Genomic DNA, 57,671 nt, shown 5'->3' with positions numbered 1-57,671 from the left:
AGGGAGCTTCCGGTGGCGGCCAGGGCGCTCAGCGCCTCGGTGCGCACCTTGGACGGGCCCGAGCCGAAGCGTCCATCGGCGGGCTTGATGTCATCGGGAATCCGGATCTCAGCCACGACCGAAGCCTAATCCGTCGGCCCCCGCGGTCCGACCGTGCGTCCAGCGGCTGAGACGGTACGTCCACATCCTGTTGACGCGGGAGGTGGGGCCGGTGTAGGGGCGATCGGGGAACGCGGCGGCCATGAATCGGAATTGGACATTCTCAATGGCCCTCTCGCCGTGGACCATGGAGGCATGGCTGATCACCAGGCAGACGAGCTGGAGCAGGCGCTGCGGCGGGCCGTCCGCGGGGACGTCTCCTTCGATACGGCGAGCCGGGCCCTGATGACCATGGACGCGTCGAACTACCGACGGGTGCCGGACGGTGTGGTCGCGCCCCGGGACGCGGACGATGTGGCGGCGGCGCTGGCCGTCTGCCGGGAGCGCGGGGTGCCGGTGGTCGCGCGCGGCGCCGGGACCTCGATCGCGGGGCAGGCCACCGGGCTCGGCGTCGTCCTCGACTTCACCCGCCATATGCGCGGCATCGTCTCGCTCGACCCCGAGCGGCGGACCGCCGTCGTCCAGCCGGGCGTGATCCTCGACGACCTCCGTACGGCGGCCGGCGCCCATGGGCTGACCTTCGGCCCCGATCCGTCCACCCACAGCCGCTGCACCCTCGGCGGCATGATCGGCAACAACTCCTGCGGCTCCCACTCGGTGGCCTGGGGCACCACCGCCGACAACGTCCACGAGCTGGACGTCCGCACCTACGGCGGGGAGCGGGTGCGCGCCGCCCAGGGCCTCCACGACCTGCCCGCCCGGCTCCGCGACGGCATACGGTCCCTGGCCGGTCACCACCTGGCCCTGCTCCGCACCGGCTTCCCCGAGCTGCCCCGCCGGATCTCCGGCTACGCCCTGGACGAGTTGCTGCCCGAGAAGAACGCCGACCTCGCCCGCGCCCTCACCGGCAGCGAGGGCACCCTCGGGGTGGTCACGGAGGCGACCGTAAGGCTGGTGGAGGCGCCCGCCGCCCGCGCCCTGGCCGTACTCGGCTACCCCGACGAGAGCGCGGCGGCCGAGGCCGCGCACACCCTGCTGCCGTACGGTCCGCTGACCGTCGAGGGCATGGCCGCCGATCTGGTCGCCGGGGCCTCCGGGCTGCCAAAGGGCGGCGCCTGGCTGTTCGTGGAGGTCGGCGGCGCCACCCGCGAGGAGGCACTCTCCCGCGCCCAGGAGGTGGCCCGCGCCGCCGCCGAGGCCACCACCGGTCACACCGTCGTCGCCGACCCGGCTGGGCAGCGCGCCCTGTGGCGGGTGCGCGAGGACGCCTCCGGGACCGCCACCCGGATGCCTGACGGCAGCGAGGCATGGCCCGGCTGGGAGGACTGCGCGGTGCCGCCGCCCCGGCTCGGCGCCTATCTGCGCGACTTCCGCGCGCTGATGGCCCAGCACGGGCTGCGCGGCACGCCGTACGGGCACTTCGGGGACGGCTGCATCCACGTCCGCATCGACTTCGACCTGCTGACCGAGCCCGGGATCCGGATCTTCCGCGCCTTCTCCTCCGACCTCGCCGATCTCGTCGTCGCCCACGGCGGCTCGCTCTCCGGTGAGCACGGCGACGGGCTGGCCCGCGCCGAGCTGCTGCCGCGCGTGTACGGGGAGGAGATGGTCGGCCTCTTCTCCCGCTTCAAGGACCTGTGGGACCCGGAGGGCGGCCTCAACCCCGGCGTCCTGGCCCGCCCGCAGCGCCTGGACCAGAACCTGCGCTTCGACCCCCTGCCGAGGCGCCCGGTGGACGTCGAATTCGGCTACCCGCACGACAAGGGGGACTTCTCTGCGGCCGTCCGGCGCTGTGTGGGCGTCGCCAAGTGCCGCAACGAGTCGGTGTCCGACTCCGGGGTGATGTGCCCCTCGTACCGCGTGACCGGCGAGGAGAAGCACTCCACCCGCGGCCGCGCCCGGCTGCTGCACGAGATGCTCGCGGGCGAGGTCGTCCAGGACGGCTGGCGCTCGGAGGAGGTACGGGACGCGCTCGACCTGTGCCTGTCCTGCAAGGGCTGCCGCAGCGACTGCCCGGTCGAGGTCGACATGGCCACGTACAAGGCGGAGTTCCTGCACCACCACTACGAGGGACGGGTGCGGCCCGCCGCGCACTACTCGATGGGCTGGCTGCCGGTATGGCTCCGGGCCGCCTCCCGCCTGAGGGCCGCGCCCGCCGCCAACGCCCTGGCGGGCGTGGACCCGCTGGCGGCACTGGCCAAGCGCATGGGCGGGATCGCGCCCGAGCGCGACATCCCGGAGCTGGCCCGGGAGCCCTTCACGCGGTGGTGGCGGGAGCATGCCCGTACGGTGCCTCGCGCCGGGAACGGCGTCCGCACCGTCGTCCTGTGGCCCGACACCTTCACCAACCACCTCTCCCCGTCCGTCGGCCGCTCGGCGGTCGCCGTACTGGAGGCGGCCGGGCTGCGGGTGGTCGTCCCGCCGGGGCCCGTGTGCTGCGGCCTGACCTGGGTCTCCACCGGCCAGCTCGACCGCGCCCGCGCGGTCATGCGGCGCACCCTGGACGTCATGGCCCCGGCCCTGGACGCCGGGCTTCCGGTGGTCGGCCTCGAACCCAGCTGCACCGCCGCCCTCCGCACCGACCTCCCCGAACTCCTCGGCGCCGACCCGCGCGCCGCGCGCCTCGCCGAGTCCGTCTCGACGTTCGCCCAGGCCCTGGAGGAGTACGCCCCCGACTGGCGGCCCCCCAAGGTCGACCGCCCCGTCGTCGGCCAGACCCACTGCCACCAACACGCCGTCCTCGGCGACGCCGCCGAGCGCCGCCTGCGTGAACGCGCTGGCCTTACGGGCGCGTTGAGCGGCGGCTGCTGCGGTCTGGCGGGCAACTTCGGCTTCGAGGAAGGCCACTACGACGTCTCGGTGGCCTGCGCCGAGGAGCAACTGCTGCCATCGGTGCGCGCCGCGGACCCCGGCACGGAGATCCTGGCGGACGGCTACTCCTGCCGCACCCAACTGAACCAACTGGCGGGCCGGAAGAGCCGCCACCTGGCGGAGGTCCTGGCAGAGCGGCTGCCGTGACGCCCAAGTCCGGTTACGACGACTCCGCCGCCTCCCCGGGCGCGGGGTCGTCCTCCGGCTCATCACAGCCGCCATCGCCGTACGCGGCCAGCCGCCCACCCCTGCTCTCGGCCACCCGCAGTGCGTCGCGCAGCGCCTCGGTCAGCCGGTTGGCCAGGAAGCGCAGTTCCCCGGTGCTCGCCTTACGGTCGTTGAGCAGCGCGCGGGCATGGGCGATGAGTTGTGCCCCCATGCACAGCCGAAGGGCCTCGATGTCGTCCGCCCGTCGGCTCAGGAGGCTGTTGCCGTCGCTCGGCGACGGGTAACACGGTTTGCCGTCCGGGCTGGACCATGGCAGCAGCCGTAAGGCAGTCTTGAGGGGGCTTCCGAGAGGTGTGGCGGTCACGGTACGGCTCCTCTTGCGGCGATGTTCCCGTGCCGTGACGTTATGGTCGCGTTGAGTAGCTGATCAATGGCGCTTTCGTCCGGCGATGGGTGGAAGTACCACCCGGTGTCACATCGGTACGCCGAGCACGTCGGCCATGGTTTGCATCTCCGGTGTCATCGTTCGCCGCCTGGCGATGATGTCGCCCAGGATGTCCCGTGCGTAGCGCTGGTTGGGCAGCCATTCCGGGGCGTCGGACCAGATGCCTCGCAGCACCTCGAAGGCATCGGTGGGCCGGTGCTTCATCACATGGGCTCTGGCCACGTCCAGGAGGTGGCGGTTCCGGTTGTTCGACGTCGGCCGGAGGCCGTTGGCGGGGATGCGCGCCGCCAGGCTGAGGACACGGTCCGGTTCCTCCGCCACCATCGCGTTCTCGGCGCGTTTGAGGGTCACGGTCACGGGGCCGAAGGCCCGGAGGAAGTCGCCCTCGGGGGCGAACTCGCGGCCCATGGTGACCGCTGCCGCGTGGGCGAGCCGCAGGGTGTCCCTGGCGACATCGGATTCGTTGTCCCGCACCGCGGCGGCCGACGCGCGCAGGAGCAGCCAGCCCCATGCGCTCAGCTCGGCGGGGGTGGCGCGGGACAGGCGTGGCTCGATGTCGTCCGACCACCGCACGGACAGCGCGCGGGCCTCGGCGAGTCGGCCCCGGCGCAGCAGCAACCAGCAGCGCGTTTTCGCGATGGCGGCTCCGTCGAGCCGGTCCATCGCGTCGTCCAGCGCTTTGGCGAGGGCTGTTTCGGCGGCGTCGAACTGGCGCGTCTGCACCATGAGCGAGCCGGTGAGCTGAAGTAACCGCCCCCGCAGGTGCCGACCGCGTGGGTCGAGCGCGGCGAGCATGTCGGCGTCACGCAAGAGGGCGGGGAGTACCGGACGCAGGTCGGCGAACCGGTCGCCGGAGAAGAGAGGCAGCGCGGCCTTGATCGCCGCCCTGACCCCGTCCACGGTGGGGGCCTGGTCGGCATCGCGATCGCCTACCGGGGAGGTCAGGGTGTGGCGTACCGGCCCCCAGTCTTCCAACGTGGCTTCGTCGGCGTCGTCCTCGCGATGTCCTGCGATGAGCCGCGTCGTGGACACGCCCAGCGCCGCGGCGAGCTTCCGGGCGGTTTCGAGGCGCGTGTCTTGCTGTTCGCCCTGTTCGAGCTTCCTGATCCAGGAGAGGGAGACTCCCGATGCTTCCGACAAACCGCGCTGGGTCAGCCCCCGACGCTTCCGGATGTCGCGCAGCCGCGCACCGATGTGGTCCTGACTGTTGTCGGGCATGCTCAGCTCCTTCGGGCTTCGACAAGGGACACGTACCCCTGGGCAAACGCGGTGAAATGTCGGTCAGTCACCCTGAACAGCGCAGGGTTCCGTCTGTGCCTCACCCGGACAGCCGGGCGGCACCGGGTTGCCCCCCGGCGCGTCGAGCGCCTGCGCTCGCACCGGGGGGCGGGCGCAGCCCGGGCGTCGTGTCCCAACCGGCTGAATCATGCAAGCGTGCTTGATTGTTTCTCGTCGCGCTGCCACCCTCGCTCGACAAGAACGAAAGACAGCCGACACACGACTGACCCGACGACGGGAGCGACGCGTGTCCGAGACGGAGGCTCTGCTCGGCGATCTGCGGGCGGAGGGGGACGAGTTGGACGGCCTGGTGGCCGGGCTCGGGGGCGCGGAGTGGCGTACGGCGACACCCGCGCCCGGGTGGAGCATCGCGCACCAGATCGCCCATCTCGCGTGGACCGACGAGCGGGCCGTACAAGCCGCCGAGGACCCGCAGGGGTTCGCCGACGAGGTGCGCCGGGCGTGGACCGCGCCGGAGGCGTTCGTGGACGAGGGCGCGGAGCGCGGGGCGGCCGAGCCGCCCGAGGCGCTGCTGGAGCTCTGGCGCGCGGGGCGGGATCGGTTGCTCCGGACGCTGGCCGCGCAACCGCCGCGCGCCCGGCTGCCGTGGTACGGGCCGCCGATGAGCGTGATGTCGATGGCGACCGCCCGGCTGATGGAGACCTGGGCGCACGGCCAGGACGTCGCCGACGCGCTGGGTGTGCGGCGGGCCCCCACCGCCCGGCTGCGCCATGTGGCCCGGATCGGGGTCCGGGCGCGGGGCTACGCGTACGCGGCGCGGGGGCTGGAGCCGTCGGCCGAGGAGTTCCGGGTCGAGCTCACCGGCCCGGACGGTGAGTTGTGGACGTACGGGCCCAAGGACGCGGCCCAGCGGGTGACCGGGCCCGCGCTGGACTTCTGTCTGCTGGTGATCCAGCGGGCGCACCGCGACGATCTGGCCGTACGGGCCGAAGGGGCGGACGCGGACCGCTGGCTGGACATCGCGCAGGCGTTCGCGGGCCCACCCGGCAAGGGCCGCGCCCCGGGGCAGGGAGCGGGTGACACGGCTCGGGGGAGTGTCGTGGGAGGTGGCGCCGCCGGAAGTGATGCTGCGGGAGATGGTGCGGTCGGAAGCGGCACCGCAGCAAGCGGCACGACCGGAAGCGGCACCGCAGCAAGCGGCACCACCGGAAGCGGCGCCACGGCAAGCGACGCTGCCGGAAACCCCGCCGGAGGCGCCCCGTGACCCCGCCGCCCCCACCCCTCCGTATCGGCAACGCCTCCGGCTTCTACGGCGACCGCTTCGACGCGGTGCGCGAGATGCTCACCGGTGGCCCCCTGGACGTGCTGACCGGGGACTATCTCGCCGAGCTGACCATGCTCATCCTGGGCCGGGACCGCGCCAAGGACCCGGCGCGGGGCTATGCCACCACCTTTGTGCGCCAGCTCGAGGACACCCTGGGGCTCGCCATGGAGCGCGGCGTACGGCTCGTTACCAACGCGGGCGGGCTCAACCCGGCCGGGCTGGCCGACGCGATCCGCGCTCTCGCCGAGCGGCTCGGCATCGCCTGCCGGGTCTCCCATGTCGAGGGCGACGACCTCCTCGGCGCCCGCGACTGGGGGCCGGGCGTGGTCACCGCCAACGCCTATCTCGGCGGCGCCGGTATCACGGCCTGTCTGCGCGGTGGCGCGGATGTGGTGGTCACCGGGCGGGTGACGGACGCCGCGCTGGTGACGGGCCCGGCCGCGGCGCACTTCGGATGGGCCGCCGACGACTGGGACGCGCTCGCCGGAGCCGTGGTCGCCGGGCACATCCTGGAGTGCGGTACGCAGGCGACGGGCGGCAACTACTCGTTCTTCACCGAGCACGACCTCCGCCGCCCCGGCTTCCCCCTCGCCGAGATCCACCCCGACGGCTCCAGCGTGATCACCAAGCATCCGCACACCGGCGGCGCCGTCACGGTCGGGACCGTCACCGCCCAGCTCCTCTACGAGACCGCGGGCGCCCGCTATCCGGGCCCGGATGTCACCGCCCGGCTGGACTCGGTGCGGCTCATCCCGGACGGCCCGGACCGGGTGCGCGTCCACGGCGTACGGGGTGAGGCGCCGCCCCGCACCCTCAAGACCGGGCTGACCCGGCTCGGCGGCCACCGCAACGAGGTGGTGTTCGTGCTCACCGGCCTGGACATCGAGGCCAAGGCGGCGCTCGTACGGGACCAGATGGAGGGGGCGATGAGCAAGCGCCGCCCCGCCGAGGTCCGTTGGACCCTCTCCCGTACCGACCACCCCGACGCGGCCGTGCAGGAGGAGGCGAGCGCCCTGCTGCGGCTGGTGGTGCGCGACCGGGACCCGGCGGCGGTGGGCAGGGCGATCAGCGGCGCGGCCGTCGAACTGGCCCTCGCCAGCTACCCCGGCTTCCATGTGACCGCCCCGCCCGGAAAGGGCTCCCCTTACGGCGTCTTCGAGGCCGTGGACACCCCGGCCGACACCGTGCCGCACACCGCCGTACTGCCGGACGGCTCCCGGCTGACCATCCCCCCGGCCCCCACCACGCCCACCGCCGGGGGCCCGGCGGACGAGCCGCCCCTTTCGCCGCCCCTTCCCCCGCCGCTGCCGCCGGGGCCGACCCGCCGCGCCCCGCTGGGCGCGGTCGCCGGGGCCCGCAGCGGCGACAAGGGCGGCAGCGCCAACATCGGCGTCTGGGCGCGGAGCGAGGACGCGTGGCGCTGGCTGGCCCACACCCTCACCGTCGACCGGCTGCGCGAACTGCTCCCGGAGACGGCCCCGTTGAAGATCACCCGCCATCCGCTGCCCCGGCTGCGGGCCCTGAACTTCGTCGTGGAGGGTCTGCTCGGCGAGGGCGTCGCCGCGCAGGCCCGTTTCGACCCCCAGGCCAAGGCCGTCGGCGAATGGCTGCGCTCACGCCATCTGGACATACCGGAGGTACTGCTTTGACCGCCCGTTCCGGTCCCCGGGCCACAGCCGTCGGCGACGGGTCGCCCTCTCGCCGCCTGGACATCCCGGAGGTATCCCTGTGACCGCGCTCGCGTCCGCGCTCGACCCCGCAGGCGCCGATCACACGGCCCATCGGGAGGCGATGCTCGCCAAGCTCGCCGAGTTGGAGGGCGAGCACGCCAAGGCGCTCGCCGGGGGCGGTGAGAAATACGTCCAGCGCCATCGCAAGCGCGGCAAGCTGCTGGTCCGCGAGCGGATCGAGCTGCTGCTGGACCCCGACACCCCCTTCCTGGAGCTGTCGCCGCTGGCCGGCTGGGGCAGCGAGTATCCGGTGGGGGCCTCGCTCGTCACCGGCATCGGGGTGATCTCCGGTGTGGAGTGCCTGATCAGCGCCAACGACCCGACCGTACGCGGCGGGGCCAGCAACCCCTGGACGCTCAAGAAGTCGCTGCGCGCCCATGAGATCGCCCGCGCCAACCGGCTCCCGCTCGTCAGCCTCGTCGAGTCCGGCGGCGCCGATCTCCCCTCCCAGAAGGAGATCTTCATCCCGGGCGGGGCGATGTTCCGCGATCTCACCCGGCTGTCCGCCGCCGGAATCCCCACGATCGCCGTGGTCTTCGGCAACTCCACCGCCGGAGGCGCGTACATCCCCGGAATGTCCGACCACGTGATCATGGTCAAGGAGCGCTCCAAGGTCTTCCTGGGCGGTCCGCCGCTGGTGAAGATGGCCACCGGCGAGGAGAGTGACGACGAATCGCTGGGCGGCGCCGAGATGCACGCCCGCACCTCCGGCCTCGCCGACTACTTCGCCACCGACGAGCCCGACGCGCTGCGCCAGGCCCGCCGCGTCGTCGCCCGCCTCAACTGGCGCAAGGCGCACGCCGATCCGGGGCCCGCCGAACCGCCGAAGTACGACTCCGAGGAGCTGCTCGGCATCGTCCCCGGCGATCTCAAGATCCCCTTCGATCCGCGCGAGGTGATCGCCCGGATCGTGGACGGCTCGGACTTCGACGAGTTCAAGCCGCTGTACGGGCGCAGCCTGGCGACCGGCTGGGCCGCGCTGCACGGCTATCCGGTCGGCATCCTGGCCAACGCCCAGGGGGTGCTGTTCAGCGAGGAGTCCCAGAAGGCCGCGCAGTTCATCCAGCTCGCCAACCAGCGCGACATCCCGCTGCTCTTCCTGCACAACACCACCGGCTATATGGTCGGCCGCGACTACGAGCAGGGCGGGATCATCAAACACGGCGCCATGATGATCAACGCCGTCTCCAACTCCCGCGTCCCGCATCTGTCCGTGCTCATCGGCGCCTCGTACGGCGCCGGTCACTACGGGATGTGCGGCCGGGCGTACGACCCCCGCTTCCTCTTCGCCTGGCCCAGCGCCAAATCCGCCGTGATGGGCCCGCAGCAGCTCGCCGGGGTGATGTCGATCGTCGCCCGGCAGTCCGCCGCCGCCAAGGGGCAGCCGTACGACGAGGAGGCCGACGCCGCGCTGCGCGCCATGGTGGAGCAGCAGATCGAGTCCGAATCGCTGCCGCTGTTCCTCTCCGGGCGGCTCTACGACGACGGCGTCATCGACCCGCGCGACACCCGCACCGTGCTCGGCCTGTGTCTGTCCGCCCTGCACACCGCGCCGGTCGAGGGCGCGCGCGGTGGCTTCGGCGTCTTCCGGATGTGAGTGAGGTACCCGTGAGCCGTGCCCGTTTGTCCGCCCGTTCGCTCGCCTCGTCCGCCGTGCGCGGCGGTTCCGCTTCGGCGTCTTCCGGATGTGAGTGAGGAACCCGTGATTCGTTCCCTCCTGGTCGCCAACCGCGCCGAGATAGCGCGGCGTATCGTCCGCACCTGCCGTGACCTCGGAATCGCCACCGTCGCGGTCCACTCCGACGCGGACGCCGGCGCGCCCCACGCACGCGAGGCCGACACCGCCGTACGGCTGCCGGGCGATGCCCCGGCCGACACGTATCTGCGCGGCGATCTCCTCGTGAAGGCCGCCCTGGCCGCCGGGGCCGACGCGGTCCACCCCGGCTACGGCTTCCTCTCCGAGCACGCCGACTTCGCGCGCGCCGTAAGGGACGCGGGGCTGGTGTGGGTGGGGCCGCCGCCCGAGGCGATGGAGGCCATGGCCTCCAAGACCCGCGCCAAGGAGATCATGCGCAAGGCGGGCGTGCCGCTGCTCGACGCGATCGACCCGGCCGAGGCCACCGCCGATGATCTGCCCCTGCTGGTCAAGGCGGCGGCGGGTGGGGGCGGCCGTGGCATGCGGGTGGTCCGCGAGCTGGACGCGCTCCCCGCCGAACTCGACTCCGCCCGCGCCGAGGCGGCCTCCGCCTTCGGCGACGGTGAGATCTTCGTGGAGCCCTATATGGAGGGCGCCCGCCATGTCGAGGTCCAGGTGTTCGCCGACACCCACGGCACCGTCTGGACCCTCGGCACCCGCGACTGCTCCCTCCAGCGCCGCCACCAGAAGGTCATCGAGGAGGCCCCGGCCCCCGGCCTGGGTGAGGAACTGCGGCGCACCCTGGCCGAGTCGGCGGCGAACGCGGCGCGCGCCATCGGCTACGAGGGCGCGGGCACGGTGGAGTTCCTGGTCTCGCCCGCGGGGCGGGCGTACTTCCTGGAGATGAACACCCGCCTGCAGGTCGAGCACCCGGTCACCGAGGAGATCTACGGCCTTGACCTGGTGGCGCTGCAGTTGCGGATCGCGGAGGGGGAGTCCCTCGACGCCGAGCCTCCGGCGCCCCGGGGACATGCCGTCGAGGCGCGGCTGTACGCCGAGGACCCGGCGCGCGACTGGCGGCCGCAGACGGGGATCATGCACCGGCTGGAGATCGCCGGGCTGCGGGTCGACTCCGGGCCGGCCGACGGGGACGCGATCGGCGTCCACTACGACCCGATGCTGGCCAAGGTCATCGCCGTCGCGCCCACCCGGGCGGAGGCCGTGCGGCGGCTGGCCCACGGGCTGGAGCGGGCCCGGATCCACGGTCCGGTGACCAACCGGGAGCTGCTCGTACGGGCCCTGCGCCACCCGGAGTTCGAGGCGGCCCGTATGGACACCGGCTTCCTCGAACGCCATCTGGCCGAGCTGACCGCCGCCGCCTCCGATGACGACGAGGCGGCCTCGCTCGCCGCCCTCGCCGCCGCCCTGGCCGACGCGGCGCGGCGGCCGGGGACCGCGACTGTGGCCGGGCGGTTGGGCGGCTGGCGGAACGTACCCTCCCAGCCGCAGCTGAGGAGCTACCGCGCCGAACCGGGCGGCACCGAGCACGAGGTGCGCTACCGCCTCACCCGCGATGGGCTGCTCGCGGAGGGCATGCCCGACGTCCGGGTGCTGGACGCCGAAGCGGGGTTGGATGCCACCCCGGGGCGGGCCGCCGCTCCGGGGCGGGTCGTCCTCGATGTGGCCGGGGTCCGGCGGACGTTCGAGGTGACGGCCTATGGGGACCGCCGCCATGTCGACACTCTCCAGGGCGGCCATGTGTTCACCGCGCTGCCCCGCTTCCCCGACCCCACCGCCCGTGCCGAACCGGGCTCGCTGCTGGCGCCCATGCCGGGCACGGTGGTCCGGGTCGCCGAGGTGGCGGTCGGAGACCGGGTCGAGGCCGGGCAGCCCCTGCTGTGGCTGGAGGCCATGAAGATGGAGCACCGCGTCACGGCGCCCGCCGCCGGGGTGCTCACCGCCCTGCACGCCACCACCGGCCGCCAGGTCGAGGTCGGAGCCCTGCTCGCCGTCGTGGCGGCGGGGGAGTGACGAACCCCGGCGCACCACGCAGAACGTCCGGGCCCGGACAGCCCGTCCGGGCCGTGCGGGACAGCACACGGCCCGCACAACGCATCGCAAGTGGGAGGAGCCGTCCATGACCAGCCCGCATACGCCCGTGGACACCCCGGAGCGCGTGGCGCTCCGCGCGGCGGTGTCGTCGTTCGCCAAGGGACACGCCCCGGGTGGTCCCCAGGAGGGCGACGGCGTTCGCCAACTGTGGGCCGAGGCAGGCAAGCTCGGCTATCTGGGCGTCAACCTCCCCGAGGAGTACGGCGGCGGGGGCGGCGGCATCACCGAGCTGTCCATCGTCCTGGAGGAGCTGGGCGCCGCGGGCTGCCCGCTGCTCATGCTGGTCGTATCGCCCGCCATCTGCGGCACCGTCATCGCCCGGTTCGGCACCGCCGAGCAGAAGGAGCGCTGGCTGCCCGGTCTGGCCGACGGCAGTCTCACCATGGCCTTCGGCATCACCGAGCCCGACGCCGGATCCAACTCGCACCGCATCACCACCACCGCCCGCCGGGAGGAGGGCGGCGGCTGGATACTCAACGGCCGTAAGGTCTTCATCTCGGGCGTGGACATCGCCGACGCGACCCTGATCGTCGGCCGCACCGAGGACGCCCGGACCGGGAAGCTCAAGCCCTGCTTGTTCATCGTCCCGCGCGGGGCGCACGGCTTCTCCCACCACCACATTCCCATGGAACTGGCCGCCGCGGAGAAGCAGTTCGAGGTGGTGCTGGACGACGTACGGCTGCCCGCCGACGCGCTGGTGGGCGACGAGGACGCCGGGCTGCTCCAGCTCTTCGCGGGGCTCAACCCGGAGCGCATCATGACGGCGGCGTTCGGGCTGGGGATGGGCCGCTACGCGCTCGACAGGGCCGTCGACTACGCCCGCACCCGCCAGGTGTGGAAGGAGCCCATCGGCGCCCACCAGGCGATCGCCCACCCCCTCGCCCAGGCCCATATCGAGCTGGAGCTGGCCCGGCTGATGATGGCGAAGGCGGCGTACCTCTACGACACGGGCGATGACGCGGGCGCGGGCGAGGCCGCCAACATGGCCAAGTACGCGGCCGGGGAGGCCACGGTGAAGGCGGTGGACCAGGCCGTGCACACCCTCGGCGGCAACGGTCTGACCGTCGAGTACGGGCTGGCCCGGCTGATCACGGCCGCCCGGGTGGCCCGGATCGCCCCCGTCAGCCGGGAGATGATCCTCAACTACGTATCCCACCAGACCCTGGGGCTGCCGAAGTCGTACTGACCTCTCGCTGAGCCTTCCGCTGCCAGGGCCGGGCGGAGGCGCCGTACCGGCCTTACGGGCGTCGTACCGGACGCCGCCGTACCGGTCTCACGAGTTGGGCAGAACGGACAGGTAGGTCCATCAGAGCTGAGGGGAACGGCCATGGTGCTGCGCAGCGAGTATCCCGATGTCCCGCCCGTCGATCTGCCCATCCACGACGCCGTACTGGCCCGCGCGGCCGAGGCGTTCGGCGACCTGACCGCGCTGGTGGACGGCGTGACCGGGGCGGCCCTGAGCTACACCGCGCTGGATCGCGCCTCGCGCCGGATCGGTGCCGCGCTGGCCGAGGCGGGGGTGCGCAAGGGCGATGTGCTGGCTCTGCACAGCCCCAACTCGATCATGTACCCACCGGCCTTCTACGGCGCGACCCGCACCGGGGCAGCGGTCACCACGGTGCATCCGCTGGCGACGCCGGAGGAGTTCGCCAAGCAGCTCCGGGACGCGGCAGCGTCCTGGGTCATCACCGTCTCGGCGCTGCTGGGGGTGGCCCGGCAGGCCGCCGAACGGGCGGGCGGGGTACGGGAGATCTTCGTCTGCGACGAGGCGAGCGGCCATCGTTCGCTGCGCTCCATGATGAGGAGCACCGCGCCCGAACCCGTGGTGGAGATCGACCCGGCCCAGGACATCGCGGTGCTGCCGTACTCCTCGGGCACCACCGGCACCCCCAAGGGCGTGATGCTCACCCACCGCAACGTCGCCACCAACCTCGCGCAGGTGGAGACGCTGGTCCCCAACCAGCCGGGGGAGCGGGTGCTGGCCGTCCTGCCGTTCTTCCACAGTTACGGCCTTACGGCGCTCATGAACGCACCGCTCCGCAAGGGCGCCACGGTGATCGTGCTGCCCCGCTTCGAACTCGACACCTTCCTCGCCGCCATCGAGAAGCACCGGGCCCAGGCGCTCTATGTGGCCCCGCCGATCGTGCTCGCGCTCGCCAAGCATCCGGCGGTGGACGGCCATGACCTGTCGTCGGTGCGGTACGTGCTGAGCGCGGCGGCGCCGCTGGACGCCCGGCTCGCGGAGGCGTGCGCCCGGCGGCTCGGCGTACCGCCGCTGCTGCAGGCGTTCGGGATGACGGAGCTGTCGCCGGGCTGCCATCTGGTGCCGCGCGACGCGAAGAACGCACCACCGGGGACGGTCGGAAAGCTGCTTCCGAGTACCGAGATGCGCATCGTGGCCCCGGACACCGGCGAGGACCTGGCCGTGGGCGAGGACGGCGAGATCGTCATCCGCGGGCCGCAGGTGATGAAGGGCTATCTCGGCCGCCCCGAGGACACCGACGCCATGATCGACGACGAGGGCTGGCTGCACACCGGCGACATCGGGCATGTGGACGCGGACGGCTGGCTGTATGTGGTGGACCGGGTGAAGGAGTTGATCAAGTACAAGGGCTATCAGGTCGCCCCGGCCGACCTGGAGGCCGTGCTGCTCGCCCATGAGGCCGTCGCCGACGCCGCCGTGATCGGGGTGACGGACGGGGCGGGCAACGAGATCCCCAAGGCATATGTGGTGCGCCGGCCCGGGACCCGGATCTCGGCGGACGACCTGATCGCGTACGTTGCCGGACAGGTGGCCCCGTACAAGAAGGTGCGCCGCGTGGAGTTCACGGACACCGTGCCGCGCTCGGCCACCGGCAAGATCCTGAGGCGTGAGCTGCGCGCCAGGGAAAGGAGTTCGACCACCCCATGACCGACGGCCCCACGACCGATGGCCCGCTGACCGCAGACCCCACCGCGGTGCCCATGCCTCTCGTACGGTCCGCCTTCGCGCGCGGTATCACCACTCTCACCCTGGACTCGCCGCACAACCGCAACGCGCTCTCGACGCGCCTGGTCGCCGAGTTGCGCGAGGCGCTGGCGGCGGCCGGGCGGGACGACCGCGTCCGGGCGGTGCTGCTCACCCACACCGGCACCACCTTCTGCGCGGGCGCGGATCTGAGCGAACCGCCCTCGGCGTCCGGTGCGGCCGGACTGGTGGCGCTGTTGCGGTCGATAGTGGAGCTGCCCAAGCCGGTCGTCGCACGCGTCACCGGACATGTGCGGGCCGGTGGGCTCGGGCTGCTCGGAGCCTGCGACATCTCGGCGGCCGGGCGCGGCGCCAGCTTCGCCTTCACCGAGGCGCGGCTCGGCCTCGCCCCGGCCGTCATATCGATGCCACTGCTGCCCCGGCTGGACCGGCGCGCGGCGGCCCGCTACTACCTCACGGGCGAGCGGTTCGACGCCGCCGAGGCGGCCAGGATCGGGCTGGTGACGATCGCGGACCCGGAGGGCGACGCGGACGAGGCGCTGGCGCCCGTCCTCGAGGGGCTGCGCCGGGGCTCCCCGCAGGGCCTCGCCGAGTCCAAGCGGCTGGTGACCGCCGATGTGCTGCGCGCCTTCGACCGGGACGGCGAAGCGCTGGCCGCGCTGTCGGCCCGGCTCTTCGCCTCCGAGGAGGCCCGGGAGGGCATGACGGCGTTCCTGGAGCGGCGCGAACCGGTGTGGGTGCGGGAGACGGCGGCCGACGCGGGGGCCACGGCCGACGTGGCGCCGGACGCCCAGGCCGCGGGGGACGCCGGGGCTACGGGGGACGCCGGGGCCACGCCGGACACCGGGGCCACGCCGGACGCCGGGGCCGCGGGGGCGTCCCGATGACCCCCCGTACGGCATTGCGCGACCCCAAGCAGGACCGCAGCCGCGCGACCCGCAGGCGGCTGCTGGAGGCCGCGGTGGCCTGCCTCGCCGAGCGCGGCTGGGCAGGGTCCACGGTCGCGGTGGTCGCCGAGCGGGCCGGGGTGTCGCGGGGCGCGGCCCAGCATCACTTCCCGACCCGTGAGGACCTCTTCACGGCCGCCGTCGAGCATGTCGCCGAGGAGCGCTCGGCGGAGCTGCGCGCCCTCCCCGCCCCGCATGGGGAGGGCCGCGTCCACACGGTGGTCGAGGCGCTGATCACCCTCTACACCGGCCCACTCTTCCGGGCCGCCCTCCAGCTGTGGGTGGCGGCCTCGTACGAGGAGCAACTGGGTGCCCGGGTGACTGCCCTGGAGGCGAAGATCGGCCGGGAGACCCATCGGATGGCGGTGGAGCTGCTGGGCGCCGACGAGTCGGTGCCGGGCGTCCGGGAGGCCGTCCAGGGCCTGCTCGACATGGGCCGCGGCCTGGGCCTGGCCAACCTCCTGACGGACGACGGCCACCGCCGGGAGCGGGTGGTGGCGCAGTGGTCGGGAATCCTGGAGATGATCCTGACCCCGCAGGACCCCGGCCACCCTTCCCCGGCCGCCTCCTGAGCCAGGGCGTGGCTCCTGGGCCGGGGCGTGGCTCCTGGGCTGCGGCTCGGTCTCCCGAGCTGCGGCTCGGGCTCCCGGGCGACCCCTCGCCGTCCGAACTACCGCTTGGTGTCCCCGTACCCGTCGATCTCGTGCGGGCTGCGCGTGCCCGGGCCGACGTACCGGGCCGACGGCCGCACCAGACGGCCCGTCCGCTTCTGCTCCAGGATGTGCGCGCTCCAGCCCGCCGTGCGGGCGCAGGTGAACATCGAGGTGAACATGGGCGCCGGGACCTCGGCGAAGTCCAGCACGATGGCCGCCCAGAACTCCACGTTCGTGGCCAGCACCCGGTCCGGCCGCCGGTTGTGCAGCTCGTCCAGGGCGGCCCGCTCCAGCGCCTCGGCGACCTCGAAGCGCGGCGCGCCCAGCTCCTTCGCGGTGCGCCGCAGCACCCGTGCCCGCGGATCCTCGGCGCGGTAGACGCGGTGGCCGAAGCCCATCAGCCGCTCGCCCCGGTCGAGGGCCTGCCGGACGTAGCCGGTGGCGTCCCCGGTGCGCTCGATCTCCTCGATCATGCCGAGCACCCGGGAAGGCGCGCCGCCGTGCAGCGGCCCCGACATGGCGCCCACCGCGCCGGAGAGCGCGGCGGCGACATCGGCGCCGGTGGAGGCGATGACGCGGGCGGTGAAGGTGGAGGCGTTCATCCCGTGCTCGGCCGCCGAGGTCCAGTACGCGTCCACGGCGGCGACATGCTTGGGGTCCGGCTCACCGCGCCAGCGCCGCATGAAGCGCTCCACGATGGTCCCGGCCTTGTCGATCTCCCGCTGCGGCACCATCGGCTTCCCCTGGCCGCGGGCCGACTGGGCGACGTAGGACAGCGCCATCACGGCCGCGCGTGCCAGGTCCTCACGGGCCTGCTCCGCGTCGATGTCCAGCAGCGGTTTGAGGCCCCAGACGGGCGCGAGCATGGCCAGCGCGGACTGGACGTCGACCCGGACGTCCCCGGAGTGGACCGGGATGGGGAACGGCTCGGCGGCCGGCAGCCCCGGGTTGAAGGCACCGTCGACCAGCAGACCCCACACGTTCCCGAAGGAGACATGGCCCACCAGGTCCTCGATGTCCACGCCTCGGTAGCGCAGCGCGCCGCCTTCCTTGTCGGGTTCGGCGATCTCCGTCTCGAACGCGACGACTCCTTCGAGTCCGGGTACGAAGTCGGACATCAGGCGGCTCCTCATGCTGCGGACGACGGCGGTGCCGGAACGGTTACGCGGCCGCCTGACACGACTCGCGGTCCGTACCGGTGACTCCGGTGATGTGCCCCGTGCGGGTAGTGGTCACCCAACCGCGGCGGGGAGTGACCTCCAGGGCACGGGGGGTGGTGCCTGCCAGGCGCCGACAGGCGCATGGTCAGCCTCAGTCTGGTGGGTGCGCTCGCCACGGGGAAGCGTGAGAAGCGGCACACGCGGTGCGCGTCGCGGGAGGGTTACGGGGCGGTAAGGCGGGGGAGGGAGATCGCTCTTCCGGGGCAGCCCGTGCGAAGGACCGATGATGTTGCAAGATATGCCCGTGCCTCACGTTGACTCGGAGCCCTCGGCTTCCTCCGCGCGTACGTACGACCCGGCCGCCATGCGCGAGCACTACCGCGCGGCCGGCTTCGACGAGGCGGATCTCGCGGGCGATCCGTTCCGGCAGTTCACCCGGTGGTTCGAGGACGCGGTCGGCAGCGGGCTCTTCGAACCGAACGCCATGATCGTCTCGACGGCCGACGCGGCGGGCCGCCCCAGCTCCCGCACCGTCCTGATGAAGAGCTTCGACGAGCGCGGCTTCGTCTTCTACACCAACTACGGCTCCCGCAAGGGCCGTGAGCTGGGCGAGAACCCACATGTCGCGCTGCTCTTCCCCTGGCATCCCATCGCCCGGCAGGTGATCGTCACGGGCATCGCGCGGCGCACCGGGCGGGACGAGACGGCGGCGTACTTCCGGACCCGGCCGCACGGCTCGCAGCTCGGGGCGTGGGCGAGCACGCAGTCCACGGTGGTGGGCTCGCGGGAGGAGCTGGACCGCTCGTACGAGGAGCTGGCGGACCGCTATCCGCCGGGGGAGCAGGTGCCGGTGCCGCCGGAGTGGGGCGGGTTCCGGGTGGTGCCGGAGGCGGTGGAGTTCTGGCAGGGCCGGGAGAACCGGCTGCACGACCGGCTGCGGTACGTCCGGATGGCCGATGAGGAGGGCGAGGGCTGGCGGGTGGAGCGGCTGTACCCGTAGGGGAGGCGCGTGGGAGGGCGGCGCTCGGGGCGGTGCGGACCGTAAGGCCGCCGAGAACACGCCCGTGAGGCCGCTGAGAACCAGCCCCTGAGGCTTACCCCCTGAAGAGCCCTGAGGCTCCTGAAGAGCCCCGAAAACGCGGACAACCCGCGGGTCTTTACCCCTGACGCCCTGAGGCGGAAGGGGGCCGGTCGGACGTACCGGCGACCCGCGGGTCGGGTGACTGCATGGGATTGGCCGGCTGCGCACCTCTTTCGTGCGCCAGTCCGGCGATGCGCAGAGCGCGACGACGGACTGCTAGCCCGCAGTCACCTCACGCGTCCGGATTTCATACATCTGCCGAACCACCTCCCTTCTCGTGTATCCCAAGCCTAAGAACCGCCTCCTGCCACACACAAGCGAATTTCCGTGTGGCAACGATTTCGGCGAATGCGGTGTGGCGCGTGTCACGTTCGAGTTCAATGTCCGACGTGCCCCACAACAGACAGCCACGTCGAGCAAGGGGTCTCAGGTGAGCGCTTCACAACGTTCCGAACCCGCAGGGCCAGCGCGTTCCGCCCGATCCTCGCGGGGGGTCCCCGGGCAGGCGGGCGCCGCCGCGTCGGCGCCCGTCCGGCCCGAGTGCCCGGACGGGCCCGAGCGGCCCGACTCCGAACTGCTCGCCGCGCTGCTCGACGGGATGGACGCCGCCCTGTGCGCGTTCGACGCCGACAGCACGGTGACCCACTGGAACCACGAGGCCGAGCGCATCCTCGGCTGGACGGCGGCGGAGGCGGTCGGCCGTAAGGGGCTGGGCGGCTGGGCCGCCCGTCCAGAGGACGCGCGGGACGTCGACGCGCGCCTTACGGAGGCCATGGGCACCACGGGACGCCGGGTGCACGAGTTCGCGCTGCTGACCAAGGACGGCGGCCGGGTCCTGGTCCGTACGCAGTCCTCGGCGGTGGCGGGCGCGGACGGCCACCCGGCCGGGGTCTACTGCGCCTTCAGCGAGGTGCACGCGCAGGTCGACCTGGAGCGGTCGATCGCGCTGAGCGAGGCGCTGCTGGAGGACGCGTCGTGGAACGTGGTCCTGGTCGACGCGGATCTGCGGGTGGCCGTCGTCAACGCCAGTGCGGCGGGGGCGCTGCGTACGGCCCGTAAGGCCGCGCCCGGCCGGCCGCTGGGCGACTTCCTGGACCAGGGCGTCGAGGAGGCGGAGGCCGCGCTGCAGCACGTCCTGGCGGAGGGCGCGCCCCCGGCGCCCACCGAGCTGTGGGTGACGCTGCGGGACGCCGACGCGGCGGACGGCTTCGAGGGCGCGGACAGCGTGCGCTACGAACTGCTCGACGACGACGAGGCGGTGCGCGGTGAGGGAGCCGACCGCGGAGATGCCGGTGCGGCGGCGCGGCACCGCTGCTGGCGCAGCGGCTTCCTCCGGCTGGCCTCGCCACTCACCGAGGAGCCGGTGCCGCTCGGCGTGGCCTGGATCTTCCAGGACGTGACGGAGGCGAAGGGCCAGGAGCAGGAGAGCGCCCGGATGCGCTTCCGGGGCAACCAGCTGCACCGGGCGGCGCGGGCGGCGGCCGAATGCGAGGACCCGATGGAGGCGGCCTCGGCCCATCTGGACTTCGCGCTGGTGGGCTTCGCCGATCACGCCCTGATCGACCTGGTCCTGGACCAGCCGCCGGGCGCCCCGGCGGACCGGGTCCGGCTCGTCCGGGCGGCGGCCACGCCCACCGGCGCCCCCGGCCCCTGCCCGCCCGTCGTCCCGGGCGGCATCCCGCTGGGCTACCCGGAGGGCCATCCGGCGCTCCAGGCGGTCGACCGCTGCGGTTCCGTACGGGCGAGCACGAGACGCTCGGACGAGCCCGCGGCGGCCCAGTGGGCGGTGACCCGCAAATGGCCGGAGGGCACGGTGCACGGCCTCTGCGCGGTGCTGCGCAGCCGCGGCCGTACCCTCGGCGTGGTCACCTTCCTGCGCACCTCCAGCCGCCGGGCCTTCGACCGTACGGACGCGGCGTACGCGGAGGACGTCGCTGCCCGGGTCGCGGCCTCGGTGGACCTGGCCACGGGCCGCCGCTGACGCCCCGGCCCGTGCGGCCCCGGCTGGTGACGCCCCGGGCCGGGAGGCGCCGCCGGGGTCCTACCTTCGGTAGAAGATCCGGTCCCCGTACTCGGTCATCACCTTGCGGTTCCACTCATGCCCGCCGTCCACGTTCCCCGACCTGAGCATGGGCGGCTCGATTCCCCGCTCGGCCAGTTCCGCGACCCCGGCCGCCACCATGGACTGCATGATCGCGCTCGTCACGACGGTGGACGCGGGGGCGAAGGGCGCGCCGACGCCGTCCACCGTGAGTTCCGCGTCCCCGATCGCGATCTTGTTGTCGATGACCAGATCGCACTGGTCCTTGAGGAAGCCACCGGAGGAGTTGCGCGAGGTCGTGCCGGTCGCGTAGCCGACCGAGGTCACCCCGATCACCCTGACACCGCGCTCCCGGGCGCTCATCGCCATCTCGACGGGCAGGGCGTTGCGCCCGGACAGCGAGATCACGATCAGCAGGTCCCCGGACCGGAGCGGACTGCTGTCGAGGACGGTCGTGGCGAGCCCGTCGACGCGTTCCAGCGCGCTGCCGAGGGTGGCGGGGATGACGTCCACGCCCACCACACCCGGCACCGGCAGCAGGTTCATCAGCGCGAGCCCGCCCGCGCGGTAGACGACGTCCTGCGCCGGCAGGGAGGAGTGCCCGGCGCCGAACGCGAAGAGGCGGCCGCCCGCGGCGACGGTATCGGCGATCAGGCTGCCCGCCGCGGCGATATGCTCGCCCTCCTCGTCCCGCACCTGCCGCAGCAGGCCGATGGCCGCGTCGAAGAATTGCCCGGCCGGTTTGGACTCGTTCATCAACGCGTCGCCTTCCCTGTGGGGGTTTCCGATCATGACGCTGTCAATAGCAGCCCGGTCCCTTGCGGCGGAAGAGGCCGTCTCGGCCCCGTTGTCGGCGGGATGCGTCAGAATTGGCTGAGGGCCACCGCACGACACTTCGAGGGGCACGCATGTCCGGACTGATCGACACCACGGAGATGTATCTCCGCACCATCCTCGAGCTCGAGGAGGAGGGCGTGGTCCCCATGCGCGCCCGGATCGCGGAGCGGCTCGAGCAGAGCGGCCCGACGGTCAGCCAGACGGTGGCGCGAATGGAGCGCGACGGGCTGGTCACGGTCGCGGGCGACCGTCATCTGGAGCTGACCGAGGAGGGCCGCCGGCTGGCCACGCGGGTGATGCGCAAGCACCGGCTCGCCGAGTGCCTGCTCGTCGATGTGATCGGGCTGGAGTGGGAGCAGGTCCACGCCGAGGCGTGCCGCTGGGAGCATGTGATGAGCGAGGCGGTGGAGCGGCGCGTGCTGGAGCTGCTCCGCCATCCGACCGAGTCGCCCTACGGCAACCCGATTCCGGGCCTGGAGGAGCTGGGCGAGAAGGCCGAGGCCGATCCGTTCCTGGACGAGTCCATGGTGAGCCTGCGTGAGCTGGAGCCCGGCTCGGAGGGCAAGACGGTGGTGGTGCGCCGCATCGGCGAGCCCATCCAGGCCGACGCCCAGGTGATGTACACGCTGCGGCGGGCCGGGGTGCAGCCGGGCTCCGTGGTGAGCGTCACGGAGTCGCCGGGCGGGGTGCTGGTCGGCAGCAGCGGTGAGGCGGCGGAGCTGGAGGCGGAGATCGCCTCGCATGTCTTCGTGGCCAAGCGCTGACCCAGGTCTTCGTGGCCGAGCGCTGACCCGGGCCGGGTGCGAGCTTCTCTTCCCTGGCTCCCGCCCCCTGCCCTGTTCCAGACCCCGAATCCCCGACCCCTGCCCTGATCCTCGCCCCCTGATCCCCGCCCCCCAGAGATTTCCCCCGACCCCGCCGTTTCGACCGCGTTCCGACCCCCGGCGCGCGGACGCTCCGACCCGCCCCGCTCCTGATTCGTGGACCCGGCGGCCCCACGCCTCGCGCATACACCCCCGCACACCCCGCACACCCTCGCGCGCTTCGACACGCTGACCGATACACCCCGTTCAGTCGATTCGGCCGTCACGACCTGCGACGACGGATTTTCCCGAAACCGGAGTCGAGAGAAACCGAGCGGGCGGGGCCGACGCGTGCGACGCTGTCGCTGACGCGCAGGCCGTCAGGGGAGGGGGCCGCGGTGGGCCCGAGAGGCTGTGCCGCCGAGGGGGAGTTCTTCAGCGAGGGCCCCGGTGCCGTCAGGTGCCGGGGCCCCGCTTCCCCATGTCCCCCCGCCGGGCCCCGGGCCGCACGGACCGCGCGAACGCGGCCGGTGCGACCCGGAGCCCTGGTGACCCGGAGCCCCGAGCTCTCAGGGTCGTCCCCCGCGGACTCCCTTCCCCGAGCAGTCCGCCTCCCGCTAGCTGTCTCCCCATGGCACAGACGATCAACCCCTGACGGTGGTCACTCGAACGAGGGGTGTTGGACGTAACAGCACCGTGTTCGAATATGAGTTCGATACTGTGAGGGTGTTCGAGAGAGGGCTGGAGGTGCCAGACCACATGGTGCGACGCATCGAGGTGAGCGGGACCGGCGGCGTGCGGCTCGCCGCCTGGGAGTTCACCGATCCGCCCAAGGCAGGCGCTGGCCGTGAGGGAGCGCGGGGCCCCGGAGTGCTGTTGCTCCATGGGCTGCTGGGCCGGGCGGCCCACTGGGCGGAGACGGCCCGCTGGCTCTCCACCCGCCATCGGGCGGTCGCCCTCGACCAGCGCGGCCATGGCCGCAGCGACAAGCCGGCCGAGGGGCCCTTCGACCGCTCCACCTATGTGGACGACGCCGAGGCGGCCGTGGAGCAGCTCGGCCTCGCCCCCGTGACCCTGATCGGCCATGCCATGGGCGCCCTCACCGCCTGGCAGCTCGCGGCCCGCCGCCCCGATCTGGTCCGGGCGCTGGTCATCTGCGATATGCGCGCCTCGGCCCTCGGCGCCGCCTCACAGCGCGAGTGGGCCGAATGGTTCCGCTCCTGGCCGGTGCCGTTCGCGACCCTCGCCGATGTGCGCAAGTGGTTCGGTGAGGACGATCCGACGCTGGAGCGGCCGAATCCGGCCCGGGGCGATTTCTTCGCCGAGGTCATGGCCGAGCGTTCGGACGGCTGGCGCCCGGCGTTCTCCTGCCGCCAGATGCTGAAGACCCGTGAGACCTGGATCCAGGACGCCCATTGGGAAGAGCTCGCGCTGGTCGAGTGCCCCACCCTGATCGTCCGCGGGCTGGACGGCGAGCTGGGCCGTGCGGAGGCGCAGGAGATGGTCCGCGTCCTGCCGCGCGGGCAGTATGCGGAGGTGGTGGACGCGGGCCATCTGGTCCACTACGACCAGCCGGACGGCTGGCGCCGCGCCGTGGAGCCCTTCCTGGCCTCGGCCCTGCCCGTCTGACGGCGGCGCTGCCCGTCTGACGGCGGCGCGGCCCCCGGTTCAGAACGCCCAGGTGATCAGAACGCCCAGGTGAACGGCTTGCCGCCGACCTCCGTCCACATGACATCGACCTCCCTGGCCCGCGCGGGAATCAGGAAGGTGGTGCAGAGCAGATAGCTCTGACCGTTCCTCCAGTCCTTGATCTTGTCCGGGTCCGCGCAGCCCTCGGGCCGCCCGGCTTCGCCCACGACCTTCGCTCCCCGCCGACCGTCCGCGTACACCTCCGCGTAGTCCCCGACCCGCGGATACTCCCGCACGGTGGCCCCGCGCAGATGGGTGTACTTCACGTAGGCGACCGCGGGCACCAAGCCCTTGGCGTCCGCCGGGTCCGGCACCAGCGCCTTCGCCTCGTCCGCCGTGCCGATGTCGACCTTCTGCGCCGCGATCCGATACGTGGGCTCGACCCCGGTGTCCTCCTTGAACGCACGCGTACCGGTCTGACCCGGCCAGAACAACCCACCCCCCGACCGCATCCCCACCGTCTGCGCCCCACCCTGATCTCCGTCGGCGGCCTCCGAGCGGGATGTGTGCCGCGCGTTCTCGGATGTATCGCCCTTTTCCCCGAATGGTCCGCACGCGGTCAGGGCGAGAGCCAGTACGGCGACGGGCGCGCCGACCCGCAGCCACGTTGTCTTGGTCAGTGGCACGGTGGAACTCCAATGCGGGAACTGTCTCCGTCGCGTTCCGGTGTGATCCCTTGAACGCGACCGACGGTTCGTTGATCCTACGAGTCCTCTACTCCCTTGCGGCAATGGGAAATTGACCAGTAATGGACAGGTGAAGGGAAGCACATGATCGGCGGCGACATCACGGATCCGGAACCCGGCCGGGACTGGGCGGCATTTCAGTACGAGATCTATCTGAACGGGATGACCGGCGCCGTTCCCCGGCTGCCCGCCGATCTGACCCGGCTCGAGGAGCTGGCCGAGGCCCGGCTGGGGCCCGGGCCGGTGGGCTATGTCGCGGGCAGCGCGGGCAACGGCAGCACCGAGCGGGCCAACCGGGCGGCGCTGGACCGGCATCGGATCGTGCCGCGGATGCTCCGTGACGTACGGCGGCGGAATCTGTCGGTCGAGCTGCTGGGCACCCGGCTGCCCGCGCCGCTCGCGCTCGCGCCCATCGGCGTGCTGTCGATCATGCACCCGGACGCCGAGTGCGCGGCGGCGCGGGCCGCCGCGGCGCAGGGTGTGCCGTTCATCCTGTCCTCGGCGTCCAGTACGCCGATGGAGCGGGTGGCGGAGGCGATGGGGGACGGCGAGCGGTGGTTCCAGCTCTACTGGGGCAAGGACCGCGAGGTCACCAGGAGCTTTCTGGACCGGGCGAGGGCGTGTGGCTTCACGGCCCTTGTGGTGACCCTCGACACCCCGCTGCTGGCCTGGCGGCCACGCGATCTCGACCAGGCGTATCTGCCGTTTCTGCGCGGTGTGGGAACCGCCAACTACTTCACCGATCCGGCGTTCCGGGCCGGGCTCGCCAAACCGGTCCACGAGGACCGGGACGCCGCGGTGCTGCACTTTGTGCAGATGTTCGGCGACCCCGGGAAGACCTGGGAGGACCTGGCGTTTCTGCGTGAGCACTGGGACGGCCCGATCGTGCTGAAGGGGGTGTTGCACCCCGACGACGCCCGGCGCGCGGAGCAGGCGGGGATGGACGGCGTCGTCGTGTCCAACCACGGCGGCCGTCAGGTGGGCGGCTCCATCGGGGCGGCCGACGCGCTGCCGGGGGTGGCGGCGGCGGTCGGCGACCGGCTCGCGGTGCTCTTCGACAGCGGGGTGCGCACCGGTGACGATGTGTTCAAGGCGCTCGCCCTCGGCGCCCGCGCGGTGCTGTTGGGGCGGCCGTACGCATATGGGCTGGGGCTGGACGGGCAGCCGGGGGTGGAGCATGTGATCCGCTCCCTGCTGGCCGAGTTCGAGCTGACGATGGCGCTGTCGGGCCATACGGATGCGGCGCGGCTCACCCCGGACGCACTCGGCTGACAATTCCCTTCGGCTTTCAACTTGTTGTCATATGCACCGGTACACCGGCGACTCGCCGCGGGACCGTCGGAGCTTTACCGGGTCATGAGCTCCGGGATTGACGGGTGCTACGCTCTTCGGCGCGTAGTGAATTAACCGATCATGCAGTGAATTAACCGATCACGGGGGGTGGTTGCGTGAAGATCCAACGTAAAGCCTCGATGGTCGTGCTCGCGGCGGCGCTGATGCTGGGCGGTTCCGTGGCCCTGGCGCCAACGGCGTCGGCGGTGGGGTCATCGGCGTGTCAGTTCAATTCCCCGGATGTCAATTTCAAGGTCTCCACCAGTGGGGCGAGATTCCGTACCGGACCGGGAAAGCGGTACCGCGCCATAGGGACGCTTTACCGGGGGGATTCCTTCCGGTACTTCTGCCGCACCCGGGGCTTTGAGGAGAGCTGGTCCTACGGAAAGATCCTCAGGCGGACGACGACCGGAATCCGGCCCGGGACCAGAGGCTGGGTGTACAGCAAGTACCTCGACTAGCCGGAACGTTACGGCAGTTGTGGTGCGGGCGGCTCGTGCGACACCACCACGCATCGGCGGGGCCGGGGGGTGAGTCCCCGGCCCCGCCGATGTGCTGCGTGCTCGGGGCTCACCCCTTGCTGACCGCCGCCAGGATCTCCGGCAGGCGCGCGGCGACCCGCGGTGCCGCCATGCGCAGGCCGGTCTCCGCGAGCGCCGCGCCGTAGGCCGCGCCCAGCGGGAACACCACCCACAGCCAGCCGTGCGCCCCGGAGACATGCAGCCAGATCGTCAGGCCCAGCACCGGTGCGCACAGCACGGCACCCCCGACCATTCCGCCGAGGATGCTGAGCCAGGCGATCCCCGCCTGTGCCGGGACGACGTTCTTGTAACCGCTGTCCTGCGGAATGGAGTACGGGGCCAGCACGGAGGTCATGGCGCCGGTCGCCAGCATCGAGCCGAGCAGCGCAAGGGCGATCCCGAGCGCCTCGGGGGCGGCCGGCCAGTTCTTCTGGAGGGCTGCGGAGCCGAGCACCGCCACCGCCACATACGGCACCGCGACCAGGAGGAGCGCCAGCGCACGGCCCCGCAGCTCCAGATAGGCGTCACGGCGCGAGGAGATCGTCTGGGCGACCATCCAGAAGGCGGAGGAGTCCTGGCCGAACTGGTTGTACATCAGCATGCCGAGCATCCCCGACGCCCAGCAGGCCCAGTAGATCGAGCCATTGCCCTGGACCGCCGTGACGAAGGGCACCAGCAGGCCGACGCCCAGCGAGGTGACCCAGGCCGACTTGGTCTTCGGGTCCCGTAGGGCATAGCGCAGCGTCCGCAGCAGCACCGTGCCGGTGCGGCCGGCGGGCAGCAGCCGGGCGAATGGGCCCGAGGCGTCCGGGGTGTCGGCCGCGCCGGAGCCCCGCCGCTCGCGCGGTGCCGCCGCCTGGAGCGTGGAGGCGTCCGGGGTGGTCATCAGGTGGGTGAGGGTGCCCGTCCACCACCACATCAGCAGCGCCAACGCGCCCGCCGTCAGCGCGAACTGGGCCGCCGCGACCCCATAGGCGCCGTCGGTCACGCTCTGGACGGCGTCGATCGCCGCCGCGGGCGGCACCCAGCGGAGCACCCGCGCGGCCGGTTCCAGTACGGCCAGGCCGTTCTTACCGCCGAGCTGCTGGGCCCCGAGGTTCACGAACTGCGCGCCGATCGCCACGAACAGACCGCTGAGCACCGCCAGGTCGCGGCCCTTACGGCTGGTGAGGAGGCGGGTGTTGGCCGTGGCGACGGCACGTGCCAGCGCCACGCACACCAGCACCGTCAGCACCACGGCCACCACCGCAGCCACCGCGGCCGCCGCCCCGTGCGCGACGGCGACGGCCGAACCGGCCGCCAGGGTCAGGGTGAACAGCGGGCCGATGCCGATCAGCGAGGACACCAGCAGTGCGGTGATCAGCGAGCGCGGCCGCAACGGCAGCATCACCAGCCGGGTCGGGTCGAGGGTTTCGTCGCCGCCGGGGAAGAACAGCGGCATCACCGCCCAGCCGAGCGCGAGCACCGCCGTCAGCAGCGTGACCAGCGCGTCGACGTGGTTCGTGTCGCGCAGCAGCACCAGACCGAGCAGCTGCAACACGGCGAACAGCATGGCCAGCACCAGCGAGGTGATGTACGCGGCCCGCCGACCGCTGGACTGGCGCAGCCCGTTGCGCAGCAGCGCCAGCTTCAGGGAGACGAAGACGGGGGTGGGGGAGACGGTGGGGACGGCGGGCGGCGCGGGCGCGGTGGTGCCGAGCGGGCCCTTGGCGTCGAGCGGGTCGGTGAGCGTCATCGGGCGCCGCCGCCCAGCCAGTCGAGGCTCTGGCCCGCCTCGCGCCGGTTGGCGCCGACCAGCTCCAGGAAGGCGTTCTGCAGGGAGGGCGCGTCGCCCCGCACCTCGGCCAGCGGGCCATGGGCCCGGATCCGGCCGCTCGCGATCACCGCCACCCAGTCGCACAGCGACTCCACCAGCTCCATGACATGGCTGGAGAAGACGACGGTGGCGCCGGAGTGGGTGTAGCGCTCCAGGACGCCGCGGATGGTCTGGGCGGAGACCGGGTCGACTCCCTCGAAGGGCTCGTCGAGGAAGAGGACTTCCGGGTTGTGGAGCAGCGCGGCGGCCAGTCCGATCTTCTTCCGCATACCGGTGGAGTAGTCGATGACCAGCTTGTTCTGGGAGCCCGCGAGATCCAGGACGTCCAGGAGCTGAGTGGCGCGCTTGTCGACCTCCTCACCGGGCAGCCCGCGCAGCCGCCCGGTGTAGGTGAGCAGCTCCCGGCCGGAGAGCCGCTCGAACATCCGCAGCCCTTCCGGCAGCACCCCGATCCGCGCCTTGATCTCGACCGGGTCCCGCCAGACGTCGTGCCCGCCGATCTCCACGGTCCCCGAGTCGGGGCGCAGCAGGCCGGTGATCATCGAAAGCGTGGTGGTCTTACCGGCGCCGTTGGGCCCGACGAGGCCGATGAACTGCCCGGCGGGCAGTTCCAGATCGATCCCCGCGACCGCGATCTGCTCTCCGTAGCGCTTCCACAGGCCACTCACCCGCACCGCGGCGGCCCTCGATGGCTGTGTGCTGGCTGCTGATTGCTCCTGAGGCACCGGTTTCCCCCGTTTTTCTATGGGACGAGTCACGCGGGGGCCGGTCGTGGCGCCCCCGTCCGTCGCTCCACGATAGGGGCTGACCTGGGGAGCGCTCCGGGGGTGCCGGCGGCACGGGGTGTCTCAGCGGTACGGGGTCCAGCGGCGCAGGGCATCAGCGGCCCGGGGGTGGTCAGCGGTGCAGGGCATCAGCGGCCCCAGGGGGCGGTCAGCGGCGCTCGCGGCCGCAGGCGTAGGCGAGGGCGCTCACCAGCTCCTGGGCGTCGGGCAGCCAGCGGTTGGCGGCGGTGGGCCGCCGGGCCCACTGGATCGGGCCGCGCAGGCCCACCCGGGTCGGGGGCGCGACCACATAGTCGCCCTCGCCGCGCGCGGCCAGGTCGATCGCGTTCGGCGGCCAGCCCAGATTCCGCACCAGGTCGGGGACCTTGGCGGCGGCGCCCGGGAGGACGAAGAAGAGCATCCTGCGCCCGGGGGTGCAGGTGACCGGACCCAGCTCCACCTGGCGGCGCTCCATGCGCGCGAGCGCCAGACAGCCCGCCGACTCCGGTACGTCGAGCGCGTCGAAGGTGCGGCCGGTGGGCAGCAGGATGGAGGCGCGCGGCGTCCTGGCCCACATGCGGCGGACCACGACCGCGCTGCCCGTGGCCTGGTTCACCCAGTCCCGGCCGGTCGGATGGGCGCCGGGGGCCGGGCAGTCGGCGCTTCCGCAGGAGCAGCGCTCCACTCCGTCCACGGTCTCCAGCCAGGCGCCGGAGAGCACGTCCCAATGCCGCTCCTCGGCATATCGCACCGCCGCGTCGCGCAGCCGCTCCCCGCGCTGCTGAGGGATCTGCGAGGTTCCCGCGGGGAACCGCGATGGTCCTGTCACGTCCATGGTCTCTTCCACGCAAGGACAACTTCCGCCGTCAACAGGGGTTACGGCCGGACCCCCGCACGGGCGGGCCGCCGGGGGTCCGGGGTGCGCGAGGACGGCACGGCGGGGCGCATGGGTGCACAGTCGGGGGCGCGTGTGGGGTTGCGACTGTGTAAGCGGGTAACCACCATGCGTGACAGGCGTGCGAGTGTCCGGCGGCCATGCCGCGGCGCCAGGGGGAGGGCGTGCCCGGACTCGTATCGGCGCCGTACGCGAACAATGCGGTCGATGCGGTTAATACGGGCAAGTTCGGCATTCGCCGTATACCTGCGATATCTGCGGGGCATCACTCAGCAACAGAGACGGATACGCCGAGAACGCAAGCAGTCACAGGGGGTAACGCCATGGCCGCTAGGCCGCTCGTGGCGCGGCAGCCGAACGAACGGCTGCAGGCGCTCATCCAGGAAGCCGGCTGCTCCAACGCCGGGTTGGCACGCAGGGTCAATATGTGCGGCGCCGAGCACGGTCTCGATCTTCGGTACGACAAGACGTCGGTGGCCCGTTGGCTGCGTGGCCAGCAGCCCCGGGGCCGGGCGCCGGGCATCATCGCCGAGGCGCTCGGCCGCAAGCTGGGCCGTACGGTCACGATCGACGAGATCGGCATGGCCAACGGCAAAAACCTTGCCTCCGGCGTCGGTCTGCAGTTCTCGCCCACCGTCCTCGGCGCGATAGAGCAGGTCTGCGAGCTGTGGCGCAGCGATGTGGGGCGCCGCGACTTCCTCAGCGGTTCGACGGTCGCCGCCTCCGCGCTGGTCGAGCCCAGCCGCGACTGGCTGATCACCGGTGCGGACGCCCAGGTCGCGCGCACCGCGGGTGCCCGGGTGGGGCGTTCGGACGTCGCGGCGGTGCGGGCCACGACGGACGCCCTCGTCGACCTGGACCACCGCTACGGCAGCGGCCATGTGCGCCCCGTCGTCGTCCACTATCTGAACAGCGTGGTCTCCGGGCTGCTGGCCGGCTCGTACACCGAGGCGGTCGGCCGTGAACTCTTCGCGGCCGTCGCGCGGTTGACGGAGCTGGCGGGCTATATGGCGGTCGACACCGGGCAGTCCGGTCTCGCCCAGCGCTATTACATCCAGGCGCTGCGGCTCGCCCAGGCCGCCGGGGACCGGGGCTACGGCGGTTATGTGCTCGCCGCCAGCATGAGCCACCTCGCCGCCCAGTTCGGGAATCCCCGGGAGATCGCCCAGTTGGCGAAGGCCGCGCAGGAGGGCGCGCGCGGCCAGGTGCCGCCGCGCGCCGAATCGATGTTCCTGGCGGCCGAGGCGCGCGGCCACGCCCTGATGGGGGACGCGCGGGCCTGCCAGTCCGCGGCCGGGCGCGCGCTGGACGCGTTGGAGCGGGCGGTGGGGAGCGGTTCGGGCTCCGTCACGGGTGACGACCCCATCTGGATCCGCCACTTCGACCGTGCCTATCTCGCCGATGAACTGGCCCACTGTCACCGGGACCTGGGTCAGGCCGAACAGGCCCGGCGGCGCGCCGAGGAGGCCCTGGAGGGGCTTCCGGAGGGGCGGGTGCGGCGGCGGGCGATCGGGCTGTTGCTGCTGGCCACCGCGCATGTGCAGCAGCGCGACGTGGAGCACGCGTGCCATGTCGGCACCCAGGCGGTGGATCTGCTGGGCACGCTGCGGTCCAACCGGGGGGCGGAGTATCTGGACGACTTCCAGCAGCGGTTGGAGCCGTATCGGGACGAGCCGGTGGTGCGGGAGTTCGGGGCGCGGATGCAGATGCAGGTCGCCTGAGACGGTCTCCTGACATTGCCGACCGAGGCTGTCGCCTGAGATTTCCGCTGGGCGCGGGGGTGTTGTGGGTCCTTGTGGGGTGCGGGCGTCATGGGGTGTGCGTCGCGTTGTGGCTGCTGGTGCGTGTGGTGTTGGTGGGTGTGATGAGGTGCGTGCGCTGGGTGCGCATGTTGGGGTGTGCGTTGCCTTGTGATTACCGGAGGTACGGGTGGGGTTCGTATAACCCCTGATCGCGGCGGTGTGCCCCATGCCGCGGTGACCAGTCTCTCGCCGTCCCCCTGGGCTCATGGGCATCGCGCCGTCTGGGGAACCGGTAGCGTGAGCCGACGATTCCGTAGTCCCGTATAACCAAGGAGTCCCGGTGACACAGAGCGGTCAGGGGAATGAGCCGCGGCTTCCCGCGGTCCCGCCCGCGCAGCCTGTGCGCGAGGGGGTTGTGCTGCCCGCCCAGGGGGACTACAAGCCCTCGGACGGCCACCAGGCGGCCCCGGCCGGGGGACAGGCATGGGGGCAGCCTTGGGGGCCGCAGAGCGCTCCGGAACTGCCGCCGCAGGGGGAGTTCGGCGCGCCGCCGCCTCCCGAGGGGCAGCCTTACGGGCCGCCCGAGGGGCAGACCTACGGAGGGTCGCCTGGGGCGCAGTCTTACGGGTCGCCTGGGGGACAGTCCTACGGGGCCCCCGAGGGGTCTTACGGGGCGCCCGACGGGTCTTACGGGTCGCCTGGAGCGCAGCCTTACGGGTCGCCCGAGGGGCAGCCTTACGGGTCGCCCGAGGGGCAGCCTTACGGCCAGCAGCAGGGTTGGTCGGCCCCCCAGAGACCGGCTCAGCCGCCGTATCAGGCCGCGGACGAGACGCAGATACTGCCGCCGCAGCCCGCCGGGGACGCCGACGCGACCCAGCTCATACCCCCGGTCCCGGGTGAGGCCCCGCCGCCTCTGGACACCCCCACCACCACGCTCGCCACGGTCAAGAGCGCGCCGCTGCCGCCCGAGAACCGGCCCGAGTCACCCGCCGAGTCCACCACCCAGCTTCGCGCCGTCCGCCCCGGCCGCCGGGGCGGCGCCCATCGCCAGCCGTCCGCCGCGGAAGAGACCGCGGTGCTCCCGCCCACGCCGCCCGCGCCGAACGCACCCGTGCCCGCGCAGAACGCACCCATGCCCGCGTCCGCGGCGAACGTCCCGGAGCGGCCCGGTAGCGCCCCGTACGCGATCCGTCCCGGCCGTCCCGGGGACCGGCCGCCGCCCTCGGAGTTCGACGGTCTGTTCCGTGACGAAGGCGCCCATGAGACCCAGCAGCTTCCGCAGTTCGCCCAGGACGTTCCGCAGCCGTCGCCGTCCGGTGGCGGTGGCGGTGGCGGCGGTGGGCGGCGCCGGATGTCGCGGGGCATGCTCATCGGCATCGTGGTGGCGGGCTGCGGTATCGCCGGGCTCGCCGCCGGAGCCGCGCTCAGCATGGGCGGCGACGACGACAAGAAGGACAACTCGACGCTGAGCGGCTCCTCGCCGAGCGCCGGTGAAGAGGAGCCGTCCAAACCCGCCGACCCCGCCGAGCCGCAGGCGAAGGCGCTGGACGCGCTGCTCGCCGACAGCAACAACAGCCGCGCTTCGGTGATCAAGGCCGTGGACAACATCAGGTCCTGCAAGGACCTGTCCACGGCGGCATCGGATCTGCGGACGGCCGCGGGCCAGCGCAATGGCCTGGTGACCCGGCTGAGCAAGCTGTCGGTGGACAAGCTGCCCGACAATGCGCGGCTGACCGCGGCTCTCACCAAGGCGTGGAAGTCCTCGGCCAGGGCCGACAACGAGTACGCGGCCTGGGCCGATCAGGTCGGCGGCAAGAAGGGCTGCCCCAAGGGCAAGGCCCGCCGTACGCCCCGGGTCGGGGCGGCCGAGCGGGCGAGCGGCGAGGCGACGCAGGCCAAGAAGACGGCCTCGGGGCTGTGGAACCCGATCGCCTCCCAGTACGGCCTCACCTCGCACCAGGCCACCGAACTGTGACCGGACGGCCGGGGGCGGTGCCGCCGTCCCCCGGCCCGGCCCGGTCCGCAGGGTGTCAGCGGCTCGGCAGCGGCACAGTCGGCCCGGTGCCGGCGGCTCAGTCCGCCGGGTGGTACTGCTCCAGGATCTTGGACACGTTGACGAATCCCTTGCGCACGGCCACCAGTCGGCCGTCGCGCACCATCTGGTAGGTGACGTCCGCGTTGACGATCCGCGAGTAGTTGGGCACGTGCAGCGTGTCGTCGTAGCCCCAGCGCAGCGTCGGCGTCAGCCCTCCGGTGTTGACCGCGTGGCCGTTGTCCAGCTCGTTGCGCACGGTGCGGGCGCTGATGTCGTCGGCGTGCAGGGACATCAGGACCGAGCGCAGCACGGTGTAGCCGATCCAGGTGGTCTGCGTACCGGGGTCGTCCGGGTCGATGCGGTTGTCGTCGAAGGCGTACTTGTTGATGACCTTCTTCATGGGGTTCCAGCGCGCATCGTCCCCGGCCGGGTACCAGCCGGTGGCGTAGGTGCCTTCCAGGGGGCTGGAGCTGCCGCCGGTGGAGTCTATGAGGGACTGCCGGACGCCGCCGAGGATGGAGGCGAGCCGCACCTTCGGATGGTTCTCCTGCACCCGGCGGAAGGAGTCGAAGAAGGTGCCGGTGCGGTTGCCGAGCGCCGCGGTGACGCAGGAGCTGTCCAGGGACGCGCCCTGGGCGGCGCTGCCGAGGGAGCTGTCGGCGCCGACGCTCTCCAGGGCGCTGGTGGCCTGGTCGCTGTAGTCGCCCGCGCCCTCGGAGGCGCGGACGTCATGGGCGGCGTCGCGCCGGCCCGCCCGGAGGCCGGTGTTGAGGAGCTGGGGGAGTTCGTCGCCCGCGATGGTGTCGGGGCGCACGAGCGCGGTGCGCTCGCAGCGGGAGGCCAGCTGACGGCCGTTGCCCACCAGCAGGGCGGCCTGGCCGCCGTTGACCGGATAGGAGTACGGGCTGTCGAACTCCTCCTGCGTCACCCCGTAGCCGCCTATGTAGGGGATGCCGGCGACCTCCAGCGGGGAGATGAAGGCCCGGCCGTACTGGCTGTACGAGCCGACGACCGCGACGGCCTTCTCGTCCTTGGCCTGCTGGGCGCAGCGGGCGGCCTGGACGGCGTCGTTGCGCTCGTTGCAGGTGACGACCTGCAGCTTGCGGCCGTGGATGCCACCGGAGTCGTTGACCCAGCGGGCAAATGCCTTCGCCATTGCGGGCATTCCCGGCATATTGGTCGCTTTGGTGCCCTCGGGGGCCCATGTCATGACGGTGATGGGGCCGCTGTCGTTCTTGTTCGACAGCACCCCGCCGCAGCCGGTCAGCAGCGACGCGCCGACCGCCGTGCACAGTGCCGCGACGGTGGCTCGGAAGAGGCGGGAGGAAGGGCGTCGCCGACCGGTCATGACAAGCGAGCCTGTCCCGTCGCGAGGAACGGCGCGGCTATGACAAGACAAGGAACGGTGTCATAGAGGTGAACTCCGGGGGTCGATCCGTTGCTATGTGTGAAGAACGTACGATCGGTGATTGTGCAAGGTTCGGAGAAGTCTTCCCGTCGCGCCCGTCGCTCGACCACCATGGGAGGCATGCCTGTCAACGACATGCCCTGGTGGCGCTGGCGCACCAATGTGCGCTCGGCGCTGCATATGCTCTCGGATCCCGTCTTTCAGCAGGAGTGCTGGCTGGCCGGCCAGGCCGGGTACGGGGATGTGACGGACGCCGTCTACCGGCTCGTCGAGGACACCTGGCTGGACAACTGGTCCGCCGAAAAGTACGTCGGCACGATCTTCCGTGACTCGCAGGAGGCGGCGCTGGTCGATGTCGCCGTGCTGCGGGTGCTGAGGATCATGCACCAGGTGGGCGCGGACGCCCTCGTCTCGGCCTACCTCGAACACCATGGCTGGCCGGAGGCCGTGCGGGCGGCCCGCGAGGCCCATGTGCGGCTGGCCACCAACGACGGAGAGGACCCGGATGTGCCGCCACGCACCCTCGAAGTACTGGCGATCATGACGCAAGCGGTCTGAACCACGTCGCGGGTGTGGGACGCTATGGAGTCATGAGCGAGCCGCATTCCGTCCCCGACCAGTACATCCTTACGCTGTCATGCCCTGACAAGCAGGGCATTGTGCACGCCGTGTCGAGCTATCTGTTCATGACCGGCTGCAATATCGAGGACAGCCAGCAGTTCGGGGACCGCGACACCGGGCTCTTCTTCATGCGGGTGGCCTTCCGCGCCGTCTCACCGGTGAAGGTGGAGGATCTGCGGGCCAGCTTCGCGGCGGTCGGCGAGTCCTTCCAGATGGACTGGGAGATCCACCCCGCCGATCGCAAGATGCGCATTCTGCTCATGGTCAGCAAGTTCGGGCACTGCCTGAACGATCTTCTCTTCCGGTCCCGGATCGGCGCGCTGCCGGTCGAGATCGCCGCCGTGGTCTCCAACCACACGGACTTCGAGGAGCTGGTCGGCTCCTACGGGATTCCGTTCCACCACATGCCCGTGACGAAGGACACCAAGCAGGAGGCCGAGGCCCGGCTGCTGGACCTGGTGCGTACGGAGCATGTCGAGCTGGTGGTGCTGGCCCGCTATATGCAGGTGCTCTCCGACGACCTGTGCAAGGCGCTGTCGGGCCGGATCATCAACATCCACCACAGCTTCCTCCCGAGCTTCAAGGGCGCCAAGCCGTACCACCAGGCGCATGCGCGCGGGGTCAAGCTGATCGGGGCGACGGCCCACTATGTGACCGCCGATCTGGACGAGGGCCCGATCATCGAGCAGGAGGTCGAGCGCGTCGGCCATGAGCTGACCCCGGACCAACTGGTGGCGGTCGGCCGCGATGTGGAGTGCCAGGCGCTGGCCCGCGCCGTGAAGTGGCACAGCGAGCGCCGGGTGCTGCTCAACGGCCGCCGTACGGTCGTCTTCGGCTGATTCGGCTGATTCGGCTGGTTCGGAGACAGCACGACTCAGAGGCGCGAGAGGGACGCGGCGGCGAAGAGGACGTCCCGGATCGCCTCGGTGTCCCCGGACAGGCCCGCGGCCGCCTCCTGCGGCGGCACATGCCCGGACGCCAGCAGGTAGAACGCCTCCTGGTCCAGGGCGATCGTCGCCACCGCCTCCTCCGGTGAAGCCACCGCAGCCGGGGAGTCCAGCGCGATGTACCAGTCGCCGCCGCCCGCGCCCTCGACCTGCAGATGGAGCGTACGGCCCGGGGTGCCCGCCTCCACCAGCCGGCGGGGCGGGGCCGCGAGCCCGGCCCGGCGCCGCTCGGCCAGCGTCCCCGGAAGCAGCCGGGCACACAGGTCGATCATGGCTCTGAGGTGGGCGGAGGCCGGTGGCTCATAGGGGTAGTCGATGGCCTCGGCGATGTCCCCGGCGTGCACCCAGCATTCGAGGGCGCGGTCGAGGAACGCGTCGCGGATCGGCAGCGCGATGTCCCCGTACGGCACGTCGAGCTCGGCGACCCCGCGCCCGGCGAAGGACACCGTACGGACCAGCGCATGGCCCTGCTCACGCCACAACTCCCGTACCGCCCCGGGCGGACCGGCTCCGTACGAGGCGCCGGGCTCGTGGTGCCAGTACGCCTCCGTACGAGCCTGGGGCGAGCGGGGAGCGTCGGCGCCGAGCGGGTCGGGGAGGCCGAGGGAGGCGGCGATGATGCCGTCGACGACCATCAGATGGCCTATCACCCCGGCGACGGTGGTGTCCCGCCCGGTGAGCCGCCGCCCGTCGAACCACTTCAGCCGCACCGGCGCACGCCACTCGGCCTCGCCCATGTCGCGCAGCAGCGCGTCCAGCCGGGCGGCCTCGGCGTCGTACGCACCGGCCCAGCCGGGCATGGGTATCCGGGCCGGGCGGCGGCCCAGACAGCCCGCGAGCACCCGGGAGCGGAGCATCGGATCGAGGTCCAGGCTGTGCTCGGTGTGCAGCAGCCCGACGGCGTCGCGCAGCCGCAGAGCCTCCTCGGCGCAGGAAGGGCAGTGGTTGAGATGCGCCTCGACGGCTGCGGTCTCGTCCGGCGAGCACGCGGTCAGCGCCCAGGCGCCGAGCAGCGATCGCAGCAGATCGTGCGAGAGCGGATGGGCCGCCGAGGGCGTGGGCGCGGCCAGCGGCGCGGCCGGTGGTGCGGGCGCGGGCAGCGGCGCGGAGGCGGGCGGCTCCGGGTCCGGTTCCGGGTCGCGACTTACGGCCGGTTCCGGGTCGGGGCCCGGGATCGGTTCCTGGTCAGGGCCCAGGGTGGACTCCGGTTCGCGGCCCAGTGCGGGCTCCGGCTCGGGGTCCGCGGCGGGTTTCGGGGCGGGCTCCGGTGCCCGTCCCGCCGGTGTCTCGTCCGCGGTGGGCGGGCGCGGGGCGGGGATTCCGCCGTCCAGGGCACCCGGCCAGTGGCCGCTGTCCTCGGCGGCCGACCGCGGCGGCGGTATGCGGGGTGGCCCGGCGGGGTGGGGCGGCAGACCCGGGTCGCTGCCCCGTCCGGGCCCGTCTCTCCCGTCCCCGTCCCCGGGGCCGGAACTCTCGCCGTAGGCGTCGTCGTACGGGTCCGGCCCGCCGCGCCCGGTCACAGCGCCCGTCCGTAGCCGGGAGGCGAGACCGCGCGAGGCGGCTGGACATGGGCCGTGGAGAGGAGCTGGAGGCCGAGCCGCAGGCGGCGCCTGGCCTCGTCCTCGGTCACCCCGAGGGTGGCCGCGGCCTCGCGGTAGTCGCGGCGGTCGAAGTAGGCCAGCTCCAGGGCGGCCCGCAGCGGGGCGGGCATCGAGGTGACGATGTAGTCGGCGCGGGCGGCCACGGACACCTCGTGGATCCGCTCCTCCAGGGCCTCGGCCGTGAGCGTGCCCCCGTCGGCCGGGGCGGTCTGCGACTCGCGCAGCCGGTGCACCGCCTGGCGCTGGGTGAGCATGGCGATCCAGGCGCGCAGCGAGCCCTGCTGGGGGTCGTACGCGTCCGGGTTCTCCCAGACGTAGCCGAAGACTTCCCGGGTGACGCGGTCGGCGGCCGTCTCGTCCTCCAGGACTCGATGCGCCAGATTATGGACAAGTGACGCGAATCGGTCATAGAGCTCGGCGAGTGCGGCCGCTTCGCCGCGCGCCAGACGCTGTTGCATCCTGCGGTCCCAGCGGGGCGGTGCGTCATGTGTCATGCGGCCCCCATTCCCGAGTCGTCCGGCCGGCCCTCCAGGCACTATGCCCACGTTCATATCGAATGTAATGCCGGTTGCTCACACAGCACGCGTCCATCAGGCAAAGTGCGCGAGAAACGGGCCGCACATGGTATTGGCCCGGTCGCTTTGCGCAGCATCGGGGAGACGAAACGCTTCGGCGCGGCATAGGGTCGTCCCTCAAGGCGTATGCCTGGGGGAGTTTCATGCGCCGACGGGCGGGCAGCCGCCCGTGAACAGCAAATTCCGGTTAGGGGCGAGCGAAGGGCTTCGGGCGCGTGACGTTGAAGGTGATGGAGGACCGGCGGGGGGAGTGGGTCGTTCTCCAGGTCTCGGGAGAGATGGACCTGGTGACCTCGCCCGCAGTCCGGCAGCACATCCACGACGCGGTCGCCGAGGGCCGCCACTGGCTGGTTCTGGATCTCTCGGAGGTTCGCTTCTGCGACTCCAGCGGGGTCGGCGTACTGATCGCGGCGCGTCGGCTGATGCGGTCGTGCTCGGGTCGGCTGCGGCTGATCCTGCCGCCGCAGGACGCCGCGCACGGATCGCATGTGCACCGGGTGCTGGCGGCCCTGGGGGTGCGGCGGCTGTTCGACGTCTACCCCGACCTGGGGGCGGCCACGGAGCTGGACGGGGACGACGAGGAGGCGGCCGACCCGCTGTCCGCCTAGGGGCGTTCGCGTTTGTCCGCCCAGGGGTGCTCGCCCGCCTCCCAGGGCTGTTCGCCGCCCGCTCATGCCGCTCCCGTGACGCGCGGGGTCTTGGGGAAGTCGGCCCGTACGACGAAGCCGCCCTCCTCCGTGGGCCCTGCCTCCAGCGTGCCGCCCAGTAGTTGTGCGCGCTCCCGCAGCCCGACCAGGCCGTGACCGCCGCCCGGCAGCCCCGGGGCCACGGCGGAGGCGTCGGGCGGGCCGTTGCGCACCTCGACCCGCAGGCCCCGTGTCTCCTCCGCTTTCTGAGCTGTCTCCTGAGCCGCGCGTTCAGCCTCTTGAGCCGGGCCCTCAGCCGCCTCCGGGTCGTTCACCCGTACCGTCACCCGCGCCCCCGGCGCGTGCTTGCGGATGTTGGTCAACGCCTCCTGGACGATGCGGAAGGCGGCCCGTTCCACCGCCTCCGGATGGCCCGGGCGCCGCGTCGCGCAGTCCGTCTCGAAGCTGACGTTCAGCGCGCTGAGTTCGATCAGCCGGGGCAGATCCGCCAGCCGGGGCTGAGGGGTCAGCTCCTCGTGGTCGCCGCCCGCCGCGCGCAGGATGCCGACCATATGGCGGAGTTCGTCCAGGGTCCGTACGGACAGCTCGCGGATCGTCCGCGCGCCCTCCCGCGCCTTCGCGTCCTCGGCGCTGATCTGCACCGCCCCGGCCTGCAGGCTGATGAGGCTGACCTGATGGGCGACCACGTCGTGCATCTCGCGGGCGAGCCGGGCGCGTTCGGTGGACAGCACCTGCTCGGCGAGCAGCTCGTCCGCATGGCGGCGGCTGCGGGTCAGATCCTCGATCCGGGCGGCGAGTTCACCTCGCGTACGCACCAGGAGGCCCAGCGCGATGGGCCCCACCGAGGTCACGCACGCGTCGATGAGCGTAAGGGTGTTCTCCCGGTACGCGGTCGGCTCGAAGTCGGAGACCGGCCAGGGGATGAAGTGCGCGGCGGCCAGCAGCAGCGCGGAGATCCCCAGCAGTCGGCGGTTGGGGCGGAGCAGGGCCACCGTGTAGAGGGCGATCATCGGCGCGAACCAGACGTAGCCGATGAGGATTCCCGGCAGCGTGATCAGGAAGACCAGCACGGGCAGCCGTCGGCGCACCAGCAGCGCGGCCGCCGCCGCCAGCGAGACGTTGAGCTCCAGTCCGAAGGTGACGCCGTTGACGAGCAGCGCGTCGGCCACCGCGAGGAGAACGGGGACGATCAGCGATCCCCAGCGCGTGACCCGGCGCGGTGGCCGCCACCGGCCGGCGGAGACGGACGGCGGCGAGGAGACGGCGGGGGCAGGGGAGGGAGAGGGGGCGGCGGAGGCAGGCGCGGGCGACGAGACCGGGGACGCGCCCGGCGTACCCGGGGACGAACTGCGCGGCGGCAGCGGGGAGACGGTCATCGGGCACCGCCTATGGGCGGCCGGCTCGTGACGAGCCCGGCGCGGTCGGCGACGATCGCGGCCTGGACGCGGTTGAGCCCGCCCAGTTTGCCGAGCACCGCCCGCACATGGTCCTTGACGGTGCTGGGCGCCAGCCCCATCCGCTCGGCGATCTGGGGGTTGGCCAGCCCCTCGCCCAGCAGCGCCAGCACCTCGCGTTCGCGCGGGGTGAGCGCCTCGACGGCCTCGGCGGCCGTCGCCTCCGCCTCGGCGGCGAGATAGCCGCCGATCACGGCGCGGGTGACGGCCGGGTCGAGGACGCTGCCGCCCTCGGCGAGGGTGCGTACGGCCCGTACGAGCTGTTCCGGATCGGTGTCCTTGAGGAGGAAGCCCGCGGCTCCGGCGCGCAGCGCGGCCGCGAGGTACTCCTGGACGTCGAAGGTCGTCAGCATGGCCACGGCGGGGGAGCGGGGCGCGGCCCGCAACTGTCTGAGCACGGTGAGCCCGTCGGCATCCGGCATCCGGATGTCGAGGAGAACCACATCGGCCTTGCTGCCCAGCACCGTGGCCACCGCGGAGGCTCCGGAACATTCCGCCACCACGTCGATGTCCGGGGCCGTGCCCAGGATCAGTCGCAGACCGGATCGTACGAGCGCTTCGTCGTCCACAACAGCAACACGAATCACCGGCCGCTCCCTCTCCTCAGCTGTCATGCCCATTGCCCGGACAGCCTGCCTCATCGGAGAGCGAATATGGAGTGGTTGGCTCCGTCAGTGGGCGGGAACACCCCCGCCGACCGGCGGGGGTGACGGACGCCCAATGGTGGATTTCCCCGGCGGCTCCGACCAGGCAGAGTGGTTCTCAAGCCGCATCACCCCGTGGGGTCGTCCCGAAACCCCAGCCCCGTGAACGCGCCGGAGTGCCTCCCGATGCGCGGTCGGCGGAAACGGCAGGCGGAGTGTTGCCGCGGTCAGGCCGCCGCGACCCCCACACGCGGCGGCCTGAGTCGTCTCTCCGACCGCCCGTCATGTGGTGTGCCCCGACCAGGCGCCCCACCGGCGACCCGGCGCCGGTCGTCCGACCGGTTGCCCAGGCGCCGCCCGGCCCCCGAGAAGGTACGGGGAGGGGCCGGGTGGGCGGTCGGTGGGGGCGGGGAGGGGCCGATGGACGCCTCACATGGGGGGCTCGGCGGGTGCCGGGCCCAGGGTGGTGGTGCCGGGCGCGGCGCGGTGGCCGAGCCCGGTGCGGTAGGCGTCCATCGCGGCCTCCAGGCGGCCCTCCCGGCGCAGCAGGTCGCCCAGCAGCCGGCACAGATCGGCCAGGTCACCGGCCGCGCCGGTGCGTTCGAGCAGGGACAGCGCCGCGCAGTAGTGCTCCTCCGCGGCCTCGGCGTCGCCCCGTTCGTCCGCGATCAGGCCCAGCAGCCGGTGTGCGCCGCCCGCGTGGACCGCGCCGCGGTCCGCGGTCAGCCCGACCTCGTCCGCCACGGCGTCCGGTTCTCCGGTGGCCTCCGCGGCCCCCTCGGCGGGGGCGCGGGCCAGCAGCGGCAGCAAGAGGGCCTCCGCGTCGGCCGTACGGCCGCGTCGGCGCAGCACGTCCGCCAGCTCGACCTCGACCTGCACGGTGAACAGCGCGGCCCGCTTGGAGGCCAGCATGTCCCGGGCGGTGCGCAGTTCGCGCTCGGCGCGCTCCAGATTGCCGTCCTGGGCGTGCACATAGCCGCGCATCCAGTGGCAGTGCGCCAGGTCGGTGTGGATGCGTAGCTGCTCGTACAGCTCCTGCGCCTTGGCCAGGGAGGCGTCGGCCTCGGCGGTGCGCCCCTCGGCGATCAGGGTGCGGGCCACCCCGCGGTGCATCCGGGCGATGAGCCCCGGGTCGTCCACGCTCGGGGCCAGCGCGAGGGCCAGCTCGGCGGCGCGTACGGCACGGGCGTGCGCCCCCATGTCCATATAGGGCGCGATGGCCGCCGTATAGAGCAGCAGCAGTGCGTACGGATCGTGCAGCCCGGAGGCGTTGAGCTCGTCGATGGCGCTCTCCAGCAGATAGCAGGAGTAGCGCAGTTCGCCCGCGAGGAGATGGGCCACGGCCCGGCCGCGGATCGCGGGGATCCGGCGGGGCAGCGGTTCCCCGGCGAGCAGCCGCTCCACGGCCTCGAAGTGGTCCCGGGCGACGGTGAGGTCACCGGTCTCCAGCGCGCAGTCGCCGAGCCCCAGCAGGGCCGCTCCCCGCTCCTCGGCGAACCCGAGCCGCTCCGCCTCGTCGCGCACCTCCGCGAAGAGCTCGGCGGCGTCCTCGGCGGCGCCGGTCGCCAGGGCCCGCCGGGCGTCGGTGACGGCGGCGCGCAGCCGGGTGGCGTCACGGGGTGAGCGGCCGGTGGTCAGCTCCTCGTAGCTGACGCCGAGCCGGTCGGCGAGATGGCGCAGCGCGGCCTCGGAGGGGCGTACCTTCCCGGCCTCGAGGGTGGAGACATAGGCGGCGGTGTAGGCGGGTTCGGCCAGCTGCCGCTGGGTGAAGCCGCGTTCCGTACGGAGTCTGAGAACCCGGCGCCCTATCTCGGTGGTCGGCTCCGCCCCCGTCACCGTTCCCGCCGTCCGCCCGTCACCGGCGCTTCTGTCGGCCACCGTGCCCTCTTCTCCCCGGCGGTAGCTTAAGCGCCGGGCTAAGTTCATTTAACGTGAGGATTGAAGGATGCAGCAGGCAAGCACAGCGGTACCGGCCGGGCCGGGCGCCGTGACGACCGTCCGTCAGCCGGAACTGCTCCTCGCCGACTATCACTTCGACGTACCGCTCGACCATAAGGCTCCCGAGGGCGAGCTGATCCGGCTTTACGCACGAGAGGTCGTCGCCGCGGAGAAAACTGGTGCCGAGCGCGACCGGCTCCCCTGGCTGGTCTACCTCCAGGGCGGGCCCGGCTGCGGCGCGGACCGCCCGGTGGGCCGTTACGGCTGGCTGGACCGCGCGCTCGACGAATACCGCGTGCTCCTCCTCGATCAGCGCGGAACCGGCCGCTCCACCCCGGCCAACCGCCAGACCCTGCCGCTGCGCGGCGGCCCCGCGGAACAGGCCGAGTACCTCTCCCATTTCCGCGCCGACGCGATCGTCCGCGACTGCGAGCTGATCCGGCGCCGGCTCATCGGGGACCGCCCGTGGACCGTCCTCGGCCAGAGCTTCGGCGGCTTCTGCGCCGTGAGCTATCTGTCCCACGCGCCCGAGGGGCTCGACGCGGTCGTGATAGCCGGCGGACTGCCCGCGATCGACCCCGACACCGACGTGGACGCCGTCTACCGGGCCGCCTACCCGCGGATGGAACGCAAGATCCTCGCCCACTACGCCCGCTATCCGCGCGACGCCGCCATCGTCCGTGCCCTCGTGCGGCATCTGACCGACCACGAGGAGGCGCTGACGGACGGGACCCGGCTCACCGTCCCCGCCCTCCAGCAGCTCGGCTTCCTGCTCGGCACCGGCGACGGATCGCACCGGCTGCACTACCTCCTGGAGGACGCGTTCGTCCCCACCGCCGACGGGCCGCGGCTGGGCGACGCCTTCCGCGAGCAGGTGGCGGCGGTGCTCTCGCGCGCCGCCACCCCCCTCTTCAGCCTCCTGCTGGAGTCCATCTACGCCCAGGACGGCCGGGCCACGAACTGGTCCGCGGAGCGGGTCCGCGCCGAATTCCCCGCGTTCGACGCCGGTAAGGCGGTCACGGAGGACCGTCCGGTGCTCCTTACGGGCGAGACGGTGCACCCCTGGATGCTGGACACCCACGCCGCGCTGCGCCCGCTGCGCCGCACCGCCGAACTGCTCGCCGAGCGCACCGGCTGGGGCCCGCTGTACGACACCGAGCGGCTGGCCCGTAACACCGTGCCGGTGGCCGCCGTGATCTACCACGACGACCTGCACGTGGACACGGCGCATTCCCTGGCCACCGCCCGGGCGATCCGGGGCGCGCGCACCTGGGTGACGGACGAGTTCGAGCACGACGGGATCCGGGCCGGAGGCCGCCGGGTGCTGGACCGGCTGCTGCGGCTGGCACGTGACGAGAGGGGATGACGAGTGGTGACGGCCCCACATGGTTGTGCGGTGCCCGGTTTCCTAGCCACTTCCCTAATTACCATTGCCCACGACCCCCGGACCCCTTAGGTTGAGCGGCGAATTAATCCTGCTTAACTGGCCGCTTATCGCGAAGACTTCGGGAGTCACCGTGCGCAGACGCATACGGAGCCGCATACGCAGCCGCATCTCCCTGCGCACCGCGGCCGTCGCCGGAGGCATCGCCCTGGCGGCGGCCGCAGCCATATCCGCGCCGGCCACCGCCTCGCAGGGAGCGGCTGACTCGTCCCGCTCGCCCGGCCCGGCCGACGCGGCCTCGTCGCAGCGCGCCCTGGACGTGGAGTACTTCACCAGCCCGGGCGGCCACCCCCGCCACACCGAGGTCCCGGCGGCCACCCCCGAGCGGCTGAACCGCGCCGCCCGCTCGCTGTCCGCCAAGGAGACCGCCGCCGACGGCAAGGTCGCCTCGCTCGTCGACAACGGCACCACGGCCGACAAGCTGGACGTCGTCTTCATCGGCGACGGCTACACCGCGGGCCAGCAGGCCGACTTCCAGGCCGACGCCCGCTCGAAGTGGGACCAGATGTCCGCCGTGGAGCCGTACGCCTCGTACAAGGGCCTCTTCAACGTCTGGACCGTGGACGCCGTCTCCAATCAGTCCGGCGTCTCCGGCGACCCGTCCAAGGACGTCGTCAAGGACACCGCCCTCGGCTCGTACTTCTGGTGCGACGACATCGAGCGGCTGCTGTGCGTCGACACCGCCAAGGTCGAGTCGTACGCGGCCAAGGCGCCGGCGGCCGACCTCGTGGTCGTCCTGTCCAACTCCACCAAGTACGGCGGTGCGGGCTACACCCTCACCTCGCAGGTCGGCTACGACGGCATCGCCACCGCCTCCTCCGACCACGCCGACTCCGACCAGATCGCGGTCCACGAGACCGGCCACTCGCTCGGCAAGCTGGCCGACGAGTACTTCTACCCGGAGTACGGCACCTACACCGGCACCGAGCCCGACGAGGGCAACGCCACGAAGCTCAGCGCGGACCAGATGACCGCCCAGCAGAAGAAGTGGTACCGCTGGATCGGCCAGACCTCGCCCGACGGCGGCACGGTCGGCGCCTACGAGGGCGGCCGCTACTACCCCAAGGGCATCAACCGGCCCACCGACAACTCGATCATGCGCACCCTGGGGCGGGAGTTCAGCCTCCCCGGCCGCGAGGCGATGATCGCGGGCTTCAACAGCCATGCCGGCGTGCTCAGCAGCCGTACGGCCACCACCACGGCCCTCAAGCGGTCGGCGGGCATCAAGGTGAGCGTCCCCAAGAGCGCGTCGCTGAAGTGGTACGTGGACGGCGTGGAGGTCACCGCCGCGAACGGTAAGACGAGCGTCACCCCGGCCACGCTGGGCGTCCCGAGCGACGGGGCGACCCACACCGTCACCGCGAAGGCGACGGACGGCACGAGTGCGGTGAAGGACCCGGCACTGCGCAAGCTGCTGACCGACTCCCGCACCTGGAAGGTCACGAACTGACCAAGCCCACCCGGCGCTTCGTCTGTTGCGCCCCCTGACTGGCCGCCCCGTGGACCCCCGCCGCGGGGCGGCCCCCCTTTTTTTGGGAGGCTCGGTTCGCCTCCGGGGCGCATTAGTCTCCCCCAGCTACCGCTGGGAGGTACCCCCTGTCGACGGTCGACCGTGCTCGGTCGCCCACGCGGCGGAGCCGCATATCGATCGCAGCCCTCGCTCCCTGCGCGCGCTCTCCCTTTCGACAGCGACGCGCCCCTTCGGCTCACTCGCCGGTAAGACCAAGGGGCCGGGAGCTCTACGGCACCCTGCGGCGTACCCCAGCACCGGTGGGAGGTGCCCCCGGCCGGAAGACCCAAGAGGCCGGAAGGGCGAAGTTGCCCGATGGGGGGCGGCCGCGGTCCGCCCCCTTTAACATCGGCATGACCTACGTTCCCGCATGGCGCGCCTATGCTCAATCGCCCGTAAGGGCGGCTCCGTGGTCCGGTGTTCGAGGGCTTCGGCGGGGTGAGGCAAGATGAGCCCATGGGTACCGGGGGAGAAGGTCGTCTGATCGCCAACCGCTACCGGCTGGCCACGCGGCTCGGACGCGGCGGAATGGGCACGGTCTGGCGGGCCGTCGACGAGCTTCTGGGCCGTGATGTCGCGGTCAAGGAACTCCATGTGGACGAGGGGCTCACGGCCTTCGACTCGCAGTTGCGCGGCGAGCGCACCCTGCGCGAGGCCCGGACCGTCGCACAGATCAAGCATCCGAACGTGATCGTGCTCCACGATGTGATCGAGGAGGACGAATGCGCCTGGATCGTCATGGAGTTGGTCGACGGGCTCTCGCTCGCCGACCGGTTGGGCGCGCACGGCCCCGTCGGGCCGCGTGAGGCGGGGCGGATCGCGGCCGCGCTGCTGGACGCCTTGCGGGCCGCGCATGCGCGCGGGGTGCTGCACCGGGACATCAAGCCCGCCAATGTGCTGGTGGAGTCGGGCACCGGGCGGGTCGTGCTGACGGACTTCGGGATCGCGCAGGTCACCGGGTCCACCACGATCACCGAGACCGGCTCGTTCGTGGGCTCGCCCGAATACACCGCACCGGAGCGGATGTCGGGGCGTCGTACCGGGCCGGAGTCGGACCTGTGGTCGCTCGGGGTGCTGATCTGCACGCTGGTAGGCGGTGAATCCCCGTTCCATCGCGAGTCCCTGGCCGCGGTGCTGCACGCCGTCGTCTTCGACGAGATCCCCGTGCCCGAGGCGGCCGGACCGCTGAAGCCGGTCATCGAGGGGCTGTTGCGGCGGGATCCGGAGGAGCGGCTGAGCGGCGACGAGGTCGAGCGGATGCTGCGGATGGCCCAGGAGGTGGGCGACACCCCGGAGATCCCCCTGGAGTACACCCCGACCCAGCCCAGCGTGCAGATCGGGCCCGACGGCCGGGGCTCATCGGCATTCGTGCCCGCTCCCGTTCCCGTCCCTGCCCCCGTCCCGGCAGCCGCGCCCGCCTCGGCCTCCGTCCCGGCGTCCGCCCCGGCCGCCCGGTCCCGTTCCGGTCGTGGCGCACGCCGCCGTGCCGTCCTTACGGCGGCCGCCGCGGTCGTCGCGCTCGCCGGTGTGGCCGCGGGTGTCGTGGCGCTGCTGGACGACGGGGGCGGTGAGGGCGGCACGGCGAAGGGCGGGGGGACGAGCCAGAGCGCCGACAAGGGGGGTTCGCGGAGCCCGGGCGCCCCTGAGAAGGCGCCGCAGCGTCCCGTGAAGGACGCCGATTCCACGGCGGGCCCGGAGGCCCGGATCCCCGACGGCTATGAGCTGGTCAAGGACCCGCTCGGCTTCTCGCTCGCCGTGCCCGAGGGGTTCGCCCGCGAGTACAAGGCGCCCCGGGTCTACTACAACTCGCCCGGTATGGAGTTCCGGATCGGGATACATGTCCAGGAGCAGAGCGCCGAGGGCCCCCTCGGGCTGAGCCGTAAGGCGGACGCCAAGGGCCCGCAGGACTATCCGGGCTACCGCAGCGGCCAGGTCATCGAGACGGAGCACAACGGCCATTCCGCCGCCCTGTGGGCGTTCATCTGGAACGGCTCGGCCGACGACGGCGGCTCACGGCAGACATACGACTTGAGCTGGAACGAAAACGGGAAAATGTACGACCTGTGGCTGTCTGCCCCGGTTGGTGAGAAGTCTGTGGGTAAGCGGCATTTCGATACCGCCGCCGCCACGTTCTCGCGCCCCGGCGCGGCGAACTGAACGGGGTCGCAACGGCTTTGTCACGAGCGTCCACGGCGGCCTCCCCGCGGTGGCGGACGGTGCCGCACCCTGGGTAATGATGGGCGCATGACGAACGACGGGGGACGGGCGAACGAGCCCACCAGCTACAGCCTGCGGCCGCCGCACGCGCCGGCCGCCCCGGTGCCGGCGCCTCAGCCGCCACCCGAGGCACCCGCGGCACCCGGCACACCCGAAGCGCCCGAGGGGGCCCAGCAGCCGGGCCAGGCGGCCGGGGCGGCGGGGCCGTCGCGGGGCGCGTACGAGCCGACGTGGTTCGCCGATCCGCGCAGCGGCTCCCAGCCACCCGCCGGACAGCAACCTTCCCCCGGGGCCCAGGACTCGAGCAGCGGGCGGCTCATCGGTGGCCGCTATCAGCTCGTCTCCCGTCTCGGCCACGGCGGTATGGGCACCGTCTGGCGGGCGCACGACCAGATCGTGGACCGCGATGTCGCGGTCAAGGAGCCGCGCGTCCCAGACAATCTCCCCGAGCGCGATCGGCAGACCGTCTACCAGCGGATGGAGCGCGAGGCGCGCGCCGCGGCCCGGATCGACCACCCCTCCGTCGTCACCGTCCATGACGTGGTGGTCGAGGACGGCCGCCCCTGGATCGTGATGGAGCTGGTGCGCGGCCAGTCGCTGGGCGACCGGCTGATGGAGGGCACGCTGGATCCGCGCGAGGCGGCCCGGATCGGCCTCGCCGTGCTCGGCGCGCTGGCGGCGGCGCATGAGGCGGGCGTGCTGCACCGCGATGTGAAGCCGGACAATGTGCTGCTCGGCCGGAGCGAGCGGGTGGTGCTCACCGACTTCGGCATCGCGCAGATCGAGGGTGAGCAGCGGCTCACCGAGACGGGGGGCTTCGTCGGCTCGCCCGAGTTCATCGCGCCCGAGCGGGTGCTGGGCCAGCGGCCGGGGCCGGAGTCCGACCTGTGGTCGCTCGGCGTCGTGCTGTACGCGGCGGTCGAGGGCATGTCCCCGTTCCGCCGCTCCCACGCCCCCGCGACCCTCCAGGCCGTGCTCGGCTCCGAACCGCAGGTCCCCGCGCGTGCCACCGGGCCGCTCGCCACGCTGATCATGCAACTGCTGCGCAAGGACCCGGCGATGCGCCCGGCGGCGCCCGAGGTGCGGCAGGCCCTGGAGGCGGCGGCGCGGGAGCCGCAGTCGGTGCCCACCATGCTCGCGACGGCGGGATACGCACCGGGCGGCGGGCAGTCCGCCGGCAGCCGCTTCGTGCCGCCGATCCTGCACAAGAACCGTAAGGCGCAGCTCGGATTGGGCGGTCTGGCGCTGGTGGTGGCCGCCGCCGTGGTGCTGGTGGTCGTGAAGCCGTTCTCCAGTGAGGGGCTGCCGGCGGGCTGGACGGTCCGGGAGGAGCGCGATGTCGTGGGCGCGTCCCTGGCCGTGCCCGGCGAGTACCGGCGGGTCCAGGACGACAGCGACTCGGACAACCCGCTGGTCACCTACTACGACCCCAGCGGTGTCTTCACCGTGTCCCTGAGGCGTTCCACACCCGACGGCGAGAGCGACCCCGCGAGCCTCGACGCGGCGGCGAACCAGGTCGTCGCCTTCTACAAGGACGGCGGCGGGTCGACGGTCGAGGACGCCACGAGCGAGACGGCCAAGACCGAGCAGCAGGGGAAGGAGGCGCGGGACGTCACCACCTCCTATCTGCCGTACGGCACCAGCAGCAACAAGAACCCCATCCGGTACCAGAAGCGCGATCACCTCTACGTCAACAAGGCCAAGGTCGCGTGGGATCTGACGGTCTCCATACCGGCTGACGGCGACGCCCATGAGGAGGGCGAGAAGCTGTACGAGCGGATCGTGCGGAATCTGAAGATCGACAAGCTCTGAGGGAGTTGGGCGGGTCCGCCGGGGGCCACCGGGCGAAAGTTGTTACCGCCGGGTACCCAAAGCCGCCGGGCGGGCCTACTCTCGCCCCCATGACGGACTCGCACATAACGCAGGGCGGCACCGGAAACCCGGTGGCCCCCGAAGGCACCCGCACCGCCGCCGACGTCGTCACTCCCGAGCTGATCACCCGGCTCACCCGGGGCGTCGCCGGCAGCGGTACCACCGTCAGCCACACCCCGTTTACGGGGGACGTCCTCGCCTCCACCCTGCCCGAGTCCACCCCCGAGGACGTCTCCACCGCGTTTGAGAACGCCCGTGCCGCCCAGCGGGCCTGGGCCGCGACCCCGGTCCGCCGGCGCGCCGCCGTTCTCCTCCGCTTCCACGATCTGCTGCTGCGCCGCCAGCCGGAGATCCTGGACCTGATCCAGCTGGAGACCGGCAAGACCCGGCTGCACGCCCAGGAGGAGGTCCAGGGCGTCGCCATCGTGGCCCGCCATTACGGCCGTAAGGCGCCCGCCTATCTGCGGCCCAAGGGGCATCTGGGCGCGGTGCCCACCCTCACCAAGGTCACCGAACTGCGCCAGCCGCGCGGCGTCGTCGGCCTCATAGCGCCCTGGAACTACCCTCTCCAGCTCTCCGTGGGCGATGCGATCCCCGCCTTCGTCGCGGGCAACGCCGTGGTGATGAAGCCCGACACCGAGACCGCGCTGTCCGCCCTGTGGGCGCGCGAGCTGATGGTGGAGGCCGGGCTGCCGGCCGGGGTGTGGCAGGTCGTGATCGGGGACGGTCCGGTGGTCGGCCCCGCCGTGGTCGAGCGCGCCGACTACGTCGCGTTCACCGGCTCCACCCGCACCGGCCGCGAGGTGGCCCAGGCAGCCGCCGCCCGCCTGGTGGGCTGCTCCCTCGAACTCGGCGGTAAGAACGCCATGCTGGTGCTGCGCGACGCCGACCTCACCCGCGCGGTCGACGGCGCGGTGCGCGGCAGCTTCGCCTCCGCCGGGCAGCTCTGTATCTCCATGGAGCGGCTGTACGTCCACGAGTCGATCGCGGACGCCTTCCTGGAGCGCTTCGTGGCCCGTACGAAGGCCATGCGGCTCGGCACCGCCCTCGCGTACGGGGCGGAGATGGGCTCGCTCGTCTCGGAGCGCCAACTGGAGACCGTCACCCGCCATGTGGACGAGGCCGTCTCCAAGGGCGCCACGGTGCTCGCCGGTGGCCGCGCCCGTCCGGACATCGGCCCGTACTTCTACGAGCCGACGATCCTGGACGGCGTGGAGTCCCCGATGGCCGTCTGCGCCGAGGAGACCTTCGGCCCGGTCGTCTCCGTCTACCGCTTCCGCGACGAGGGCGAGGCGATCGAGCGCGCCAACGCCACTTCCTACGGTCTGAACGCCAGCGTCTGGACCAAGGACGCCCGGCGCGGACGCGCGGTCGCCACCCGGCTGCGCGCGGGCACGGTCAACCTCAACGAGAGCTACGCCGCCGCCTTCGGCAGTGTCGCCTCTCCGATGGGAGGCATGGGCGACTCCGGACTCGGCCGCCGCCACGGTTCCGAGGGCATCCTCCGGTTCACCGAGCCGCAGACGGTAGCCCAGCAGCGGCTGATGCCGCTCGGCCCGGCCTTCGGGATGACGGACGAGAAATACGCGGACTTCATGACCCGCAGCCTGCGCGCGCTCAAGGCACTGCGCCTGCGCTGACCAGCACATTTCAATGGAGGTACCAGTGGCAGGGGAGAAGTCTGCCCAAAATCGGCAGCAAGAGCCCGCGCGCGACGAGGACTTCGACGCCGCCCACGCGGTCGGCGCGCTCGATGACCGCGATGAACGCGGCGGTAACGATGACAGCGACGACGGTGAGTTCGACTACGACGTGATCGTGATCGGCTCGGGGTTCGGCGGGTCGGTATCGGCCCTGCGCCTGACCGAGAAGGGCTATCGGGTCGGCGTCCTGGAGGCGGGCCGCCGCTTCACCCCCGAAACCCTGCCCAGAAGCTCCTGGGACCTCCGCAACTACCTCTGGGCCCCGGCCCTCGGCTGCTTCGGCATCCAGCGCATCCATGTCCTCGGCAAGGTCATGGTGCTGGCGGGCGCCGGGGTCGGGGGCGGCTCGCTCAACTACGCCAACACGCTCTACGTACCGCCCGAGCCGTTCTTCCGGGACCGCCAGTGGGGGCACATCACCGACTGGCAGGAGGAACTGCGCCCTTACTACGACCAGGCGCGGCGGATGCTCGGGGCGCGCCTCAACCACACCCTCACCCCCTCCGATGTCCACCTCAAGGCGGCCGCCGAGAAGATGGGCGTGGGGGACACCTTCCATATGGCGCCCGTGGGGGTCTTCTTCGGGGACGGCCACGACGCCGACGGTGCCACGAGGGCCGAGCCGGGCCAGGCCGCGCCCGACCCGTACTTCGGCGGCTCCGGACCGACCCGTAAGGCGTGCACCGAATGCGGTGAGTGCATGACCGGCTGCCGCCACGGCGCCAAGAACACCCTCAACGAGAACTATCTCCACCTCGCCGAACGGGCCGGCGCCGTCGTCCACCCGATGACGACCGTCGTCGCCCTCTGCGACGATCCGCAGGGCGGCTATACGGTCACCGCCGTCCCGACCGACAACCGCCGTAAGGGCAAGCCGAAGGCGCTGCGCTCCCGGTACGTCGTCCTCGCCGCCGGTACGTACGGCACCCAGACGCTGCTGCACACGATGCGGGACAAGGGGCTGCTGCCGCGCCTCTCGGAGCGGCTCGGCATCCTCACCCGCACCAACTCCGAGGCCCTGGTGGGCGCGCAGACCACGGACCGCCGCTACCGCCGGGCCCGGGGCGGGGAGGAGCGGGCGGACTTCACCCGGGGTGTCGCGATCACCTCGTCCATCCACCCCGACGGGAACACCCATATCGAGCCGGTCCGCTATGGCAAGGGCTCCAACGCGATGGGGATGCTCTCCATCCTGCAGATCCCGCACGGCGGCCGTCTTCCGCGCTGGCTGCGCTTCCTGGGCGCCAACCTCCGGCATCCCAGCCTGGCCGTGCGCTCGCTGTCCAACCGCCGCTGGTCCGAGCGGACCATCATCGGCCTGGTCATGCAGACGCACGACAACTCGCTGACCACCTACCGCAAACCGAAGGGGCCGGGGAAGGGGCTGCTCACCGCCCGCCAGGGCCACGGCGAGCCCAATCCCGACCACATCCCCGAAGGCGCCGAGGCCGCCCGCCATATCGCCGACTCGATCAACGGCTTCGCGGGCAGCAACGTGGGCGAGCTCATGGGCACCCCGCTGACCGCCCACTTCCTCGGCGGCTGCCCGATCGGGGCGTCCCCGGAGGAGGGCGTCATCGACCCGTACCACCGGCTCTACGGCCATCCGGGCATCCAAGTGGTCGACGGCGCCGCCGTTTCGGCCAACCTGGGCGTCAACCCGTCCCTGACCATCACGGCCCAGGCCGAGCGGGCGATGTCCCTGTGGCCCAACAAGGGCGAGCGCGACCCCCGCCCGTCCCCGGAGGCGCCGTACGAACGCCTCCAGCCCGTCCCGCCGGGCAGCCCCGCCGTACCGGCGGACGCCTTCGGCGCCCTGAGGCTTCCGCTGCTGCCGGTGCCGAAGGTCCCGCCGGGCCCCCCGGCCTGAGCGGAGGGGGCGGGGCGGGCCGGTGACCAGCCCGCGCCCGCCCCGCCCCCTGAAAACCGTTCGGACCCAGGACCGTTGGACCAGGACCGTCGGCCCCAGGACCGTGCCGGACTCAGGAGCGTGCCGGACTCAGGAGCTTCAGACGGTGGCGCGACGGCGGCGGACCACGAAGACCGCGCCTCCGCCCGCGGCCATCGCCACACCGCCGATCAGGGCGATCATCGGCAGCGCCGAGGAGGAACCCGTTTCGGCCAGGCTGCCCTGCGGGCTGATCTCCGTGTTGCCTTCCGGCTTCTGCGGCAGCGGCTTCTTCCCGCCCTGCGGCTTCGGGTCGGCCGGCGGCACCTTGCCCGGCTCCGAACCCGCCTTCAGCACGTCGAACTCGTAGTACTCACCGGTCGAGTAGACGCAGTTGCCCTCGTCGTCCGCGTACACGCCGACGCTAATGGCGTAGCCGAAGCCCTCGGGCGCGCTCTTGGCGACGCTCAGCCGGAGGTCGACCGTAAGGGTCTCGTGCGGACGCACATCGGTGTAGCCGATGTAGCCGGAGCCCGCGTCGTTCTCGTCGGTGGAGATCGCCTTCCAGGCACCGGTCTCGGGGTCCTTGTACTGCAACGTCAGGTACTTGCCCGTCCCGTCCGGGGCGGACTCGTGCACCGTGCCCGCGAACAGCCCGAAGTCGACCCGCTGGTAGCTGCGGTCCGAGTCGTTCTTCACCTGGAACTTGAAGCCGTGGAAGCCGCTGCCCGCCACGACCTTCGACGGCAGGCCGACCAGGGTCGTGCTGAGCTCCGGGTCCTCGTTGTAGTCCCCGTCGTCCGCGCACTCGTCACCCGGCTCATCGGTCGGCCCGGGGGTCGGCGTGGCGGTCTCGGTGGGGGTGCCGGAGGGGTCGGCGGGGGTCGGAGCCTGCGTGGGGCTCGTGGGCGGCGCCGGGGTGGTCGGCGTGGGATCGGCGGTCGGAGTGGTCTCCGACGGCGTCGGCGACGGCGACGGGTCCTCCGGAGACGGCGTCGTCTCGGAGGCGGACGGCGACGGGCTCTCGCTCGGCGTCTCCGCGAACGCGGCGGGGGCGGCCAGGAGCGCGGCGGGGGCTATGGCGGCCGTCGCTGCGGCAGCCGCCAAGGCGCGGCGTAGCTTCATGAAGACCTCTTCTGGGTCCGTACGTATCCCCTGGAGGGGCGATACGCATATGGAGGGCCGTCGCGGTGGGGCGCGGGATGGCCGTGCTTTGCACGTACATGACCAAGCAGATGGCCGAAAGGTTGCCTTCACAGTTGCTCACAGAATGGTCACAGAATCCGCCACGGGTGCTCGGCCCCGCACGTCGTCACCCGTACGGCGCGTGACCGGCTCGCGCGGGGGCTCGTTGTGCCCGGTGCCGCGCCAGCCAGGAGCGGCCCGGAAAAATCCACGCGTGGCTCAGATCCGCCGAAGCGATGAGACGTGGCCCCTGTGGTGATTCAGGCGGCGCGTCGTGGGACCTCGCATCGGCGAGGTGACCGGTCGGCAGGGGACAGCAGCCCGGTCATCACTTCAAGGACGGTCGGTCCCGGGGACGCCTGGGGCCGACCGTATCCGGTCGAAACGGTTGCGCCCGGCGCTCCGCATCCACCACGATGCTGAGAGGGAGAACGCCCCCGGTCACACCCCGACATTGGTCCGACCACGCGGGCGTACGCCGTTCAGACACCCCTGACATACGGGCCCCAGAAGCCAGCGGCGCAACCCCCCGGCGCCGCCTCTCAGCACCGGCGCTGCCCTGACGCCGGTGCTGACCGCCTAGGGCCCCGGGGGCGCCCGCCCCGTTCGGGCGCCCCCGGGGCCCTTCGCTTGTCCGAGGGGCCCCTTCGTCTGGTGGGGAGGCCCGCCGCCTGGTGGGGAGGCTCTCCGCCAGGCCGAGAGGCAGCGGTGTCAGACCCGGCCCCGGCACAGCTCGAGCAGCGTCATGGCGAGCGTCGTACCGGGCTTGCCCAGCCGCTGCCGGTAGCGGTCGAGGATCTCCATCTCGCGGGAGAGCTGCACCCGCCGCCCGCCCGACGCGATCCGTGCCTCCTGGATGGCGGCCGAGACGGCCATCCGCTCCCGGACGAGATCGAGGATCTGCCCGTCGAGGGCGTCGATCCGCTCCCGCGCGGTGCCGATCACATCGGCGGTCCCCGTCGTCTCCGTGCTCTCCGTCGCCGTACTGCTGCTGCTCATGTCCGTATCTCCTGGTCCGTGGTCGCGGAGCCCTGGAGTCCGGCAACGGCCCGGAGGAAAGACAGAGCGCCCCGGGCCTTTGCCGGCCCGGGGCGCCTGGGAAGTCGCTGTCAGTGTTTACGCAGCACGACCATGGCAGCCGGACGAGCCGGTGCCATAGGTAAAGACGAAGGTCATGTGCGTGGACATGGCGTCGATTATGAGCCCGTTAGAATCGAAAGTCCAAACCTGCGGTCCCGCCGCAGACGGTTCCACCGCACGCCACCACCGCCGGAAGGCCGCCGAAGTGCCATCAGCCTCCCCTGCTGCCGCCCCCGACACCGTCCTGGTCGTCGACTTCGGCGCGCAGTATGCCCAGCTCATCGCCCGCAGGGTCCGTGAGGCCCGGGTCTACAGCGAGATCGTTCCGTCCACCATGCCGGTGGCCGAGATGCTCGCCAAGAACCCCAAGGCGATCATCCTCTCCGGCGGCCCCTCGTCGGTCTACGCCGAGGGCGCGCCCTCGCTCGATGCCGCGATCTTCGAGGCGGGCGTCCCGGTCTTCGGCATGTGCTACGGCTTTCAGCTGATGGCCAGGGCGCTCGGCGGCACCGTGGACAACACGGGGGCGCGGGAGTACGGCCGTACGGCGCTCACCGTCACCAAGCAGGGCTCGACGCTCTTCGCGGGCACCCCCGACGAGCAGCAGGTATGGATGTCGCACGGCGACGCCTGCTCCCAGGCCCCCGAGGGCTTCACCGTCACCGCGTCCACCGATGTGGTCCCGGTCGCGGCCTTCGAATGCGATGAGCGCAAGCTGTACGGCGTACAGCACCACCCCGAGGTGATGCACTCCACCCACGGCCAGCAGGTGCTGGAGCACTTCCTCTACCGGGGCGCCGGCCTGGAGCCAACCTGGACCACCACCAATGTGGTCGAGGAGTCCGTGGCCGCGATCCGCGAGCAGGTCGGCACCAAGCGCGCGATCTGCGGACTGTCCGGCGGAGTGGACTCCGCCGTGGCCGCCGCCCTCGTCCAGAAGGCCATCGGCGACCAGCTGACCTGCGTGTACGTGGACCACGGCCTGATGCGCAAGGGCGAGTCCGAGCAGGTCGAGAAGGACTTCGTGGCGGCCACCGGGGTGCAGCTCAAGGTCGTCGAGGCCGAGGAGCGGTTCCTGTCCGCGCTCGCCGGGGTGTCCGACCCCGAGGAGAAGCGGAAGATCATCGGCCGGGAGTTCATCCGGGTCTTCGAGCAGGCCCAGGCCGAGCTGGTGGCCGAGGCGGGCGCGGCCGGGGAGGACGTGGAGTTCCTGGTCCAGGGCACCCTCTACCCCGACGTCGTGGAGTCCGGCGGAGGCTCCGGCACCGCCAACATCAAGTCCCACCACAATGTGGGCGGGCTGCCCGACGACATCGAGTTCCGGCTGGTCGAGCCGCTGCGCC

At 72.2% G+C, this 57,671-nt stretch carries 43 protein-coding genes and 1 pseudogene (2 of these 44 cut by a window edge); 27 read left to right on the top strand and 17 right to left on the bottom strand.

Features of this window, described 5'->3' with window-relative positions; all coding sequences use genetic code 11:
* A protein-coding gene (serC, locus tag CGL27_RS21995) for a phosphoserine transaminase (protein ID WP_078642066.1) crosses the window boundary here: on the bottom strand, positions 1-116 show its 5' end (the start). It extends 1,003 nt beyond the left edge of the window; only the first 116 of its 1,119 coding nucleotides appear in the window; the start codon lies at positions 114-116; its stop codon lies beyond the left edge, outside the window.
* Between the two features lie 178 nt (positions 117-294).
* Here serC and CGL27_RS21990 point away from each other — a divergent pair, with 178 nt between their 5' ends.
* Positions 295-3,117, top strand: a complete 2,823-nt coding sequence (locus tag CGL27_RS21990) for an FAD-binding and (Fe-S)-binding domain-containing protein (protein ID WP_119989499.1) — start codon at positions 295-297, stop codon at positions 3,115-3,117.
* A gap of 13 nt (positions 3,118-3,130) precedes the next feature.
* Here CGL27_RS21990 and CGL27_RS21985 read toward each other — a convergent pair whose 3' ends face one another.
* Positions 3,131-3,502, bottom strand: coding sequence for a hypothetical protein (locus CGL27_RS21985; protein ID WP_240450595.1), 372 nt, complete (start codon positions 3,500-3,502; stop codon positions 3,131-3,133).
* A gap of 108 nt (positions 3,503-3,610) precedes the next feature.
* The gene (locus tag CGL27_RS21980; protein ID WP_119989496.1) at positions 3,611-4,801 is read right to left on the bottom strand and encodes a helix-turn-helix transcriptional regulator; all 1,191 of its coding nucleotides are present in this window, start codon (positions 4,799-4,801) and stop codon (positions 3,611-3,613) included.
* A gap of 307 nt (positions 4,802-5,108) precedes the next feature.
* Here CGL27_RS21980 and CGL27_RS21975 point away from each other — a divergent pair, with 307 nt between their 5' ends.
* The 8 genes and pseudogenes from CGL27_RS21975 (at position 5,109) to CGL27_RS21940 (ending at position 16,111) form a co-directional block, all read left to right on the top strand.
* Complete coding sequence (locus tag CGL27_RS21975; protein WP_119989494.1) at positions 5,109-6,086, top strand: TIGR03084 family metal-binding protein; 978 nt, start codon at positions 5,109-5,111, stop codon at positions 6,084-6,086.
* Complete coding sequence (locus CGL27_RS21970) at positions 6,083-7,795, top strand: acyclic terpene utilization AtuA family protein (RefSeq protein WP_119989492.1); 1,713 nt, start codon at positions 6,083-6,085, stop codon at positions 7,793-7,795. The genes CGL27_RS21975 and CGL27_RS21970 overlap by 4 nt, the downstream gene beginning before the upstream one ends.
* 79 nt (positions 7,796-7,874) lie before the next feature.
* Positions 7,875-9,473 (top strand): carboxyl transferase domain-containing protein, encoded by a 1,599-nt coding sequence (locus tag CGL27_RS21965; RefSeq protein ID WP_119989490.1) that lies wholly within the window; start codon positions 7,875-7,877, stop codon positions 9,471-9,473.
* Positions 9,474-9,578: 105 nt separating this feature from the next.
* Positions 9,579-11,543, top strand: a complete 1,965-nt coding sequence (locus CGL27_RS21960; protein ID WP_119989488.1) for a biotin carboxylase N-terminal domain-containing protein — start codon at positions 9,579-9,581, stop codon at positions 11,541-11,543.
* A gap of 106 nt (positions 11,544-11,649) precedes the next feature.
* On the top strand, positions 11,650-12,810 hold the full coding sequence (locus CGL27_RS21955) for an acyl-CoA dehydrogenase family protein (protein ID WP_078642056.1): 1,161 nt from the start codon (positions 11,650-11,652) through the stop codon (positions 12,808-12,810).
* Between the two features lie 141 nt (positions 12,811-12,951).
* Positions 12,952-14,535 carry a 4-coumarate--CoA ligase family protein gene (locus CGL27_RS21950; protein ID WP_119989486.1) on the top strand — a complete coding sequence of 528 codons (1,584 nt, stop codon included), beginning with the start codon at positions 12,952-12,954 and terminating at the stop codon, positions 14,533-14,535.
* A gap of 53 nt (positions 14,536-14,588) precedes the next feature.
* Positions 14,589-15,335: pseudogene (locus CGL27_RS21945) on the top strand (enoyl-CoA hydratase family protein); the annotation flags it as partial.
* 140 nt (positions 15,336-15,475) lie between these two features.
* Complete coding sequence (locus CGL27_RS21940; protein ID WP_078642053.1) at positions 15,476-16,111, top strand: TetR/AcrR family transcriptional regulator; 636 nt, start codon at positions 15,476-15,478, stop codon at positions 16,109-16,111.
* 98 nt (positions 16,112-16,209) lie between these two features.
* Here the strand turns inward: CGL27_RS21940 and CGL27_RS21935 are convergent, their stop codons facing one another.
* Complete coding sequence (locus CGL27_RS21935; protein ID WP_078642052.1) at positions 16,210-17,310, bottom strand: citrate synthase 2; 1,101 nt, start codon at positions 17,308-17,310, stop codon at positions 16,210-16,212.
* Between the two features lie 340 nt (positions 17,311-17,650).
* Between CGL27_RS21935 and pdxH the strand changes: the two genes are divergently transcribed.
* Positions 17,651-18,352 carry a pyridoxamine 5'-phosphate oxidase gene (gene pdxH, locus CGL27_RS21930; RefSeq protein ID WP_240450594.1) on the top strand — a complete coding sequence of 234 codons (702 nt, stop codon included), beginning with the start codon at positions 17,651-17,653 and terminating at the stop codon, positions 18,350-18,352.
* A 511-nt stretch (positions 18,353-18,863) separates the two neighbouring features.
* The gene (locus tag CGL27_RS21925; protein ID WP_119989482.1) at positions 18,864-20,414 is read left to right on the top strand and encodes a PAS domain-containing protein; all 1,551 of its coding nucleotides are present in this window, start codon (positions 18,864-18,866) and stop codon (positions 20,412-20,414) included.
* Between the two features lie 60 nt (positions 20,415-20,474).
* On the opposite strand, the gene CGL27_RS21920 is transcribed toward CGL27_RS21925, so the two are convergent.
* Complete coding sequence (locus tag CGL27_RS21920; protein ID WP_119994490.1) at positions 20,475-21,230, bottom strand: SIS domain-containing protein; 756 nt, start codon at positions 21,228-21,230, stop codon at positions 20,475-20,477.
* A gap of 152 nt (positions 21,231-21,382) precedes the next feature.
* Between CGL27_RS21920 and CGL27_RS21915 the strand changes: the two genes are divergently transcribed.
* Both CGL27_RS21915 and CGL27_RS21910 read left to right on the top strand, forming a co-directional pair.
* Positions 21,383-22,075 carry a metal-dependent transcriptional regulator gene (locus CGL27_RS21915; RefSeq protein WP_020870546.1) on the top strand — a complete coding sequence of 231 codons (693 nt, stop codon included), beginning with the start codon at positions 21,383-21,385 and terminating at the stop codon, positions 22,073-22,075.
* A gap of 798 nt (positions 22,076-22,873) precedes the next feature.
* The gene (locus tag CGL27_RS21910) at positions 22,874-23,743 is read left to right on the top strand and encodes an alpha/beta hydrolase (protein WP_119994489.1); all 870 of its coding nucleotides are present in this window, start codon (positions 22,874-22,876) and stop codon (positions 23,741-23,743) included.
* A 56-nt stretch (positions 23,744-23,799) separates the two neighbouring features.
* Here the strand turns inward: CGL27_RS21910 and CGL27_RS21905 are convergent, their stop codons facing one another.
* Positions 23,800-24,429, bottom strand: coding sequence for a hypothetical protein (locus CGL27_RS21905; protein WP_119989480.1), 630 nt, complete (start codon positions 24,427-24,429; stop codon positions 23,800-23,802).
* Between the two features lie 144 nt (positions 24,430-24,573).
* Between CGL27_RS21905 and CGL27_RS21900 the strand changes: the two genes are divergently transcribed.
* Entirely contained in the window at positions 24,574-25,761 is a 1,188-nt protein-coding gene (locus tag CGL27_RS21900; RefSeq protein ID WP_119989478.1) for a lactate 2-monooxygenase, read from the top strand.
* 200 nt (positions 25,762-25,961) lie between these two features.
* Positions 25,962-26,282, top strand: a complete 321-nt coding sequence (locus CGL27_RS21895) for an SH3 domain-containing protein (protein ID WP_237299000.1) — start codon at positions 25,962-25,964, stop codon at positions 26,280-26,282.
* A gap of 109 nt (positions 26,283-26,391) precedes the next feature.
* On the opposite strand, the gene CGL27_RS21890 is transcribed toward CGL27_RS21895, so the two are convergent.
* The 3 genes from CGL27_RS21890 to CGL27_RS21880 all read right to left on the bottom strand — a co-directional run bounded on the left by CGL27_RS21890 (position 26,392) and on the right by CGL27_RS21880 (position 29,757).
* On the bottom strand, positions 26,392-28,077 hold the full coding sequence (locus CGL27_RS21890) for a transporter (protein ID WP_119989476.1): 1,686 nt from the start codon (positions 28,075-28,077) through the stop codon (positions 26,392-26,394).
* Positions 28,074-28,832, bottom strand: a complete 759-nt coding sequence (locus tag CGL27_RS21885) for an ABC transporter ATP-binding protein (RefSeq protein ID WP_240450593.1) — start codon at positions 28,830-28,832, stop codon at positions 28,074-28,076. Before CGL27_RS21885 ends, CGL27_RS21890 begins: the two co-directional genes overlap by 4 nt.
* A gap of 259 nt (positions 28,833-29,091) precedes the next feature.
* Positions 29,092-29,757 (bottom strand): bifunctional DNA primase/polymerase, encoded by a 666-nt coding sequence (locus tag CGL27_RS21880; protein ID WP_078642043.1) that lies wholly within the window; start codon positions 29,755-29,757, stop codon positions 29,092-29,094.
* A 383-nt stretch (positions 29,758-30,140) separates the two neighbouring features.
* Between CGL27_RS21880 and CGL27_RS21875 the strand changes: the two genes are divergently transcribed.
* Both CGL27_RS21875 and CGL27_RS21870 read left to right on the top strand, forming a co-directional pair.
* A complete protein-coding gene (locus CGL27_RS21875) occupies positions 30,141-31,538 on the top strand; it encodes a transcriptional regulator (RefSeq protein WP_119989472.1) in 1,398 nt (465 codons plus the stop codon).
* A 361-nt stretch (positions 31,539-31,899) separates the two neighbouring features.
* Positions 31,900-33,534, top strand: coding sequence for a hypothetical protein (locus CGL27_RS21870; RefSeq protein ID WP_119989470.1), 1,635 nt, complete (start codon positions 31,900-31,902; stop codon positions 33,532-33,534).
* 97 nt (positions 33,535-33,631) lie between these two features.
* Here CGL27_RS21870 and CGL27_RS21865 read toward each other — a convergent pair whose 3' ends face one another.
* Positions 33,632-34,942: an ABC transporter substrate-binding protein gene (locus CGL27_RS21865; RefSeq protein ID WP_119989468.1), complete on the bottom strand. Its 1,311-nt coding sequence runs from the start codon at positions 34,940-34,942 to the stop codon at positions 33,632-33,634.
* 171 nt (positions 34,943-35,113) lie between these two features.
* Between CGL27_RS21865 and CGL27_RS21860 the strand changes: the two genes are divergently transcribed.
* Positions 35,114-35,560, top strand: coding sequence for a hypothetical protein (locus CGL27_RS21860; protein WP_059143611.1), 447 nt, complete (start codon positions 35,114-35,116; stop codon positions 35,558-35,560).
* 32 nt (positions 35,561-35,592) lie between these two features.
* Positions 35,593-36,462: a formyltetrahydrofolate deformylase gene (gene purU / locus CGL27_RS21855; protein WP_078642039.1), complete on the top strand. Its 870-nt coding sequence runs from the start codon at positions 35,593-35,595 to the stop codon at positions 36,460-36,462.
* 35 nt (positions 36,463-36,497) lie between these two features.
* Here the strand turns inward: purU and CGL27_RS21850 are convergent, their stop codons facing one another.
* Positions 36,498-38,090 carry a zf-HC2 domain-containing protein gene (locus CGL27_RS21850; RefSeq protein WP_205587730.1) on the bottom strand — a complete coding sequence of 531 codons (1,593 nt, stop codon included), beginning with the start codon at positions 38,088-38,090 and terminating at the stop codon, positions 36,498-36,500.
* Positions 38,087-38,665: a sigma-70 family RNA polymerase sigma factor gene (locus CGL27_RS21845; protein WP_078642037.1), complete on the bottom strand. Its 579-nt coding sequence runs from the start codon at positions 38,663-38,665 to the stop codon at positions 38,087-38,089. The genes CGL27_RS21850 and CGL27_RS21845 overlap by 4 nt, the downstream gene beginning before the upstream one ends.
* A gap of 296 nt (positions 38,666-38,961) precedes the next feature.
* Here CGL27_RS21845 and CGL27_RS21840 point away from each other — a divergent pair, with 296 nt between their 5' ends.
* Positions 38,962-39,354, top strand: a complete 393-nt coding sequence (locus CGL27_RS21840) for an STAS domain-containing protein (protein ID WP_228053068.1) — start codon at positions 38,962-38,964, stop codon at positions 39,352-39,354.
* Between the two features lie 62 nt (positions 39,355-39,416).
* Here CGL27_RS21840 and CGL27_RS21835 read toward each other — a convergent pair whose 3' ends face one another.
* The 3 genes from CGL27_RS21835 to CGL27_RS21825 all read right to left on the bottom strand — a co-directional run bounded on the left by CGL27_RS21835 (position 39,417) and on the right by CGL27_RS21825 (position 43,369).
* Positions 39,417-40,769 carry a histidine kinase gene (locus tag CGL27_RS21835; protein WP_119989466.1) on the bottom strand — a complete coding sequence of 451 codons (1,353 nt, stop codon included), beginning with the start codon at positions 40,767-40,769 and terminating at the stop codon, positions 39,417-39,419.
* The gene (locus tag CGL27_RS21830; RefSeq protein WP_043237379.1) at positions 40,766-41,434 is read right to left on the bottom strand and encodes a response regulator transcription factor; all 669 of its coding nucleotides are present in this window, start codon (positions 41,432-41,434) and stop codon (positions 40,766-40,768) included. The genes CGL27_RS21835 and CGL27_RS21830 overlap by 4 nt, the downstream gene beginning before the upstream one ends.
* Before the next feature lie 486 nt (positions 41,435-41,920).
* Positions 41,921-43,369 (bottom strand): helix-turn-helix transcriptional regulator, encoded by a 1,449-nt coding sequence (locus CGL27_RS21825; protein ID WP_240450592.1) that lies wholly within the window; start codon positions 43,367-43,369, stop codon positions 41,921-41,923.
* 67 nt (positions 43,370-43,436) lie between these two features.
* Here CGL27_RS21825 and CGL27_RS21820 point away from each other — a divergent pair, with 67 nt between their 5' ends.
* From CGL27_RS21820 to CGL27_RS21795, 6 genes are all read left to right on the top strand, one after another.
* Complete coding sequence (locus tag CGL27_RS21820) at positions 43,437-44,795, top strand: alpha/beta fold hydrolase (protein WP_119989464.1); 1,359 nt, start codon at positions 43,437-43,439, stop codon at positions 44,793-44,795.
* A 151-nt stretch (positions 44,796-44,946) separates the two neighbouring features.
* Positions 44,947-46,323 (top strand): M64 family metallopeptidase, encoded by a 1,377-nt coding sequence (locus tag CGL27_RS21815; protein WP_119989462.1) that lies wholly within the window; start codon positions 44,947-44,949, stop codon positions 46,321-46,323.
* A 516-nt stretch (positions 46,324-46,839) separates the two neighbouring features.
* Positions 46,840-48,540, top strand: coding sequence for a serine/threonine-protein kinase (locus tag CGL27_RS21810; protein WP_119989460.1), 1,701 nt, complete (start codon positions 46,840-46,842; stop codon positions 48,538-48,540).
* A gap of 87 nt (positions 48,541-48,627) precedes the next feature.
* Positions 48,628-50,412 (top strand): serine/threonine-protein kinase, encoded by a 1,785-nt coding sequence (locus tag CGL27_RS21805; RefSeq protein ID WP_119989458.1) that lies wholly within the window; start codon positions 48,628-48,630, stop codon positions 50,410-50,412.
* Between the two features lie 89 nt (positions 50,413-50,501).
* Positions 50,502-52,112, top strand: coding sequence for a succinic semialdehyde dehydrogenase (locus CGL27_RS21800; protein WP_119989456.1), 1,611 nt, complete (start codon positions 50,502-50,504; stop codon positions 52,110-52,112).
* A 172-nt stretch (positions 52,113-52,284) separates the two neighbouring features.
* On the top strand, positions 52,285-54,045 hold the full coding sequence (locus CGL27_RS21795; RefSeq protein WP_162953309.1) for a GMC family oxidoreductase: 1,761 nt from the start codon (positions 52,285-52,287) through the stop codon (positions 54,043-54,045).
* 138 nt (positions 54,046-54,183) lie between these two features.
* Here the strand turns inward: CGL27_RS21795 and CGL27_RS51030 are convergent, their stop codons facing one another.
* Both CGL27_RS51030 and CGL27_RS21785 read right to left on the bottom strand, forming a co-directional pair.
* The gene (locus tag CGL27_RS51030; RefSeq protein ID WP_119989452.1) at positions 54,184-55,188 is read right to left on the bottom strand and encodes an LAETG motif-containing sortase-dependent surface protein; all 1,005 of its coding nucleotides are present in this window, start codon (positions 55,186-55,188) and stop codon (positions 54,184-54,186) included.
* A gap of 771 nt (positions 55,189-55,959) precedes the next feature.
* Positions 55,960-56,247, bottom strand: a complete 288-nt coding sequence (locus CGL27_RS21785; RefSeq protein ID WP_078642029.1) for a chorismate mutase — start codon at positions 56,245-56,247, stop codon at positions 55,960-55,962.
* Between the two features lie 286 nt (positions 56,248-56,533).
* Between CGL27_RS21785 and guaA the strand changes: the two genes are divergently transcribed.
* A protein-coding gene (guaA, locus tag CGL27_RS21780) for a glutamine-hydrolyzing GMP synthase (protein WP_119989450.1) crosses the window boundary here: on the top strand, positions 56,534-57,671 show its 5' portion. 449 nt of this gene lie beyond the right edge of the window; the window shows 1,138 of its 1,587 coding nt (coding positions 1-1,138); it begins with the start codon at positions 56,534-56,536; its stop codon lies off the right edge, out of view.

The sequence above is a fragment of the Streptomyces sp. 11-1-2 genome (assembly GCF_003595545.1).
Lineage (GTDB): Bacteria > Actinomycetota > Actinomycetes > Streptomycetales > Streptomycetaceae > Streptomyces > Streptomyces hygroscopicus_B.
The sequence above is the reverse complement of the archived record's forward strand: the minus strand, read 5'-3'. Positions and strand labels throughout refer to the sequence as shown.

Bases quoted from the DNA above. Each gene is read 5' to 3' on its own strand.
- CGL27_RS21990 (WP_119989499.1), top strand. From the start codon at position 295: ATGGCTGATCACCAGGCAGACGAGCTGGAGCAGGCGCTGCGGCGGGCC.
- CGL27_RS21980 (WP_119989496.1), bottom strand. From the start codon at position 4,801: ATGCCCGACAACAGTCAGGACCACATCGGTGCGCGGCTGCGCGACATC.
- CGL27_RS21955 (WP_078642056.1), top strand. From the start codon at position 11,650: ATGACCAGCCCGCATACGCCCGTGGACACCCCGGAGCGCGTGGCGCTC.
- CGL27_RS21950 (WP_119989486.1), top strand. From the start codon at position 12,952: ATGGTGCTGCGCAGCGAGTATCCCGATGTCCCGCCCGTCGATCTGCCC.
- CGL27_RS21940 (WP_078642053.1), top strand. From the start codon at position 15,476: ATGACCCCCCGTACGGCATTGCGCGACCCCAAGCAGGACCGCAGCCGC.
- CGL27_RS21935 (WP_078642052.1), bottom strand. From the start codon at position 17,310: ATGTCCGACTTCGTACCCGGACTCGAAGGAGTCGTCGCGTTCGAGACG.
- pdxH (WP_240450594.1), top strand. From the start codon at position 17,651: ATGCCCGTGCCTCACGTTGACTCGGAGCCCTCGGCTTCCTCCGCGCGT.
- CGL27_RS21920 (WP_119994490.1), bottom strand. From the start codon at position 21,230: ATGAACGAGTCCAAACCGGCCGGGCAATTCTTCGACGCGGCCATCGGC.
- CGL27_RS21915 (WP_020870546.1), top strand. From the start codon at position 21,383: ATGTCCGGACTGATCGACACCACGGAGATGTATCTCCGCACCATCCTC.
- CGL27_RS21910 (WP_119994489.1), top strand. From the start codon at position 22,874: ATGGTGCGACGCATCGAGGTGAGCGGGACCGGCGGCGTGCGGCTCGCC.
- CGL27_RS21900 (WP_119989478.1), top strand. From the start codon at position 24,574: ATGATCGGCGGCGACATCACGGATCCGGAACCCGGCCGGGACTGGGCG.
- CGL27_RS21895 (WP_237299000.1), top strand. From the start codon at position 25,962: ATGGTCGTGCTCGCGGCGGCGCTGATGCTGGGCGGTTCCGTGGCCCTG.
- CGL27_RS21890 (WP_119989476.1), bottom strand. From the start codon at position 28,077: ATGACGCTCACCGACCCGCTCGACGCCAAGGGCCCGCTCGGCACCACC.
- CGL27_RS21880 (WP_078642043.1), bottom strand. From the start codon at position 29,757: ATGGACGTGACAGGACCATCGCGGTTCCCCGCGGGAACCTCGCAGATC.
- CGL27_RS21875 (WP_119989472.1), top strand. From the start codon at position 30,141: ATGGCCGCTAGGCCGCTCGTGGCGCGGCAGCCGAACGAACGGCTGCAG.
- CGL27_RS21865 (WP_119989468.1), bottom strand. From the start codon at position 34,942: ATGACCGGTCGGCGACGCCCTTCCTCCCGCCTCTTCCGAGCCACCGTC.
- CGL27_RS21860 (WP_059143611.1), top strand. From the start codon at position 35,114: ATGGGAGGCATGCCTGTCAACGACATGCCCTGGTGGCGCTGGCGCACC.
- purU (WP_078642039.1), top strand. From the start codon at position 35,593: ATGAGCGAGCCGCATTCCGTCCCCGACCAGTACATCCTTACGCTGTCA.
- CGL27_RS21845 (WP_078642037.1), bottom strand. From the start codon at position 38,665: ATGACACATGACGCACCGCCCCGCTGGGACCGCAGGATGCAACAGCGT.
- CGL27_RS21835 (WP_119989466.1), bottom strand. From the start codon at position 40,769: ATGACCGTCTCCCCGCTGCCGCCGCGCAGTTCGTCCCCGGGTACGCCG.
- CGL27_RS21820 (WP_119989464.1), top strand. From the start codon at position 43,437: ATGCAGCAGGCAAGCACAGCGGTACCGGCCGGGCCGGGCGCCGTGACG.
- CGL27_RS21810 (WP_119989460.1), top strand. From the start codon at position 46,840: ATGGGTACCGGGGGAGAAGGTCGTCTGATCGCCAACCGCTACCGGCTG.
- CGL27_RS21805 (WP_119989458.1), top strand. From the start codon at position 48,628: ATGACGAACGACGGGGGACGGGCGAACGAGCCCACCAGCTACAGCCTG.
- CGL27_RS21800 (WP_119989456.1), top strand. From the start codon at position 50,502: ATGACGGACTCGCACATAACGCAGGGCGGCACCGGAAACCCGGTGGCC.
- CGL27_RS51030 (WP_119989452.1), bottom strand. From the start codon at position 55,188: ATGAAGCTACGCCGCGCCTTGGCGGCTGCCGCAGCGACGGCCGCCATA.
- CGL27_RS21785 (WP_078642029.1), bottom strand. From the start codon at position 56,247: ATGAGCAGCAGCAGTACGGCGACGGAGAGCACGGAGACGACGGGGACC.